This window comes from Streptomyces sp. GL_140, from assembly GCF_057834465.1.
The window spans coordinates 283546-338018 of the sequence record NZ_CM174404.1 but is presented as its reverse complement, the minus strand read 5'-3'; the positions used below and the strand labels follow the sequence as shown (position 1 = coordinate 338018).

Genomic DNA, 54473 nt, shown 5'->3' with positions numbered 1-54473 from the left:
GGCACCACGCGGCTGCCCCCGTACTCGGGCGATGGAACGTCACTGCGGGGGGCGCGCGGGGGCGCGTGGGCAAGTTGGCCGAGAAACCGTGGAATTCGGGCTTCCCTTAGGCGGGGAACCCCCTTGAAGACCGGAGCGCTGCCGCCCCGGCCGTCCGTCCTGCCGGGATCAGACCTCGCGCCAGCGGGCCATCGCCCAGGAGAACACCCCGAAGAGCATCAACCCCAGGGCGACCGCCACCAGCAGCCACGGCCCGGCCCCGGTACGGGTGAACGACCTCAGGGTGTCGTCGAGCCCCTTCGCCTGTGAGGGGTCGTAGCGCAGCGCCGCGTAGACGACGAAGCCGCCGGCCGCGGTGCCCACCGTCCCCCGGGCCAGTCCGCCGCTCACTCCGAGGAAGTCGACGGCTTTGCGCCACCGTGCCGGAGCCCCGCCCATGGCGAGATGCTTGCGGAAGGCGTACCGTGCCGCCCGCACGGCGATGACCACCCCCGCCACGGCGATCCCCAGCCCGGCGGCGCCCACCAGCCATTGGCCGGCGGGCAGTTCCAGGGCCTTGGCCGTCGCATCGCGCGACTGTTCGTCCCCCGAGCGCGCGCCGCCCGCCGATAACGTGAGCACGGAGAAGGCGACGACGGCGTAGAACACGCACCGGGCCGCCGAGGACAGCCGTTTCAGGGGCTTGTCGCCCTCGGGCCCGGCCGCCCCGAACACCGCTTCCGACAGACGCCACAGCGTCATGCCCACGAACCCGATGCCCACGGCCCAGACGAGGACGCCGCCGAAGGGTTTCCCCGAGAGCTCCTGGAGGGCGCCCTGCCGGTCGGCCTCCCCACCGCCGCCGCCCAGGGCGACGCGTACGGCGAGCATGCCGTCAGCACGTACAGCACCCCGCGCGCCAACAGCCCGCAGCGCGCCGCGATTTCTCGGCCCCGGCCGCCCCGGGAGGCGGTGCGGGTGCCCTTGCGTGCGACCCCGGTCCCCATCGCCGTCAGATCTCGCCGCGCCAGGCGCCCGTGGCGACCCCCCGCGACTCGATGAAGAGCTTGAACCGCTTGAGATCACCCGCGACCTGACGCTTGACGAAGCCGAGCTTGTCGGCGGCCACCTCGGCCAGACCGTCAGGGGCCCAGTTCATGTAGAGGACGACCTTCGTGGTGGTCGCGTCGATCGGCTGGAAGGTGACGAGTCCGGCCTGCCGGGCCTCGCCGTCGACCGTCATCCACGCGACGCGCCGGTCCGGGAGCTGCTCGGTGATCTGCGCGTCGAACTCCCGCTGCACACCGTTCACGTTCGTCACCCAGTGGGTCAGCGTGTCCGTGCGCTGCTCGATGCGCTGGACCCCCTCCATGAAGGCGGGGAACTCCTCGAACTGCGTCCACTGGTTGTAGGCCGTGCGTACGGGGACGTTGACCTCGACGTACTCCTCGACGTGCGACATGTGCGCTCCTTCCGTGTGGTCGGCGGCCCCCACCCCGTGGCGCGGGCCGCCGTCGGACATCCGAAGGCGCGGCTACCCCCACTCGGGATCCCCATGCGCCGGCCGGGCGCCACGGCTCCGCCGGGACGGACGGCACGGAGCCCGGCCTGAGCCGGTGAACGGACTTCCCGACGGGCAGGGCCCGTACGGTGTGGGTACGGACGAACGCGCGGGGTACACGCGGGTCATGACCGTACTCAAGACAAGTGTCCTCGTCCTGGACTGCGCCGAGCCCGAGGCCCTGGCCCGGTTCTACGCCGAACTGCTCGGAGCCGCGTCCGGTCCGGCGACCGGTGACGGGGAGCTCTTCCTCGTCACCGGCGGCTCCGGTGTGGTCCTCGGGGTCCGCCGCGACCCGAACCACTCACCGCCGAGCTGGCCCGCACCGGAGGACTCTCAGCAGGCCCATCTGCGGATCCTGGTGGCGGCGGACTCCTTCGACGAAGCCGAGCGGGAGGCAGTGGGCCTCGGGGCGCGCCCGTTGTCGGCCGAGGAGGACGGCAGTCGGCTGGACAGCCGTACGACCCTGCGCCGGTTCAGCGACCCGGCGGGACACGCGTTCGTCCTCGCTGCCGTCCGGGAGGATCCAGCCGCAGTCGGCGTCGCCGGGTGACGGTGCCAGGAACGGGCCTGCCCCGGATGCGGGGCAGGCCGTGCGAACGGCGCCGGACGCAACACCGGAACGCACCCGCCCGGGCCGCCCCGGGTCAACGACCGGTCGACCTGCCGGACACCAGTCGGGCGGCTTCGATCTCCGCCCACACGGCCTTCCCGTGAGCGTGGGCGAGCGAGCCCCAGCGATCGGACAGGCGCTCCACGATGTACAGGCCGTGGCCGCCGGGGATACCGCGCTGCGGGGACGGGTGTCGCCGGGGCAGCGTCGTCGTACCGTCGTACACCTCGATCCGCAGGGACTCCCCGGACGTCAGGACGAGCTCGTGACAGCCGTCCGCGTGCAGGGACGCGTTGGTCAGCAGCTCGGACACGAGGAGCAGGGTGTCCTCGGAGGTCTCGGTCCCGTCCCAGCCCCAGTCCCGCAGGGCCTCACGCGTGAAGTCGCGCCCTTTGGCCACGGCGCCGTGCACTCCCGCGAGGGCGAGCCTGCGGCGCTGACCTCTGGCGGGAGGGCCGGCGCTCAGCGGACCACCCGTCTCCGGTCCGATGGGTCCGATGGTCTCCACCGAGGTCTCTCACCCCCATATTGGCACTGGTCTCTGCTCCGGGCCCGGCCCGGCCGTCTCAGGGTCGAATGCAGGCCGCCCCGTACGCCCGCCGGCGACCCGGGGACGCTCGGGCCCGCCCGTGACAGTCTAGGCGACCGCCGCTCTCAGACCGTTGACATGTGGAGGCGCAGCGTGAAGCCGCTGTCCGTGGCGCGGACCTCGACCAGATCGCAGAGCTGATGGATCATCCACAGGCCGCGGCCGCCGTTGGCCGATGCGAGGGAGGGTCGGCGGCGCCCCGCCAGGGGGTCGGCCAGACGGCCGCCGTCGCGGATCTCGACGACGACTTCAGCCCGGGCACCGGCCGTGGTCCACAGACGCAGGGTTCCCTTCCCGCCACCGTGGGAGAGGGAATTGGCCGCCGCCTCGCTGACCGCCAGGACGAGATCGCCGCGCCGAGCCGGGGCGAGGGCCGTTGAGCCGGCCCACCTCTCGGCGAACTCGCGGACCTCGGCCAGCCCTCCGTGGGTGTAGCCGAGCCGGGGTACGTCGCCGTCGGGTTCGAGCAGGGGGCGATCGCAGTCCGCCGTCACCCTCGACGCGTCGGTGTAGGCGGGGCTCGGCAGGTCCCGGCCTTCTTCGATCAGCGTGGGGTGCGTGCGCCGGGCGTCGGCCAGCACCGCGGGTGCCAGGCCCCGTACGTCGTAGGGGCACAGGATGGTCGCTGCCCGGCCGGCGAAGGCCGTGTTGATGAGGGCCTCGTGGCGCGTGGCCTCCACTACCTCGGCGGTGGAGCGGCCGGGCCAGATCGGCTCGCCGACGATCCGCGCCGCCCGGCCCGTGTTCCGGTCGGCGAAATCCTGCAGGGCGGACAGGATGCGTCCGGGATTGCGGCCCAGTTCGGTCATGTCGGTCCAGGTGACCTGCGCCGCGCTGCCGCCGAGGCTCTCGCGCAGGGGGTCCAGGTGTGGGCCCGGCACGGCCACGAGCACCGGCTCGTCCGCGGACAGGGCGCCCCGTACGAAACGGCCCACCCCGGTCACGTACCCGGGGAGGTCCTGGTAGAAGAGGGCGGGGTGGACGAAGGCCCCGGGCTCGGCGGGCGCAGGAACAGTGGTCATGCTGCGACCTCCAGCGCGGCGCATTCGTCCGGGAACATCTCCACGACCTTGCGAAGTGAGTATGGCGGGTCGTGGAGCAGCAGTCGCCGCCCTTGCCCGGTGAGTTCTGACGCCGCCTTCAGCAGGGCGGCGACCGCGGCCGCGTCGAGGAACACCACAGCGGAGAGATCCAGGTGGACGACGGGGCCGGGAATCCCGGTCACCACGCCGAGCGCTTCGCGCAGGGCCTGCCGGGAATCCAGGTCGCAGCTGCCGGTCAGGCGGGCGCCGGGGCGGTCCCGCAGGGGCCGGGAGGTCAGAGCCGTCGCCGGATCCGTTCCCGTGCGCCCCCGCCCGCACCGCACGCCCGCGTCCGTGGCGTCGTCCGCCTCCGCGCCGCCGTTTGGGCGCGCCGGCGGGCCGACGGGGGACGCGGAGGGGGCGTGCCGGTGAGGGGCGGTCATCGTCCGGTCCTACTCCGTGAGCATGCCGGCGCGGAGCCGTGCCAGGGTCCGGGACAGGATGCGCGACACCTGCATCTGGGAGATGCCCAGATCGGCGCCGATCTCGGCCTGGGTCTTCTCCTGGCCGAAGCGCATCCGCAGGATGCAGCGGTCGCGCTCCTCCAGCTCCTCCAGCAGCGGGGCCAGGGTGTGGAACTCCTCGAACAGCTCCATGGCGGGGTCGACCTCGCCGAAGCGCTCCGCGATCGGCCGCGTCGTGCGGCTCGCCGAGGACGCCGAATCGCCCTCCGCGACGGCGGTGTCGAGCGAACCGCTCGTGTAGCCGTTCGCGGCCACGAGCCCGTCGATGACCTCCTCCTCGGACAGCTCCAGGTGGAGGGCGATCTCCTTGACCGTCGGCGCCCTGCCCAGCACATCGCTCAGGGCCTCCTGGGCCTTGGCGAGCTCCGTGCGCAGTTCCTGCAGGCGACGCGGTACGTGCACGGCCCAGGTGGTGTCACGGAAGTGCCGCTTGATCTCACCGATGATGTAGGGCAGGGCGAGCGTGGAGAACTCGACCTCCCGGTCCAGGTCGTAGCGGTCGATTGCCTTGATGAGGCCGATCGTTCCGACCTGGATGACGTCGTCCATGTCGAGGCCTCCGCCGAGCACCCGGGCGCGGAAGCGCCGCGCCGCGAACTGCACGAGGGAGACGTTCATCTCGATCAGGGTGTTGCGCGTGTACTGGTACTCGCGCGTCCCCTCCTCCAGGGTGCGCAACCTCGCGAAGAAGTGCCGCGAAAGCTCGCGGGCGTCGCCCGGCGCCATCTCGCGGGCGTTCTCCACCTGGAACTGGTCCACGTCCTGCGTTGGCGCTCCCGCGGTGCCCCGGTCGCAAGCAGGGGCCTGCGCGTTTGTGGAACGAATGGGTCCTGTGACGGTGGCCGAGCGAGACATGGTGGCCGCTCCCTCCCGATTGACTGACGGTTGCCCGAGCGCTTCTGCCCCGGGTTTGCGGTCCTACACACATCGGCGGGCAGCGGTTCGTCACCCGGGTCGAGCCGTGCGTCCGAAGGGCCGCGCCGCACCCGGGGTGGCTCCGTCGACTGAGCGGCCGGGCATACTCCCTTGACGACGACGTTGCGGGCGGCGATCCGAGGAGGCGAACATGACCGGAGCAAGGGACGCGTTCCAGCCAGGTGTGGTCGGGGACGGCTACTCGACGGGCGCCGGGTGGGTGCTGGCGGCCCGCGGGGAACTGGACCAGGACACGCTGGCCCCACTGGAGGAGGCACTGACCTCCGCCGCGGGCCGGTACCCGCTCGTGGTCCTGGACGCGAGCTCCATCACCTTCGGGGACTCCTCCTTCCTCAACCTGCTGCTGCGGCTGCACCAGCTCACGGCCCTGCGCATCGCCGCCCCCGGCGAGCAGCTGCGGCGGCTCTTCGCCTTGACCGGTGTCGACACCGTCCTCTCCGTCCACGCGAGCGTCGAGGAGGCCCTGGCGGCGTGAGCGCCCCCGTCAGCCGGACCACGGACCGGCCGCGTGCGGGTTCCGTCCTCCGGAGGGCCGGAAGCACGCGGTGATCGCCTTGCCGCCGTGGCTCGCGTGAACGTCCAGGGAATCGGCCAGTGCGCTGACGATCCCCAGCCCGCGACCGGACGTGGCCCCCTGGTCGGTGTCGGGGCCTCGGGGGCGGGGGAGCCGCGGGTCGGCGTCGGAGACGCTCACGTGCAAGCAGGAGCCGTCCCAGGTCAGCACCAGATGCGCGGTGCCGGCCGCGTGCAGGTGCGCGTTGGTGACGAGCTCGGAGACACAGACCAGCACGTCGTGCGCGGTATCGGCCGCCGAACGGCTCCACGGCAGGGACGCCAGGTGCACGGCGGTCCACTGCCGCGCCGCCCGGACTCCCTCCGCCACCGGACACGAACGTGCCCAGCCCACTGCCCTGACCGTCATCACCGGTGCCTCGTCCCTGCCGTCGTACACGCGTCATGGGGTCCGTCTACCCGGAGCCGGTGAGAGCATCCGGGGCTTTCCGGAGCAACCGCGGGAACACGGACCGGTCCGCGCGCGGCCTCACCACGGCCCCGCGCCAAGTCGAGCGGGGCGCCCACCGCAGCGGACCCGGGCCTTCTCGGCCTGCCGCCCGTCGGCCGGACAACGTTGAAATCGAGCCGTTCGGGTTCCCGGTGGGGATGACCGCCGGATCAGGGGCAGGCGCGTACAGAGCCTCGCGGGGTCGTGCTCGTGTCCGTGTCCGTGTCCTGACAGGGCGGGCGGTGCGCGGTCCGTCGAGGGAGGATCCGGCTTCCGAAGGAGAACGACCATGTTGATCACTGTCAGTCGCTCGGGAGGCTTCACCGGCGTGGACAAGGTGCGGAAGGTCGACACGTCCGCCCGGCGGGACGCCGCGGAATGGGAGGACCTCGCGCGGCGCGTCCTGCCATCCGTGGCGGACGGCTTCCACTACCGGATCACGGTCGACGACCAGGAACTCGTCCTCGACGAGACGGGCCTGACCGGCGACCAGCGCGAACTCATCCGCGCGGTCCTCGGCGAAGCGCTCTGACCCGGCACCTGTGCCAGGGGGGACCCCCTCACCGCAGGGGTCCGCCACGGACTCGGAGCCGGCCGGGTTCCGGGTCCGTGGCCGCCCGGGTCCGGTGCCGGACCCGTCGGCGGTGGGCGTTCCTTCTCCTACGGATGCGCCGCTTCCGGCCGCGAGGCCGGCTGGTGGGCGGCGGACGCCGGGGCGACGCCTCGTCGGGGGCGCAGGAGCAGCGCGACGAGGAGCGCCGAGGCCGCCATCGCGGCGCTGCCGCAGCGCAGCGCCAGGTGCAGGGCGTCGACGAAGGCGGCGTTCACGGCGTCCTGGACGGGGGCGGGCAAAGCGGTGGCGCCGTCCGGGGCCGCGCCCGGCAGGTGGCGGCCGAGTTCGGCGGGCACGCCGAGCCGGTGAAGGGACTCGGTCAGGGTGGCGGTGAGGCGGTTGCTGCGGACGGCCCCCAGGGCGGCGACGCCGATGACACCGCCGATCTCGCGCAGGGTATTGAGGGTTGCGGAGGCCATGCCGGCCCGCGCCGGGCCGACGCGCTGCATGACCGTGATGGACGCGGGGGTGAAGGTCATCCCCATGCCGAGGCCCATGGTGAGCAGCACCCAGACGTACTGCGGGTAGCGGGCGTCCGCCCCGTAGAGCGAGAGGGCGCCGAGTGCGGTGGCGCACAGGGCCAGGCCGGTGACCAACGGGAGGCGGGGGCCGTGGCGTGAGGTGAGCGCGCTCGACAGCGGCGCGGCGACGACGATCATCGCGGTCATCGGCAGGCCCGCCAGGCCCGCGTCCGACGGGGACCAGCCCATCACGTTCTGCATGAGCAGCGGCAGGAAGAACGCGGCTCCGAACATGCCGAAGCTGGTCATGAAGCCGCTCACCGCGGCGCCGGTGAGCGGCAGGTCCCGGAAGAAGTTCAGGTCGAGCATGGGGTCGGCGCTGCGGGCCTCGACCGCGACGAAGGCGGGCAGGGCCAGCGTCGCCACGGCCGCGAGGGCGAGCACCCGGGTATCGGTCCAGCCGCGGGTGGGCCCCTCGATGAGTGCGTAGACCAGTGCGCCGAAGCCCAGTGCGGCGAGCGCCTGGCCCGGCAGGTCCAGCCGCTTGGCACGGGTCGCGAACTCGGGGAGCACCCGGGTCGCGAGCAGTAGCCCCGCCACCCCGATGGGGACGTTGATCCAGAAGATGCTGGCCCAGCCGAAGGCGTCCACCATCGGCCCGCCCAGGACCGGGCCGACGGCCAGGCCCAGCGCGGATGTGCCCGACCAGAGGCCGACGGCCCTGGCCCGCTCCTTCTCGTCCGTGAAGACGTGACGCAGGATGGACAGGCTGCCCGGCGTGAGCAGTGCCGCGCCGAGGCCCTGGAGCATCCGGGCGCCGATCAGCGTGCCGGTCGAGCCGGACAGTGCCGCAGCCGCCGAGCCCGCGGTGAAGACGGCCAGGCCGGTGAGGAAGGTCCGCCTGCGGCCGTACCGGTCGCCGAGGGTGCCGCCGGTGAGCAGCAGGGCCGCGTAGACCAGGCTGTAGCCCTCCACCACCCACTGAAGTCCGTTGACGCCGGAGTGCAGTTGCTGACCGATGCGGGGCAACGCGTTGTTGACGATGACGTTGTCGAGCATCGCCATGAACATCGTGGCGCACAGCGTGGCGAGCACGAGCCCCTTGTGCGGGGCAGGCGGCTTCATCATCACACTCCCTAACAGTGTTAGTCGATCGGTGGGTGCGGCTAGACTGCCCCTAACGGTGTTAGTTGGCAAGCGGGATTCCTGGTGGGACCGATGGACGGAGGTGGCCGATGGCCGTAGAGGGCGGTACTGGTGACGGATCCTCACAGCCGGGGCTGACCCGCCAGGCGCTCGTTGCGGCGGCCCTGCGGGTGCTGGAGCACGAGGGCATCAACGGCCTGTCGATGCGCAAGGTCGCCGCCGAGCTGGGGGTGAAGGCGGCCTCGTTGTACTGGCACGTGCGCAACAAGGAGGAGCTGCTCGACCTGCTCACCGACGAGCTCATGGCCGACGCCGAGGCGCCGCCCCGGGAGGGCGACTGGCGCGAGCAGCTGCGCGAATACTGCGTGCGCTATCGCCGGCACCTGCTCGGCAAGCGCGACGCGGCCAAGGTCGTCGCGGGCCGGCTCGCCCCGGGCCCCCATCTGCTGCGCCTGATGGAGGACCAGCTCGGGCGCCTGCGGGAGGCCGGATTCTCCGATGCCGACGCCGCCATGATCAGCTACCTGACGGGTGCGTTCGTACAGGGGTTCGTGCTCCAGGAGCAGGGACCCGTCTCTGCGTCCGAGGCCATGGGCGCCAGCCGCCACGAGGCAGCCAGGGCCGTGGGGGAGCAGCTCCGCCGACTGCCGCAGGACGCCTTCCCCAGCCTGGTCGCACTCGCCGGCGACCTGACCGACCCGTCCATGGAGGCCCGTTTCTCGTTCGGCCTCGAACGCCTCCTGGACGGACTGTCCGGCCTGCTGGAGCAGGGCGTCGATGCTCGAAGTCAAGGGGACGCCCCATGAGTGAGCCGCCGTCCGCCACCACTGCGCTCATCCCGGCGCTCTTGACCGGATGAGCAGGGGCGGGGAGGACTCGGACCGGTCCGGGAGCGGGGGTCCCGGCCGCAGATCCGCCCGGACCGTCCGTCCCGCCCCCGGCCACGTCAGTTCTGCCAGCCCACCTTCGTGTAGTCGACGTCCGAGAGGCCGACCGCGCCGTAGTTGGCGAGGCCCTTGCGGTCCGCCGTGATCTCCGGACGCTGGTACAGCTCGATGGAGTGGCCCAGCTTGAAGATCTCGGCGTCGGCCTCGTTGTAGAACTTCAAGGCCTCGGCGCGGTCCGTGGGCCGGCCGGCCTTCTTCAGCAGCTCGTCGATCCGCGGGCTGCCGACCGAACCGAAGTTCTGGAAGAGGTTGCTGCCCTGCGGCTGCTGGAAGACCGGGATGAGCTTCGAGGTGTAGGCCTCGTCGACGTTGCGGAAGCTGACGAGGTCGAAGTTCCCGGTGTTCACGAATTTGCCGAAGTAGTCGTTCGCCGGGACCTTCTTGATCTCGACCTTCACGCCGACGGCGCTCAACTGCTGCTGTACCAGCTGCGCCTGGTCCTGCTGCGAGGAGGAACCGCCCGCGCTGAGGGTGTAGTCCAGGGTCAGCTCCTTGCCGTCCTTGGTCCGCGGCTTGCCCTGGCCCGCGTCCTTCCAGCCGGCCTCGTCGAGGAGCTTGTTCGCCTTCGCCGGGTCGTAGGCGTCGAACTCGCTGGAGTTGTCCTTGTAGCCGGCCTGGTTCGGCATGAAGAAGTGGTTGTTCAGAGGCTTCAGTTCGAAGGAGAGGTCCTTGGCGAAGCTGGCGTTGATGCCCTTGCGGTCGATGGCCGCCTGGAGCGCGTTGCGCACCTTGACGTCCTGGAGCGGGCCGCGCCCGGCGTTGAGGGTGATGTGCACCTCGTCCCAGCGGGCGCCGCGCCGGATGTCCGTCGCGGGGTCCTTGACCAGCCGCTTGTAGTCCTCGGGCAGCAGCGCGGGTGCCTCGTCCAACTCCTTGTTGAGGAAGGCCTCGGTGCGCGCCGAGCGGTCCAGGACGCGGTAGACGAGCGAGTCCAGCTTGGGCTTGTCGCCCCACCACTGCGGGTCGGGCACCAGCGTGATGGTCTGGGCCGTCTTGTCGTAAGTGCCGATCTTGAAGGCGCCCGAGGTGACCGGCGCCTTCTCCGCCCAGCCCTTGTTGAACTTCTCGGGGGTGTCGGTGTACGCGGCCGGGTACAGCGGGTCGAAGAGTCGCGGCCAGTCCGCGTACGGCGTGCTGAACGTGACCCTCACCCCGTGCTCGTCGGCGCCCTGCTCGACCTTCGCGATCTGGTCGTAGCCCGAGGTGTCGGCCGCCTCGTACGCCTTGTCGGAGCCGTTCTGCGCCTTCCACTGCGCCTCGAAGTCCTGCCAGCCCAGAGGCTTTCCGTCGGACCAGTGCGCCTTCGGATTGAGCTGGTACTCCACCACCTGCGGGCTGGTCGAGACGACCTTCGCGGAGGCCAGGAAGGCGGGATTCGGCTGACCGACGCCCTTCGCGTCCGCGTAGAAGAGGTGCGGCAGCACCGTCCGGGCGATCTCCGCGCCGTCGCCCTGCTGCCCGTCCACCTGGTTGACGTTGTACTGGGTGATCCACTGGTCGATGGCGATCCTCAGCGAGCCGCCCTGTTTGAGGGAGCTCACCGGCTGTGCGTTGATGTTCTGCCCGTCGACGGCCGGCGCCGCCTCCTTCTTCGCGGATGCGCCGTCGTCTGCGCCGGGGGAGTCGCAGGCCGACACCAGCAAGGTGGCCGACAGGGCTGCGGCTACGGCGATGACCGTGGTTCTGCGCATCGGGACACTTCCTCCGGTAGTGGGCGGCCTGCTCGCGACCGCAGGGCTGGGCCGACCGTAGGAGATCTTGCGCTCCACGGGGAGGTCCGCTGGAATCCCGCTATGTTTTCTTAGCATGTCCGCAACAAACAGCGGTCAGGCTGTGTCAACAAGCCGACGAATTGGCCAGGTTGAACTGCCGCGGCCGTGATCCCCGGGCCACCCCCGGGCGTCGCGTTCTCCTGACGATCCCCTGTGGATCACGAGCACTTGCGGAGGTTCACACGCGTGGCCGCCTACCTGGCCAAGCGGCTCGGCTACTACGCCGTGCTGCTGCTGGCCGCCGTCTGCCTCTCGTACCTGCTCGCCTCCTACGCGCTCGACCCGCGGGCGTACTACGAGGGCCGCCAGCCCCCCTTGTCGCCCGCCTCGGTCGACCACCACCTCACCGCGCTCGGCGTCAACGACCACACCCCGCTCGTCTCCCGCTTCTCCACCTGGGCCGGACACGCCCTGCGCGGCGACCTCGGACAGACCATCGACGGAACCCCGGTGGGTGCCGAGTTCGGGCGACGGATCGGCGTCAGCCTGCGGCTGCTGCTCCTCGGCACGATCGCCGGGACCGTGATCGGAGTGCTCGCCGGAGCCTGGACGGCGGTGCGCCAATACCGCGTCTCCGACCGGGTGATGACGCTCACCTCCTTCGTGCTGCTCTCGACTCCCGTCTTCCTCCTGGCCGTTCTGCTCAAAATTGGCGCGATCTGGTTCAACACGAAGACCGGCACCGAAGTTGTCCAGTTCACCGGCGAGAAGACCCCGGGCGTCGAGAGCGGCTTCTGGGCGGTGTCCAAGGACCGCGGCGTCCACCTGCTGCTGCCCACCATCTCCATCGGGCTCGGGGCGATCGCCGGCTACAGCCGCTACCAACGCTCCACCATGCTGGACGTGCTCGGCTCGGACTACCTGCGTACCGCCGCCGCCAAGGGCCTCAGTCGCCGGACGGTGCTGCTCAGACACGGCCTGCGCACCGCCCTGATTCCCATGTCGACGTACTTCAGCTACGGATTCCTGGCCCTCTTCACCGGTGCCACCTTCACCGAGACGATCTTCGGCTGGCACGGAATGGGCGAATGGTTCATCTCGTCCATCGGCAAGAACGACGTCAACTCGGTCGTCGCCGTCAACGTGTTCGCCGCCGTGACGGTCCTCCTGTCCGGCTTCCTCGCGGACCTGCTGCACGCCGCGCTCGACCCGCGCATCCGCAACGCCTGACACCCAGATGCCTGATCCAGGATCCAGGAGAACGCCGACCATGACCGCCGTCATCGAGAGCAGCGTCCCCGGCGCGCAGGGCGTCGCCCGTCCCGCCGGGCGCACCACCGTCGTACTGCGCCGCTTCCTGCGCAACCGCAGCGCGCTGGTGGGCGCCGCCGTCCTGCTCCTGCTCTTCCTGCTCGCCTTCGCCGGACCGCTCGTCAGCCCGTGGGACTACAGCCACATCGACTACACCGCCCTGCGCTCGGCGCCCAGCGCCGACCACTGGTGGGGCACCAACCGGATCGGCCAGGACGTCTTCGCGCAGACCGTCCGCGGGCTCCAGAAGTCCCTGGTCATCGGGCTGCTGGTGGCACTGTTCTCCACGGTCCTCGCCTCGCTGGTCGGCGCCTGCGCCGGGTACTTCGGCGGGTGGCCGGACCGGCTGCTGATGTTCTTCGTCGACCTGCTGCTCGTCTTCCCGTCGTTCCTGATCATCGCGATCGTCTCGCCACGGCTGCGCAGCGGCGGCTGGGTCGCCTTCGTCGGGCTGCTCGCCGTGTTCGGGTGGATGATCACGGCGCGGGTGGTGCGGTCGATGACGCTGTCGCTGAAGGAGCGGGAGTTCGTCAAAGCGGCCGTCTACATGGGCGTCGGGCCGCTACGGATCATCTGGCGGCACATCCTGCCCAACATCGCCTCGTTCCTCATCATCGACGCGACGATCGCCGTCGGCGGCGCGGTGATGAGCGAGACCGCGCTCTCCTACTTCGGGTTCGGCGTACAGGCGCCGGACGTCTCGCTCGGCACGCTCATCTCGAGCACCACGGGGGCGGCGGTCACCTACCCCTGGATGTTCTTCTTCGCCGCCGGGCTGCTGATCGTGTTCGTCCTCGCGGTGAACCTGGTGGGGGACGGCCTGCGGGACTCACTCGACCCCACGTCGACGCGGTCCCCCAAGCCCACCGGCGCCGGATCCAAGGGAGTCGGCCGATGAGCGAGACCCGCGCGGTGCTGTCCGTCACGGACCTGGAGGTCGACTTCGACGGGATCGCCGCCGTGCGCGGGGTCAGCCTCTCGCTCGCCCGCGGCGAAGTCCTGGGCCTGGTCGGGGAGTCGGGGTCGGGCAAGTCGGCGACCGCGCTCGCGATGCTGGGCCTGCTGCCGGCCAACGCCGCCGTACGCGGCTCCGTGCGGCTCGGCGCTACCGAGCTGGTCGGCGCCTCGGATGCGGCGCTGACGGCGGTGCGCGGACAGCGCATCGGGATGGTGTTCCAGGACCCGCTGTCCGCCTTCACCCCGGTCTACCGCATCGGGGACCAGATCGCGGAGGCGGTACGCGCCCACCAGGACATCTCGCGGGACCGGGCCCGGGCACGGGCCGTCGAACTCCTCGACCTGGTCGGCATCCCCGAACCCGCCCTGCGCGCCCAGGCGTTCCCGCACGAGTTCTCGGGCGGGATGCGCCAGCGCGCCATGATCGCGATGGCCATGGCCAACGACCCGGACGTCCTGCTCGCCGACGAGCCGACGACGGCCCTCGACGTCACCATCCAGGCCCAGATCCTGGACGTGCTGCGCACGGCCCAGCGGGAGACCGGGGCGGCGCTCGTCCTGGTCAGCCACGACCTCGGAGTCATCGCGGGGACGGCGGACCGGGTCGCCGTGATGTACGCGGGGCGCATCGTCGAGACGGGGGCGGCCTCCGAAGTGTTCGGGCGCCCCGCGATGCCCTACACGATGGGGCTGCTCGGGGCGGTGCCCCGGCTCGACGGGGACGGCGGCGCGCTCGTCCCCATCCCCGGATCGCCGCCCGCGGCCGGGCAGACGGGTCCGGGATGCGCCTTCGCGCCGCGCTGCCCCATGGCGGAGGACCGCTGCACGCAGACCGTCCCGGGGCTGCGGTCGGCGCCGCGGGGCGGTGGAGGCCACCTCGCCGCGTGCGTCCGTACCGGTGAGATCGTGGAGAAGGGGCTCGGCGTACTCGACGTCTACCCGGTGCCCGAGATTCCCCGGGGACCCGAGCGCACCACCGGGGAGACGGTGCTCGCGGTGACCGGGCTCGTCAAGACGTTCCCCGTGCTCAAGGGGACCGCCTTCAAGCGGCGGGTGGGCACGGTGCACGCCGTGGACGGCGTCGACCTCGCCGTCCGTGCCGGGGAGACCCTCGGGCTGGTGGGGGAGTCGGGCTCGGGGAAGTCCACCACCCTCTTCGAACTCCTCCACCTCGCCCGGCCCGAGGGCGGCGAGATCGAGCTGTTGGGAAAGTCCACGGCAACGCTGACCAAGGCCGGGCGTCGGGCTCTGCGCGGCCAGGTGCAGATCGTCTTCCAGGACCCGATGGCCAGCCTCGACCCCCGCATGCCGGTCGGCGACATCATCGCCGAACCGCTCCGCGCGCAGGGGGCCGACCGGGCGAGCGCCGCCCGGCGCGTCCCGGAGCTGCTCGACCAGGTCGGGCTCGACCGGACCGCGGCCGAACGCTTCCCGCACGAGTTCTCCGGCGGGCAGTGCCAGCGCATCGGGATCGCCCGCGCGCTCTCCGTGCGGCCGAAGCTGCTCGTGCTCGACGAACCCGTCTCCGCGCTCGACGTCTCCGTCCAGGCAGGGGTCCTGAACCTGCTGCGCAGACTCAAGTCGGAGCTGGGGCTCGCGTACCTCTTCGTCTCGCACGACCTGTCCGTCGTACGGCACATCGCCGACCGGGTCAGCGTCGTCTACCTCGGGCGGACGGTCGAGGCGGGCGCCGTCCGGGACGTCTTCGAGCAGCCCCGCCACCCGTACACCCAGGCACTGCTGTCCGCGGTACCGCTGCCCGATCCGGAACGCGAGCGCGAACGCCGGCGCGGCCGGATCCTGCTGGTGGGCGACCCGCCGAGCCCCACCCGGCGCTACGGGGGCTGCCGCTTCAGGGGCCGTTGCCCCGTGTACGTGCGATTGGACCCGGATCGGCGCGAGCGCTGCGAGAGGCAGGACCCGGAGCCGACCGCCCACGCGGCCGACCACGTGGCGTCGTGCCACTTCCCGACGGTGCGGGAGGTGGTCTGAACGGTGGCGGTCGGCTCCCGCAGCTCTGGTGGGCCCTGCGACCGGCCGCGGCGCGCAGCCGTGACCCGGTCATTCGAAGGCGGCCACCGCCTCCCGCAGTGCCCGGGCCACGAGCGCCGGGTCGTGTGATCGCGGAGGCGGCGGTACGCGACGATGGGGTCACCGGGCAGCTGCTGCCACCGGAGTATCCCGCGGTGTCCACGCCCGAGGCGGTACTGGCGTTCCAGCGGGCGGCCCGCGAAGCGGGCGTACCCCACCACCGGGGCGTCGTCTGGACGCGCGCCGCCTTCCAGCCGGAGGAGCGCTGAGGGCACCTTCCGGCGGCTCGGCGGTGTGCGGCCTGGAGGTCACTTCCAGGCGGCGCACCGCCGCCCCGCGCCATGTACGTTGACATGCATCTGTCATGCCATGAAGGGGGCGGCTGTGGAGCTGGTCTACGACAGTTGTGATTTTGCGCCGCGGGAGCAGGTCGAACGGTGGATGGAGGTCACTATGGCCTCCGTGCTGCCGACTCGGGTACGACCGGAGCGGACCGACGCCTGTCCCGTACGCCTCGCATCTCTCCCACTGGGGGAAACGCGCGTGGTCGCCGTCTCCCGTACGGCCGAAACGGCATTGCGGACCGCGGCGCTGATCAGGCGCGCCGACCCGGAGACCTACCAGCTGGAGCTGATCACGTCCGGGCGCAAAACCGTTGCCCAGGCACGGCAGAGCTGCGAACTCACGCCCGGTCAGCTCGTGCTCTACAACAGCTCGCAGCCCTTCGAAGTCAGTTCGGCACCGTACGGACCGGGTGGCGGGCGCCCGGCCTCGTTCATCGTGCGCATGCCCAGACGGCTGCTGCCGGTCCCTTCGAGACAGGCGGCCGCTCTGATCGCCACGCCGATCCAGGCCGCGCACGGTCCCGGCCTGCTGTTGGCGCAGTTCCTGCGCGGACTGGCCGCGGGCGGCGGAGGCTCCACGAGCGCGCAGGACCGCGGACGGCTCGGCACCATCCTGCTGGATTTGGCGGGAGCGGTGCTGGCCCATCGGCTGGAGCAGGACACGGCACTGCGGGCGGACTCGCGTGAGCGGGTCCTGTTCCTGCGCATCCACGCTCATATCCGGCGCAATCTGGGGCGCCCGGATCTCTCGCCCGCCTCCATCGCCGCGGCCCACCACATCTCGGTCCGGTCCCTGCAACGCCTCTTCCATGCCGAGGGCACGACGGCCGCCGCGTTCGTGCGCTTACAGCGGTTACGGCGGATCGCGCAGGCGCTGACCGATCCACGGCATGCCGGGGTGCCCGTCCATGCGGTGGGGGCGCGCTGGGGCTTCCCGCGGGCCGCCGATTTCTCCCGGGCCTTCCGCTCCGTGTACGGGATGCCGCCGGGGGAGTACCGGCTCAGGCATGCGATGGCGCGCATTCCCAATGATCGGGAGCTGATTGCCAACGCCCCGCCCGACGCGCTCCGTTAGGTTTCGGGCCTGGCGCTGGACCGCGCCCCACGGGCCGCTTCTCGCGTTCGGCTGGACGCCGACGCTCGCGGAGGACCACCGTGGTGGGTCGAAACGAGGGAAACTGCTGTGCGCATACGTTCACGAATCGCCCCGTTCGCCTTGACCGTCGTCGTACTCGGCGGCGGACTGGCCATGGCGACGCCCGCCACGGCCGCCGTCCAGTCCTGCTACGGGAGCGCGAAGAACTACACGACCGTGGAAGCCGGCATGTGGCCGGGCGGGGGAACCTGGGCCTACACCACCAGCAACTGCGGCGACATCAACGTCAAGCCGACCACCACCCGCAGGGTCAGGGTCTGTTGGAAGAAGACCGGCACCTGCAACGCGTACCGCCCGGCAGCGGCCGGCCAGTGGACGGTGGCCGCATCGGACGTCCTCGACGGCACCGGCTTCTCCCTGGACTTCGAAGGCATCGGCGTCAGCCGCGGACAGTACGCCGCCTGACCTGACCTGACGTCCACAGGGCCGTTCTCGCATCCGGCGGGAGCGGCCCTGCGGGCGTCTCGCCCTTCCACACGGTGACCGTGCCGACCGAGCCCCTGCAAGGGTCCTAGAGCTCCCGCGAGCCCTGCCGCTCGGTGAGCATGCCGTACAGCTCGGGGCGGCGGGTGCGCATGAGGCCGAACTCCAGCCAGTCGCGGCGCTGGTCGAGGTCGAGGTCGGCGACCAGCACGGCGGGGGTGTCGCGCGGGGCGCGCAGCATGACCCGGCCGTAGGGGTCGGAGATGAACGAGGAGCCGTAGAAGGTGGAGCGGCCCTCGGTGCCGACCCGGTTGGGCACGATGGCGAAGAGGGCGTTGGCCAGCCCGTTGGCGGTGATCGCCTGCTCCCACATGGGCCGGGTGTCGAACTCCGGCAGATCCACCTCGGAGCCGATCGCGGTGGGGTGGACCAGGATTTCCGCGCCGGCCAGGGAGTAGGCGCGGGCCAGCTCGGGGAACCACTCGTCCCAGCAGGTCGGGAAGCCGAAGCGGGCCCCGGCGTGCGTGACGACGGGGAATCCGCTGTCGCCGGGGCGGAAGCACAGGTCCTCGCGGTAGCCGGGGAACGCCGGGATGTGGTTCTTGCGGGTCCGGGCGATCAGCTTGCCGTCGGAGTCCACGCACACGGCGGTGTTGTAGCCGAGCCCGCCGTCCTGCGCCCGCTCGTAGAGGGAGGCGTGCACGGTCACGCCCAGCTCCGTGGCCAGCTCCGTGGCGAGCCGGACGGTGGGACCGGTCTCGACGTCCTCCAGGTAGCGGGCGGCGCCGTCCGCCATCGGGTCGTCGGCGTTGCAGAAGTAGGGGCTACGGGTCAGCTCGGGCAGGCAGACCACCTCGGCGCCCTGCGCGGCCGCGAGGGTGACGCCCTCGCGCAGCCGGTCGTCGTGCTCGTTCTCGTCGGCGTACCAGCGCATCTGGACGAGTCCGACGCGCAGGGGCTCGCGCTCCGCGGGCTTGGTCCGGCCCGGGGAGCCGAGCGGGGAACCGGAGGAGGTGAGGAGTGCGTACGTGGTCATCGGTCCGCCTAGGAGGAGGGGGGTGGGTCGTGCGGGGCAGGTGTGAGGCCTTGTGTTGACTGAAATATTAGTCAGTTCAGCGCCCGTGTCCACCTTGCCGGAACGTTCCGGCATGACCGAATGTAGACCTTGCCGGAACGTTCCGGCAAGGCCGGCCCCGAGCGTCTAGAATCCGGAAGCGTGAACGCCCGTACCGTGACTCTCCTCGATGTCGCCCGAGCCGCCGGAGTCTCCAAGAGCACAGTCTCCGACGCCCTGCAGGGCTCGGGACGCGTCGCCGAGGCCACCCGCGACCGGGTCCGCGAGGTCGCCGACGGGCTCGGATACCGGCCCAACAGCGCCGCCCAACGGCTGCGCCGTGCCCGAACCGGGGCGATCGGGCTCCACCTCCCGCAGACCGCGACGCGGCTCGACTACTACATGACCTTCGCCTTCGGGGCCGTCGCCCGCGCCCAGGAGGACGGCCTGGACATGGTGCTCCTCGCCCCCGGCACCGGAACCCACGGACCGCTCGCCTCCCGCGTCGACGGTCTCCTCGTCATCGACCCCGAGGTCGGCGACGCCGCCGTCCCCGGGCTCCTCGACGCGGGCATCCCCGTGGTGACCGGCGAGCGCTACCTCGGTCCCGCCCCGGCCCCCAGCGGTGCCGTCGTCTGCGACAACTCCGCCTCGCTGGCCGCACTCCTCGACCACGTCCACGACCGCGGCGCCCGCCGCCCCGCCCTCCTGGCCCCCGAAGCCGCCTCGGCCTGGGCCCAGGCCCTGCGCACGACGGCCAAGGCCTGGGGCGACACGCACGGCACCCCGGTCGAGATCTGTACGGTCCCCTTCGCCGCCACCGCAGGCGAGGCGGAGGAGGTCACCCGCGCCCTGCTCACCGCCGACCCGGCGATCGACGCGGTGATCTGCGCCCCCGACGGCGCGGCCCCCGGCGTCCTGCACGCCGCCGTGTCCCTCGGCCGGGACGTGGGCGGGGACATCCTGGTCGCCTCCTGCGTCGACGGCGTCGCCAACCGAGGTTCCAACCCGCCCGTCACGGCGGTCGACCTGCGCCCTGCCGCGTACGGCCGTGCCTGCGCCGAACTCCTCTGCGACATCCTGGCCGAACGCGCCGAGCCCGACACGGTCCGCCGCCACGACTGGGTCCTGGAAACCCGCACCTCCACCTCCGTCGCCGTCCGACTCGACCGGGGGCGGAGTACCTGACGACGGGCCCGGCCGTGCCACCTGACCTATGCGCTGACGGCCTCCTCGGTCGCGAGCAGGACCCCTCGCCTCAGTTGCGTGGTCAGGCCTGCTGCCAGGGAGGCGAGCGCTGCCAGACAGGCGAGCAGGAGGGCGGTCCGCACGCCCACCGCGTCGGCGAGTACGCCCGCGGCGGCCGCGCCGAGGGGCTGGCCACCCCAGGCGATCATCCGGGCAGTGGTGTTGACCCGCGCCTGGAGGCGGTCGGGGGTCACCTGCTGGCGGAGGACGATGCCGTTCAGGCTGACGAGGGTGTTGGAGGCCTGCCACGCGGCCAGGGCGGCGAGGCCCGCGGCGAGGCCGGGCGACAGGGCCCAGCCGGCGAGGAAGAGCGCGTTCGCGGCGAGTGCGCCGAGGGTGATCCAGCCGGCGGGCACGAACTGCCGGAGCCGGGGCAGTGCGGTGGCGGCGACGAGTGCGCCCGCGGCGGCCGCTGCCCAGAAGAGGCCTATGCGTCCGTCGTCGGGGCTCAGGCCGAACCGGCGGACGGCGGTGACCACGATGAGTCCGACCACGGCGCCTTCGGTGAAGCTGTTGCCGATGCCGAGTAGGGTCAGGGGCCGCACGATCGGGTGCCGGCGTATGTACCGCAGCCCCTCTGCCATCTCTCCCGTGAGCGCGCGGCGTCCGGGCGGCCGGTCGGCGGCTGCGGTGCGGTCAGAGGCTGGGGTGCGCTCGGCGACGGCGAGCGGGAGCCGGGTCAGGAGGAGCGCGGCGGCCGCGTAGCTGAGGGCGTCGAGAGTCACGGCGGTCGGGGCGCTCAGGGTGGCGACGAGGATTCCGGCGGCAGAGGGACCCAGCAAGCCGATCAGGGTGCTCGCGCTCATCATGCGTCCGGTAGCCCGCGCCAGGCCGTCGCGTCCCACGAGCGCGGTGAGCGCCCCGAAAGCCGCGGCATCGAAGAGCACGAAGACCGCCGCGACCGCCGGCCCGGTCACCATGAGCTGCGCCGTCGTGAGCACGCCGAGGGCGGCCGCGACCGGTATCGCGGCTATGAGGGCGGCGCTGCACCAACTGCACAGGCTCATCGTGCGGCGCCGGTCCCACCGGTCGGCGAGCGCGCCCGCCGGCAGGCCGAGCACGAGGTAGGGCAGGGCCTCCAGCGCGGTGAGCAAGCCGCTCAGCGAGGCGCTGCCGGTGCGCGTGTACAACAGGACCGGCAGCGCGACCGCGGTGACGGAGGAGCCGGCCCAGGAGACGGCTCGCGCGGTGAGGAAGAGGCCGAAGCCGGAGCGGTGGGCCATGGGCGGGCTCCCTGGGGTGGTGGCGGGCGGACGCCCCCGGGATGCCGGGGACGGCCGGCTCTCCCGGGGGCGTGGTTCGGGGCGGGCGACGCTCAGGAGGCGCCCGGATGCAGGGCCTCGGCGAGGGCCACGGTGCCGTCGACAGCACGCAGCTCGGAGAAGTCGGCGGCGGGCACGGCGACGAGCCGGTTCTCGCGGACGGCCCTGGTGGCGCGGAGGTGGCTGCGCAGCCATGCCTCGGACGCGGCGCGGTCCTCCTCGCCCGTGTAGTTGTAGACGAGGACCTCGGGGTCCTTCTTGGCGAGGTCCTCGGCCGAGTAGGGGCCGAAGTTGCTGCCCGCCGGGACGGTGCCGGTCAGCAGGTCGTTGCCTCCTGCCCGGCGCAGGATGTCGGAGTAGAGGCCGCCGGACAGCGCGTAGAGCTGTCTGTCGACGATCTGCACCATGGCGACGGGGGTCGCGGGCCGGGCGCCGACCGACTTGTCGACGGCGGCCAGGCGCTCGCGCAGGGCGGTCACGGCCTTGTGCGCCGGGGCCTTGGCGTCCAGCAGGGCCCCGAGCGCGGTGAGGTCGGCGGTCGTGGCGTCGAGGGTGGCGCTGCCGGTGGTCTTGGGGCAGAAGGCGCTGTCGATGTACACGGGGACGCCGAGCTGGGCCAGTTCGTCGATGGTGGGGAGCTTGGTGCCGTCGAACTGGTACTCGCCGTCGGCCAGGATGAAGTCGGGCCGGGCGGCGAGCAGGGCCTCCCGGGAGATCTCTCCGGACGCGAGGACCTTGAGCGACTTGTACGTGTCGGCGTAGGCGGGTTTGGGCGGGGACTGGTTGGTCCAGGTCTGGCCGACGATCCGGTCCTTCAGTCCGAGCTCCAGGAGGAGTTCGGTGTTGGAGGGGAAGAACGACACGATGCGCTCGGGTGCGCGGTCGACCTTGACGGTGCGGCCGCAGTTCTCGGCTCGCGCCGGGTACGTCGTACGGTTCCCGGCGTCCGCCACCGCGGCGGCGGGTCCGCCGGATTCGGCGGGGGCGGGCGAACCGCACGCGGTGAGCAGGGCGGCGAGCCCTGCCGCCGCGCCGGCGAGGGCTGCTCCCGTCCGCCGGTGCGGGGAACGGGGCCTGGCTGCGGGGTGGTTCATCTGGCTACTCCGTTGTTGCTGGTGCGGGGACGGACGCGGGGACGGGGGAGGGGACGGCGGCGGGAAGGGGTGCGAAGCTCAACTGGGTCGCCCGGTGCGCGGATGCGTGCCGAGCACGGCGTCGACGTGGAAGACCTCGGCGAGCAGCTCCGGCGTGAACACGTCCCGCGGCGCCCCCGAGGCGAGGAGGTGCCCGTGGTGCAGGACGTGCACGCGGTCGCAGTAGGTGGCCGCGAGGTTGAGGTCGTGCAGGGCGGTGAGAGTGGTGACGTCGAGTTCGCGCACGAGTTCCATCAGGTCCAACTGCGTGCCGATGTCCAGGTGGTTGGTCGGTTCGTCCAGAACCAGCAGTCCGCCTTGCTGGGCCAGGGCGCGGGCGAGCAGCACCCGCTGCTTCTCGCCGCCGGAGAGGGTGGCGTACGAGCGGTCCGCCGTGTGCCCCATGCCTACGCGGTCCAGCGCCTCCTCGACGACGAGGCGGTCGGTGGAGCGGTCGGCGGACCAGGGCGCGCTGTGCGGGGTCCGGCCGGCCGCGGCGACTTCGGCGACGGTGAAGTCGAAGGCGGCCGGATTCTCCTGGGCGACCACGGCCGTCCGGCGGGCGGCGGTGCGCGGCGACAGGGTCCGCCACACGTCGTCACCGCCGACGAGCACCGCTCCGGAGCTGGGGCGCAGGGCGCGGTAGACGGCGCGGAGCAAGCTGGACTTGCCGCTGCCGTTGGGGCCGACGATGCCCGCGATCTCACCGGGAGCCGCGTGCAGGGTGGCAGCGGTGACGACCCGCGCGCCGCCGATGTCGAGGGTCACCGCGTCGAGGCGCGCTTCCATCGGCTCGGCGGGCGCGGTCGTGGTCGGCTCGTTCATCAGGATTCCCCTCCCGCGCGGTCGCGGCGCAGCAGCCACAGGAAGAAGGGAGTGCCGGCCACGGCGGTGAGGATGCCGAGGGGCAGCTCCATGGGCGCGGCGACGGTACGGGCCGCCACATCGGCCACCACCAGGAAGAGCGCCCCGGCCAGTGCGGTGGCGGGCAGCAGGGAGCGGTGGTCGGCGCCGATGAGCAGGCGCACGCTGTGGGGCACGACCAGGCCGACGAAGGAGATGCCGCCGGCGACGGCGATCACGGCGGCCGTCAGTACGGCCGACACGGCGAGGAGTTGCAGCCGCAGCGCGTCGACCCGTACTCCGAGGAGGACGGCGGTTTCCTCACCCATCGCGAGGGCGTTGAGGGAGCGCCCGTGCAGCAGCAGCCACGCCGTGCAGGCGACGACGAGTACCGCCGGGAGGCCGAGGTCCCGCCACTGGGCGCCGGCGACGGAGCCGAGCAGCCAGAACAGCACCCCCGAGAGCTGATCGGGCCGGGCCCGCAGCTGGAGGTAGCTGGTGGCCCCCTGGAGCAGGTAGGACAGGGCGACACCGGCGAGCACCAGCCGGGCGGGTGCGAGGACGCCGTGTCGGCGGCCGAGCGCGATGACCAGCGCGAGGGTGGCGCAGGCCCCGGCGAAGGCGGCCGCGGACACTCCCAGACGCAGGGGGCCGAGGAGGCCCGCCGGGGCGAGGGTGAGGACGGCGACCGCTGCCAGGGAGGCCCCGGAGGTGACGCCGAGGACGTAGGGGTCGGCGAGGGGGTTGCGTACGACGGTCTGGAGGACGGCGCCGGCGACGGCCAGCCCCGCGCCGGCGATCACCGCCAGCAGGGTCCGCGGTACGCGGGAGCCCCAGATGATGGCGTCGTCGATGCCGCTGACCTGCACGGGCCGTCCAGTGCCGGACAGGTGGCCGACCAGGTCCCGCCAGACGTCGCCCACCGGCACTGACGCCGCGCCGAGCATGACGGAGGCGAGCACGGCGCCCGGCAGGAGCAGCAGCAGACAGACCATCAGAGCGCGTGCCCGCAGCACGCGGCGGGGGGCGGCCGTACGGGTCGCGGCGTCCGGGGCCGGGAGGACGGTCCGGGCGGGACGCAGCCCGGCGCGGGGCCGCGACAGCACGTTCACCGCATGGGCGGTGTCGGGCTCGCGCAGCGCGCCGGGAGGCGATGCCTCGTCGACTGCCTGCGGCGGCGGATTGGTCACGGCGGAGCCCTTCCGGGTGTTGAAACAGGCAGGTCAGTGGGGCAGCGGAAGGGCCCGGCGCGGAGCGGTGCCCAGGGCGGCGCCGAGCCGCCCGCCGCCCAGGAAGGGCATCCCGGCAGCCGTGTTGGAGTACAGACCCGGGACCACCACGCGCACGACGCACAGACCCGCCGTCCTGACATCGGGCGTCGTCACGTCCACGGCGATCACCTGATGGCCCGCCCCGCCCAGCCGGGCCGTGAGCGCTTCGAGCGTCTCCCCGGCCGGACGGCCCGGATCGACGGACCTGGTGACCGGGCCGGCGGGGGGACCCTCGGTCAGCGCCAGCGCCAGCTCCTCCTCGAAGGTCTGCTGGACGTCCGCGTCGAGATGGAGCTGGAGGTGGCAGCCGTAGTCCACGACATCGCGCAGATCCCCGCGGTACGCCGACCCGTAGTCCCGCTTCTTCCGCCACGCCTTCAGCGGGCTGCGCGGATCGGCGGCCGCGCGCATGTACGGGCCGTCGGGATCGTCGTAGTCGGCGCTGAACAGCTGGAGTTGCAGGGCCTCGCCGAAGGCCTTGAGGAGCGCACCCTCCCGGTCGGCGCGGGCGGCGACCCCCAGGGTGAGATATCCGGTGGCACCGTCACGTACGAGGGCCCCCGCGACCGGCATTCCGAACAGCTCGGGGAACGCGAGGAAGCGCGTCCTCAGGTCTTCGCGGGGGCCGCGGGCGAAGCGTTCCAGCCACTGCGGAGGGGTGAGCGCGCGCAGACCGCCCCGGCCGTGCCAGCCGATGGTCATGGCGTCCCGTTCGACGACCTCGCCCAGTGCGCCGAGACAGGCGTCCTCCCAGGTGGCGCCCGCCGCAAGACCCGCTTGGACGACCGGATTCGTCCGCGGGCCGCGCTGTTCGACATCGGCGGACACGTACGAGACCCAGACCAGCGACGCCGGGACGAGCACCGGTGCGCCGTCGGCGAGATCGATGCCTTCGGCCCACTCCACTTCGAGGTCCCGGGTGAGCGCGGTCAGCGGGAAGTCCGGATCGGCGTACTGCTCGGCCCCGTAGAGCGCCAGGCTCTCCGGATCGAGGGCGCGGGTCCCCTGCCCGCGCAGGTGGCGGTAGGAGGCGCGGATCAGACCGGCGGGCACCAGATTTCCGCAGTACCGCTCGGCGGCCTCACCCAGTGCCGCGCCCAGCACGGCGTCCGGGTCGGCGAAGGCGTACCCGGCGCCCCCCGAGTCGGCCGGCCAGGAGCAGAAGCGGGTGGTGTCGGACAGTTCGGAGGCAAGGAGTTCGAAACCGGCCGGGAAACGGTCGGGGACGGCTCGGGGGGTGAGCCGGCGCACGATTCCGGAACGCGGATCGGTCAGCAGGGGGTAGGGCATGGAGGTCCTCGGGTCCTGGTCAGGCCAGCGGAAGGGGGTGGGGGTACAGCTCGTTCTCGCGCAGCGGCCGCGGGACCAGGCCGAGTTCGGCCGGAACCCGGTAGAGCCGCTCGCCGCCCCGGAGGGGGAAGGCCGGGGGAGCGTTGCCGACGAGCCCGGGGACGACGACGCGTACGACGGCCAGCCCGGCCGCCGCGACGTCGGGCGTCGTCAGGTCCACGCCGTACGCGCGCAGCCCGGCGGCGGCGAGACGCTCCAGGTAGACGTCTCGCGCATCGCCCTCCCGGACCGCCGTGACCTCGCCGAAGGTGGTGCGGTCCGGTCCGCGCAGCCGCTCCAGCGGTTCACCCTGCATGGTGGGGTCCAGGTAGAGCTGCGCGATGGCCGGCAGGTCGGTCAGGTCGCGGTAGTCGGGGCGGAAGGCGGCCCGGTAGCCGCGGTCGGCGCGATGGGGGCGGAACACGTGACTCTCCAGGGTCCCGGCGCCCACGGCCTGCCAGACCTCGCTGCCGGGCTCGGCGAGCTGCCGGGTGAGCGAGTACAGGCCGTACGCCTCGACCAGCGCCTTCTCGGCGGCGAGTTCGGGGGTCGCCCGGCAGGCGCTGCCGAAGGCGACCATGCCGCGCTCCGGATCCTGGAGGAACGCGGCGGCCACCGGTACCCCGAACTCGGACGGGATGTGCAGCAGCCGGACCGACGGGCCGGGTCCCTCGCCCGGGGCCGGCCCGCCGAGGCGGGCCGTGACCGTCCCGGCGTCGTCGAACGCGGCGGCCCCGGCACCGGTGCTCCACCAGAGGGTGGTGGCATCGCGTTCCACCAGCTCTTCGAGGGCGAAGCGTTCGGCGTGGGCGCGGTTCTCGCCGGCGGCGATGCCCGAGTAGACGAGGGAGTGCGTTGCGGGCTCGGCGGCGCGCGGGCCGTGGAAGTAGTCCAGCCAGGCCAGCGAGGCGGGCACCATCACCTCGCCGCCGTCGTGCAGGTCCCGGCCCGGGGTCCAGGCCACGGGAAGGTCCCGGGTGAAGGGAGTGAAGGGGAAGCCGGGGGTGGCGTACTGCGCGGGGGAGTAGAGCGCGAGCGTCCGCGGATCCACGGCGCGTCGGCCGAGGGCGGTCAACTCGCGGTACGAGCAGACGCGCAGGCCACCGGGGACGGCGTTGCCGCAGTACCGTTCCACGGCCTCACCGACGGCGGCCCGTCGGGCCCGCTCGCCGTCCCCGGCGGAGGCACCGAACCCGAAGCGGTCGGCCAGCCAGGGCGCGAACACATCGGTACGGCCGACGCTCGCGCCGTAGCCGACCCACATCCGGGGCAGCCCGGGGCGGCGCCGCTGCGGTTCCAGCCGGGTGATCAGCCCGGTCCGTGCGTCGAGGAGAGGGGAAGCCGCAGTGCTCACGGGGTGGGCTCCTCGGCGGTGGCGACGGGCAGGATCAGGCGGGTTCCGTCGACCGGACGGGTGCGTACGGTCTGCTCCGCGCGGGCGACGACCGTGCCCCGACAGCGGTCGGCGCCGGTGCCGAGGGAACGGGCGAGCCGGGGGAAGTCACTGCTGGTGACCTCCAGTTGGAGGCGCGATCCGGCGGGCACGGTGACATCCAGGGGAGTGAGTTCGATCGTGTACGGGCCCGCGCCCCGCGAGTGTCCGGTGTCCACGCTGCCCTGGGCGAGCTCCAGCCAGCGGCCGTCGGAGGTGATCTCGCTCCAGCGCACGATCCAGTCCGTCGAGGCGGCGCTGGAATCGGCGTCCAGCACGACCACCGGGTTCCCGGCGACCGTCATCGGCTCCTCCAGCACCGCGCTGGTGAACCGCACCGCATCGCGCCGGGTTGCCAGCGACGACCGGTCGATGCCCGGTGCGCGGGACGGGTAGGGGTCGGCGGGATCGTAGACGAAGCGGAGATCGCCGGCAGCGGCGGCGGCCTGCGGTGCGAGGGTCCCGTCCGGGTGTGCGTGCCAGACGGCTTCGGTGGAGGCCGGAGGCCAGAAGGCGCCGGCACGCCACCGGTCCGCGCCCACGGAGAACACCGTGGCCTCACTGGTCCCCCGACCCGATCCGCCGAGCACCCGCCGCAGCCAGTCGACCTGGAGTGCTCCCAGGTCGAGGCGTCCCCGCGGCCCGTGCTCCCGGTCCCCGATCCGGGTGCCGGGAGCGTACGCGAGGTCGTGGCCCCAGGGGCCGATGACCAGGGCACGGGACGGACGCGGGGTCAGGGCGCTGCCCGCGTGGTGGAAGTGCTCCAGCACTTCGTCGACGAGCAGGTCGTACCAGCCGCCGATGTGCAGGGCGGCCGCCGGGAGGTGTTCGAGTTCGGTGGTGTCGGGCCCCTCGGCCCGGTGGTCGGGGCCGTTCTCGATCACCCGGGTCCAGCCGGGGAGCCGCGCGCCGAGCCGGTCGGCAAGGTCCATGACGGGAAGGTGGTCGAGCAGTTCGGGGCATTCGCGGAACATGAGCGCGGTCAGGCCGTCCCGGCTGGTGCGTCCGTCGGCACGCTCCAGCCACCAGGCGGCGTGCTCGGCCAGCCGAAGGATGCCGCTGCGCTCGAACTTGGTGCGTCCCAGCGCCATCGAAGGCCCTATGCTGATCACGGCCCGAACCGCCTCCGGGCGTTCGGCGGCGAGCGCCCAGGCCGTGTGACCGGCGTACGAGCCGCCGTAGGTGACGAGCCGTCCGTCGCTCCAGGGCTGCTCGGTGATCCAGTCGGCCAGCGCCGCGCCGTCGCCGCGCTCGTTGTGATAGGGCTGCCAGGTTCCGTCGGAGTCGTGGCGTCCCCGTACGTCCTGGACGACGTACGCGAAGCCCCGGCGTCGCCAGCCCGCGCCCTCGGCGAGGTGGCCGCTGCGGCCGTACGGGGTGCGGGTCACCACGGTGGGTACCGGCCAGGCGCCGTGGGGCGGGAGTTGGACGTCCAGGGCGAGGGGAGTGCCGTCCCAGCCGGCCACGCGTTCATTGGCCCGGACGGGCATGGGGGCGTTCATCGCGCGGCTGCCGCGGTGACGGGGAGGGGCAGTACGAGGTGCTGGGAAACGGCGGCGGTGGACGGATCCACGACCAACTGCATGTTGCGGGCCGCCGGTGCACCCGTGGCGCGCAGGCGCAGCAGGTCCTCGACCAGTAGCCCCGCGAGTACGGCGGCCGTGGGGGGTCCGGGCCACGGGACGGGCGGCAGCGCGTTGGCGTTGGTCGTTTCGTCCGCGCGAGCCTGGTCCAAGTAGGCCCAATGCGCGGCCAGTTCGTCGGGCAGATCGGCCGCGGCGAGGATGCGGCCGCGGGTATCGGCGTACCCGACGGTGGATCCCGGGACGGAGAGGGGGCCGAGGGCGAAGCGCAGCCCCTCGGCGTGGCAGCGGTGCCAGGTGGTGGAGTGTGTCCCGCACCAGGCGTCGATCTGCTGCCAGTGCGCGTCTGGCAGCCAACCCGCGCAGGAGACGACGGCGTCGGCGACGCGTACCGCTTCCTCGTCGAGAGGGCCCGTGCTCACGTGCATGGTGGGCGCGAGGAGAGCCGCGACCGCGTGCGCGACCGGGTTGTCGCCCTCGACGTGGACTCTCCACGGCGAGGCGTTCGCGTCGTCGGCCTGCCCATCGGCGGCGGCGGTGAGGACGCCGTGCGAGTGGAGCTCTGCGAGTAGGGCGAGGCCGGTCTCGTCGGCCGCGGCAGGGTCGGTAGCGCCGTAGATGTGCTTCTGGGCGGCGGACAGCAGCTCGTGCGGACCGCGGATGCGGGTGAAGCGCCCGTCCGGCGAGCTGTGCCGCCAGCTTCCGTCGGGGCCCGGGTACAGGTGGTGCCCGGGGGTGATGCGGTCCATGGGGAGTGCCTTCCTCGGTGGTGCGGTGCCGTTCCGTCGATGGGTGCCGTCACCCGTGGCCGGGGCCACGGGCGACGGCGTCGTGCGGGTCAGGCACCGGAGGCCGGCGCTGCCCCGCTCAGCGACTGCTCAGGCAGTCCAGGCGAACGGGTTGTGCACGAGGGCGTTGGTGCCGGGGCCCTGCGGCGCGGCGAGGGAACCGTCCGCCGCCAGCTCCTCGAAGGCGAACGGGTTGTGCACGAGGGCGTTGGTGCCCGGGCCCTGGGGTGCGGCCAGCGAACCGTTGGCCTGGAGCTCTTCGAAAGCGAGCGACTGCATGGGTCCTCCATCGATAAATGAAAACGGTTGTCGTTTTCGTCAACGACCCAGAGATTAAGCACAACGACTGGGCTGCGCAAGCCCCGCCCGAAACCCGGACGGCGGCGCAGGGCTCGGCGCCGCCGTGTCGCGCTGCTGGAGATTTGCGAGGGCAAGGGTGCTGGCGACCGCGGTGACAAGGGGAGGGCGGAACACTCCGAGGTACGCGGCGCGGACGGAACCGGGCCATTGCCAGCAAGCGGTTCGACGAGGCGCTGCGCGAGCACGCGCGCGAGGTGCGGCGGCGGGCCGGGAAGCTTGTTGCGGCGCAGGCTTGACATAGCGAACGCAATTGACGGGAGGCTGTTCGCTTCATCGGCCTGAGGGGGAGTGCCACGAGGGCCTCCACCCTGCGCGGCGGCCGGCCGGACCCGGGACCCAGGGTGCCGTCAGCCGCCGCGCGTGCGGTGGGAGAGGGGACGCGCAGCGATGCGTCATCCCCTGTGCGTCATCCCCCGCGTGTCATGTCCCCGGAGTTCAGCATGATCTTGCGAGGAACCCCGGGCCTTTAGGCCCGGGGGGAATCGCATCCTGGGGCCGGAGGCGCGGAGCGCCGGAGTGCTTTGCGTCTCCGTCTTGACGGTCAGTCGGGTCGCTTCTGGTTCTCGGTGTACTCCTTGATGATGCTCAGCGGTGTGCCGCCGCAGGACGAGGCGAAGTAGGACGGCGACCAGAAGTGGGCGCCCCACAGGTACTTGCGGATGTGTCCGGGGAACTCCTGGCGGAGCCGGCGTGCGGAGACTCCCTTGAGGGAGCCGGCCAGTCGGGACAGGGCGACTTTCGGCGGGTAGTGGACGAGCAGGTGCACGTGATCGCGTTCGCCGTTGAACTCGACCAGTTCGGTTTCGAAGTCCGCGCATACCGAGCGCATGACCTCTTCGCAGCGCTCAAGGATCTCGTCGGTGAAGGGCCCGCGCCGATACCTGGGCGTGAAGACCAAGTGGGCGTGAAGGGTATGGACGACGCTACGACCCCTGCGGATATTGGGGTTTGGCCCCCATCGTGGTGACATAGATCAATGCTACGATCGACGGTATGAAGATCGTGACGCAGGTGAAGCTGATGCCGGAGGCCGACCAGGCCGCCGCGCTGCGCTCCACCCTGCGCACAGTCAACGAGGCTGCCGACTGGGTGTCGGCGGTCGCGTTCGAGCACGGTGTTCCACGTGAGTACGAGCTGCGAAAGCACACCTACGCCGAGCTGAAGGCGCGGGGGCTGGGGGCGCAGGCCGCCCAGCACGTCATCAAGAAGACCCGCGACGCCTACACCACGCTCAAGGCCAACATCAAGGCCGGGAACCTGGGCAAGCCCGGGTCGAAGCGCCGGGTCAAGGCGGAGTCGAAGCCGGTCACGTTCCGGCCCGAGGCGGCACAGCCGTACGACGACCGGTGCCTGTCCTGGCAGTACGACGCCGGGACGGTGTCGATCTGGACGGTGGCCGGGCGGCTGAAGAACGTCCGCTTCGTCTGCTCGGCGGACGCGCTGAAGATGCTGCGCGAGCACCGCAAGGGCGAGTCCGACCTGATCGAACGCAACGGCGTGTTCTACCTGATCGCGGTCTGCGACATCCCCGAGCCGGAACTGTACGAGCCGGACGGCTTCGTCGGCGTGGACCTCGGGATCGTCAACATCGCCACCACCTCCACCGGCTACCGTGCCGCCGGCCGGGGGCTGAACCGGCACCGCGCCCGGCAGCTCGAACTGCGCCGCAAGCTCCAGGCCAAGGGCACCAAGTCCGCGAAGCGTCTCCTTAAGAGGCGCTCGCGCAAGGAAGCCCGGCACACCGCCAACATCAGCCACGTCATCTCGAAGACCATCGTCACCACCGCTGAACGCACCGGCTCCGGTATCGCCCTGGAAGACCTCACGGGCATCCGCAGCCGGGTACGGCTCCGCAAGGACCAGCGGACCCCCTTGCACTCGTGGAGCTTCCACCAACTCGGCGCCTTCGTGGAATACAAGGCGCGCCGGGCCGGGGTGCCGCTGGTGTACGTCGATCCGGCGTACACCAGCCGGCAATGCTCCGAGTGCGGCCACATCGACCGGCGCAACCGCCAGTCACAAGCGACGTTCGCATGCCGGGCCTGCGGGTTTTTGGCGAACGCGGACGACAACGCGTCCCACAACATCGCCCGCAAGGGCGCAACCGTGTGGACCGCGGGGCGTGAGTCACGCGTCCCAGACACCCCCTAACGGGGTGTCAGGACGGAGGAGCCCACCCAGCAGCCAGCTGGGCGCTACCTCCAAGCCCGGTCCTTTAGGGCCGGGTCAAGTTGACCCGAGCAGTGCCATGTCCGCACGGGCTCGCCGGGTACCGGCTCGGCCTTGGCCGTGATGCGACGGTGTCGGGCACTCCCGGTCGGCCGAAGGCGTCTGCGCATCCGTCAGGAGCGCGATGAGCGAAGTACGGGCACGGGCCACGCGGGAGCGGACCGTACCGATCGGGCAGCCGATGGCTTCGGCCGCCTCGTTGTAGCTCAGGCCCAGGAGCTGGGTGAGGACGAAGGCCTCGCGGCGCTCGGAGGCGATGGCCGTCAGGAGTTCGGCGAGGGCGATGCCGTCCTCGAACCCCGGGACGTCGTACGGCTGGGCCTGCTCGGCGGCGGTCTGCCAGTCGTGGCGGTCCGACAGCCTGGGACGGGCGGCGGACCGGCGGATGCTGTCCACGACGGTGCGGCGGGCGATGGACAGCAGCCAGGTGCGCGCGGAGGAGCGGCCCTCGAAGCGGCGAAGGGCGGGCAGGGCGCGGAGGAAGACATCCTGGGTGAGGTCGTCGGCGGCTTGGGGGTCGGCGCTGAGGAAGGCCACGTACCGCCAGACGTCGCGCTGGAGGGCGCGTACGAACCGGTCGGCCTTCTCGGGGTCGCCGTCGCGCGCGGCGAGCGCGAGTTGCGTCACGGCTTCGTCGCCGCCGGGGGTGTGCCTGGCCGACTTCGGCTCGGCGGGATTCTGGCGGGTGATCAGGGCAGGGGTCATCGCCACGAGGTCCTTACGCGTGTGGTGTCCGGCCTCGCATTCGGCGGGCCGGTGAGGTGTGTACGGCCTGCCGGAGGGCATGACCGATGCCCGACGCGCGAAAGGGATCACCTGCGCACGCTCGGGGAGCCGGCTGTCAGATGACAGCGGTTCCCGCGGGCGGACCCCGTGAGGTGATGAAGTTGATCAGGAAGAGCCGCCGCAGCGGGCTGTCACGCTCGCGGCGAGCGCGCGGTGGTGGCCGGTGCGGCACGCGCGACGGGGTGAGGATCAGCCGCAAAGGTGTCCGGAGCCAGGCCGCGAAGGCGCGTAGGAGCTGGAAGGCGGCCTGTTCGCCGTAGGCGAGCCAGATTCCGGCGATAACGGCGGCCAGCAGGTGCGCCGCCAGCATTCCGGACGGTGACATCGACATGCCGGCCATGGCGGCCATGGTGTCCGCGTCCGGCACGGTCGCGGTCGCCGCGGCGTCCGGCATGCCGTGAAGGGCATGGTGGGCGTGAGCACTAGCGTCGGTCAGTGGCGTCGTTGCGGGTAATGGCTGGTGCGCCATGCCGCCGAGGTAGCCGTCATCGACCGGACGTGCGGCCTTGGGCGGGGACGGGTTCGTGTCCTCGCACGTGAGGTACCGCGCCCACTGCCGTGCGAACGACCGTCCCGGCGGGGGTGGTCGGCCGAGGGACTCGACCAGGGAGAACCCGGCGTGGAGTGCGGCCTGGGTGGCGATCGCCACCGTGGTGACGGCGAGGAGCCCGCGCTCGGTGCGGGCGAGGGGCCAGGCGAAGCCGGCTGCGCTCACGAGCGCGGCGCCAACTGCCCATCCAGGCACGGGATTTCCCGACATGAGCAGGTGGCCGACGGTCGCGAGCAGCACGCAAACGGCTGCGAACATCGCAGCCCGTAAGGCTCGGGAACAGTGGCCTGGTGTCATGGCGGGCTCATCCTTGCACCCTCATGGCGAGCCGTGCACCGGGGTGCGCACTATGTGAGTGGTTCCCGTCCGGATCCCGCTGCGGACCGGAAAGTGTGGCGTGGGTCACGGAGATGTGGGGGAACCGGCCGGGGCGTCCGTCCGACTGACTTCGCGTCCAGCAGTTGCGACGGGCCTCGGAAGGAGACGCTTTTGCGGGCGGAGGAAGCGGCGAGTTCGTCGGCCGAGGAAGCGGCGAGAGCTGCGCCCGAAGGAACGCAATACCCGGCAGGCGGACAGCTCACCGGACTCCTGACCGCCGCCATGGCCTTCTCCATGCTCCAGCTGTTCCTGCTCGGCGCGCTGGGGCCACGTCTCGTGGGCGAGTTGGACATCTCGCCCGTGGTGCTGGGGCTGACGACCACGATCGGCTTCGGTACGGCCGCCCTTCTCTCGCCGGCGGGCGGCCGGATCGTGGACCGGGCCGGTCCGCGGCGCTCACTGGTGGCGCTGCTCCTGATCTCCGCGGTGGCGCTCGCGCTGATCGGGGCAGCTCCCGGCGCCGGGCTGCTGCTGGGTGCGGTCGCGCTGGGCGGGGTGCCGCAAGCGCTGGCCAATCCGGCGACCAACAAGGCGATCCTCGCCGCAGTACCCCCTGCCCGCCGGGGTGCGGTCACCGGAATGAAGCAGTCCGGTGTCCAGCTGGGAGCCTTCGCGGCGGGACTGCCGCTCGCGGCCCTCGCCTCGGGGCTGGGCTGGCGAGGGGCGGTATGGACGGCGGCCGGTGCGGCGCTACTGACCGGGCTGTGGGCGTTGCGTGTCCTGCCCGCCGACCCACTCTGGACGTCCGGTGGCTCCCGTACCTCGTTCGTCCCGCGTGGGGCGGTCGCGTGGCTCGCGGTGTTCTCGCTGTTCCTGGGCTCCGGCATCGCCTCCGTGAACACGTATCTCGCGCTGTTCGGCGTACGGGAGTTGGGCTTGGGTCCGACGGCGGCCGCGGCACTGATCGCGGTGCTCGGCCTGACCGGGATCGTCGGCCGGGTGGGCTGGTCGAAGGCCGCGCGGCCCGGCCGGGCCGAGTGGCTTCCGGGATGGCTCGCGTGCGGGGCGCTGGGCGCGGCCGTGCTGCTGGCGGCCTCGGTGGCCGTGGGTCCCCTGGTGTGGGCCGGTGCCGTTGCGGTGGGGGTGTTCGCCGTCTCCGGCAACGCGGTCACGATGGTGCTGGTCATGCAGCGGGCCGCGCCCGGTCGGGCCGGACAGGACTCCTCGCTGGCCGCGGCGGGGTTCTTCGCCGGGTTTGCCGTGGGGCCGCCGCTGTTCGGGCTGTTGGTCTCCGGCGGACGGTACGTGGCGGGCTGGCTGATGGTGGCGGCGGAGTTCGCGGTGGCGGGCGCGGTCGCGTTCGCCTGGGCGGTGCGCGACCGTCGGGACCGTGCGGCGCGGTGCGCGTGAGCGGCGAGGACTGGGCCGACCGAGCCCTGGCGGCACTGATGGAACGTGTCGGGACGACCGGGTCGCAAGTGGGCACCCGTTTCCCCCTCTACGCCGACCCCGAGCGCGGCACGTGGATCACGACGGGACGCGGTTCGTGGGCAGGCGGGTTCTGGGCCGGACTGCTGTGGCTGCGGGCCCAGTACACAGGCACCGAAGCCGATCGCGCGGCGGCAAGGCAGTGCACGGCCCGACTGGCACCCTGGGTGGACGCCGATACTGCGACCCGGGGCCTCATCCTCTGGTACGGAACCGCCTTGGCAGTGGACGACCGCGAGGCCGAGGCGATCAGGGGGGCCGCTGCCGCTTCCTGCCTGGCGGCCCATGACCGCACGCTCGGCTTCGTGCCCTGGGGCGACGCCTTCGGCGGGCCCCGCCTGCTGGCCCGGGCGGACGCCGTTCCCGGGATGCTGTCCTTGTTGGCCGGGGCGGGGGAGCGCGGAGCGGCTGCCGCGGCGGCGCACCTGCACCTGCACCTCGACCTCTGCCTCGGCGGACTCCCGCAGGGCCGGTGGCCGACGCCCGCCTGGCAGTTCGGCGGGCAGCAGCGGTGGCAGCCCCTCGACGACCCGCCGCCGGGGTGGAGCAGGGGGCGGGCCTGGCTGCTGCTGGCCGTGGCCGAGGCCCTGCTCCGTCCCGAGCTCGCGCGACACCGGCCGGACCGACTCGCCGCGGCCGCCGGACAGCTCCTGGAGCACGGGGGATTCCTGACGGGCTCGCTGATCCCGCCCGTCGGGGCCGAGCAGCCCGACGGCCCGATCGACACCTCCGCCGCCGCCATCACCGCGGTGGCCCTGTTGAAGCTCAGCCGCCTGCCCGGGCCCCGGGCGCGACACTGCGGGCACCGGGCCGTGGCGATCCTGAGCCGACTGGCCGAGAGCCACCTCACCGACGGGGACACGGACAGGGCTCCGGCGGGAATGCTGGTCGACGGCTGCTACGACGCGGGCAAGGGCCTGGCCGTACGGCACGAACTCATCTGGGGGACCTTCTTCCTGACGCTGGCGCTCGCTTCCCTGAAGGGCTTCGTCGACATCACCCGCGTATAGGGGGCGCGCCGTAGCCGCGCAGGATGCGGCGTGCCACGGAGGTGATGTGGAGTTCGTCGGGGCCGTCGAGGATCCTGGCGGCGCGGCCGCTGCGGAACAGCGCGGGCAGCGGGGTGTCCGGGCCCAGCCCGGCGGCGCCGTGGACCTGGATGGCGGAGTCCGTGACCTGCTGGAGCATCCGCGCGGCGGCGACCTTGGCGAGGCCGACCTCGACGTGGGCGTCCTGCCCGGCCTCGATCAGGGCCACGGCCTCGTGGACCAGCGGGCGGGTCGTGCGCAGGGCGAGCAGGGCGTCGAAGACGTGCTGCTGGACCAGCTGGTGGTCGGCGAGCGGCCCGCGGGATCCGCTCCGGGTGGCCGCCCGCTCGCACATGAGGTCGAAGGCGCGCCGGGCCTGGCCGAGCCAGCGCAGGCAGCGCAGCGTCCGCCCCAGCTGCAGCCGCTCCCCGGCGATGGCCAACGCCTGACCCGTCTCGCCCAGCAGGTGCTCGGCAGGCACCGGAACCCGGTCGAGGGCTATCTCGTACTGGCCGGACGAACCGAACACCGGCAGTTCTCGGACGACGCGGAAGCCGGGGGAGCCGGTCGGCACCAGGAGCAGGGACAGCCCCTCGCGGTCGCCGGGGGAACCGCCGGTGCGGGCCAGAACGGTGACCAGGTCGGCGTCGGCGGCTCCCGAGGTGAACCACTTGCAGCCGGTGACGATCCAGCCGCCGTCCGCCCGGCGTTCGGCCCGGGTGGCGGTTTGGAAGGGGTCGGTGCCGGGCGCACCGGGCTCGGTCATCGCGTAGCAGGCGCGGATCTCTCCGGCGACCAGGCGCGGGAGGTACTCCTCGCGGATCCGGCTCTCGCCGTGGCGGGCGAGCATCGTGACATCGAGGAGGGGAGCGGAGCCGAGAGCGGCGGGTCCGTGATCGCTGGCGCCCTCGGCCTCGGCCAGTGCGGCGTACGCCCCCAACGTCAGGCCCCCGCCGCCCAGTTCCACCGGAAGGGGCAGCGCCCACAATCCCTCCTCGCGGGCCCGGTCGCGCAGTTCCCCCAGGGCGGCCGTCGCCGCGGGCCCTCCCGCGTTCAGTACCGGTTCGTACGGGATCACCCGGTCCCGTACGAACCGGGCGACGGCTTCGCCCAACCCGGCCCCGTGCGGGTCCTGTTGTACGTGCCCGTTGTCGGGTGCACCTGGGTCTGCCACTGCATTCCTCCAGTTTTCCGGGAACCCGTGGGAACGGCTGTCCGACTGTCTGTCCGTGGAACTGGTCGGGCGCGCACGCTCCCGGGTTCCCGGGATCCGGAAACGTCCCGGCGCGGCAACCGCCGCTCCAGGAGAGGAGAGGAGAGGCATGGCGTCACCAGCAACCACGCAGACGGTCAGGCCGCTCGACACACTGCGCTTCGAGGCCTCGGGTCCGCCGCAGATCACGGGCGTCGTGGCGGACCGCCTCCGGCTGCTCGGCGCACAGGGACAGGACGCCGGGCACGACGGCTCGGCCGACGGGCACGTCACGCTCACCGGAGCGGGATTCGATCCGGTCCACGCGACCACCGGCTGGGGCCGGCCGAAGGGCGGCCTCGTCGACGAGGCCACCGTGCAGGCCGCCACCGGCGTCATGGCCGTTCACGGCCGGCGTGACGGCAGCCCGCGCGGCCTGGCCGCCGACTGCACGGCCACCGCCACCGCCGTACTCACCGTCCAGGGCCTCCTCGCCGGCCTGATCGGCTCGGCCAGGGGCATCCAGCCGCGGCAGATCGCCACGAGCGCGGAGCGGGCCGGGCTGCTCGCCGTCTCCCAGTACCTCGCCGCCGCGGGAGCCGACGAGGGGGAGGCGGCCGATCTCGCGCCCGGAGGCCCGCCCTTCACCTCCGCCGAGGGAACCCTTTTCGAGCTGGAGACCCTCGAACCCGGGTCCTGGGCCGCGTTCTGGAAGGCCCTCGAAGCACCTGCCGACGCGATGCGGACCGGGTGGCGGCCCTTCCAGTTCCGGTACGCCACCGCCTGCGCCCCCTTCCCGGCGGCCCTGCACGCGGTCACCCGCGCCCACTCCCTCGAGCGGATCCGGCAGGCTGCGGCACTCTCCGGCGCGGAGGTCTGCGTACTGCGCACACTGGCCGAGCGGGCCGCCGAGCACGACGGCGCCGCACCGTGGTCCCTGCACCTCCTCGAACCCGCCGCCAAGCCCGCAGTAACGATTCCTCCGGCCGGTCGTCCGCTGGCCGGGCTCACCGTGCTGGAGGCGGGACGCCGCATCCAAGCCCCGCTCGCCGCACACCTGTTGGGACTGCTCGGAGCCGAAGTCGTACGGATCGAGCCGCCGGGCGGGGACCCGCTGCGCGGCATGCCGCCGACCTGCTCGGGGGTCTCGGCCCGCTGGCTCGCCCTCAACCGGGGCAAGAAGGCCGTGGAGATCGACATCAAGGCGGAGGCGGACCGGCGCCGACTGCGGGAGATGGCGGCCGAAGCCGACGTCTTCCTCCACAACTGGGCCCCCGGCAAGGCCGGGCAACTCGGCCTGGACGCCGACGATCTGGCCCGCGTGAATCCGGGCCTGGTCTACGCGTACACCAGCGGCTGGGCCGACCGCCTGCCCGATGCCCCCATGGGCACGGACTTCATGGTCCAGGCCCGCACCGGCGTCGGTGAAGCCGTGCGGCCCGATGGCGAACCGCCCGCCCCGTCCCTGATGACCCTGCTCGACGTCCTCGGCGGACTGACCGGAGCCGAGGCCGTGCTGGCCGGTCTCCTGCTGCGGGAGCGCACCGGGCACGGCGTGCGCGTGGACTCCTCCCTGCTCGGCGCGGCCGACACCCTGACCGCCCCGGCCCTGCGCCGCGCTGCCCGAGGCGAGAACCCGAGGAGCCCCGCCGGATTCCGCCGCCCACTGCCCACGGCCGACGGCTGGATCGCGCCCACCGACAGGTGCGCGACAGCCGTCGCCGCCTACGACCTGAGCCAACTCACCACCCCGCAGGCCCTTTCCCTCCTGCGCGACCACGGGCTGACCGCCACCGCCGCCACCGCCGACCTGGCCGATCTCCACCACGACGCGCGCTTCGCCGGCTCGATCAGCCGCGACGCCCATGGTGCCCCCGCCGTTGCCGACCCCTGGAGCTTCAGATGACCGTCGTCCTGCACGACCTGCTGCCCGCCCGGCTCCGCCGCTCCTGGGTGGTCGACGGCACCTGCCCCGACCTCGACCTCTACAGCCTCTTCCGGGCACGCCAGATCGCGAACCTGCACGCCACCGCCGTCCTCGACGCCAAGGGCAAGCTCTGCTACACCGCCCTGGACCGCAAGGTGCGATGTCTGGCCGCCGGCCTGCGCGACCTCGGCATAGGCCCGGGCGACGTGGTCGGCATCCAGCTCCCCAACACCCGCATCGCCGTCATCGCCGACCTCGCCATCGCCGCCCTCGGCGCGATCGCCCTGCCCTTCCCCGTCGGCCGCGGCAGCCAGGAAGCCGAGTGCCTGCTGCGCCGCGCCGAGGCCGTCGCCGTGATCGCCGCGATCGAACACCGGGGCACCCACCACGCCGCCGATCTGCAGACCCTGGCACCGACCCTCCCCGCGCTGGCGCACGTGATCGCCGCCGGGCCCGGCACCCCGCCCGAGGGAACCGTGGCGCTGTCCGCATTGGTGCGCTCGGACGCGACGACCTTCGTCCCCGCCCGTCCCGACCCCGACAGCGCCGCCCGCATCCTCGTCTCCTCGGGCTCCGAGGCCGAGCCGAAGATGATCGCCTACTCCCACAACGCCCTCGCCGGCGGCCGGGGCAACTTCCTCGCCTCCCTCATGCCGGACGGAAAGCCACCGCGCTGCCTGTTCCTCGTCCCGTTCGCCTCCGCCTTCGGCTCCTACGGCACCGCCGTGACCGTGGCCCGGCACGGAGGCACCCTCGTCCTGCTCGACCACTTCACCCCCGAAGCCGCCCTGGCAGCCGTACGGGAGCACGAGCCCACCCACATCCTGGGCGTGCCGACCATGGTGCGCATGATGCTCGACCGGCTCGACCGGCTCGACGGCGACGGAGGCGACCTGCCCGTCCCCACCGCCCTGGTCCTGGGCGGTGCGCCGCTGGACGAGACCACCGCGAAGGACGCCGCCCGCGCCTTCGGCTGTCCCGTCGTCAACCTCTACGGATCCGCCGACGGGGTCAACTGCCACACGGGCCTGGCACACCAGGTGCCGCCCACGGACAGCGCCGGTGTGGTCGCGGGTCACCCCGACCCCCGTGTCGCGGAGATCCGCATCGCCGACCCGGACACCCACGCACCGCTTCCCGACGGCAGCATCGGGGAGATCATCTCGCGCGGCCCGATGACCCCGCTGTGCTACGTGGCCTCGCCCGACCTCGACGCCCGCTACCGCACCCCCGACGGCTGGGTCCGCACCGGAGACCTCGGCCTCCTCGACGGGGAAGGCACCCTGCACCTCGTCGGCCGCCTCAAGGACATCGTCATCCGGGGCGGCGCCAACATCAGCCCGGCCGAGGTGGAACGCGAGCTGGCCTCCCACCCGCTGGTCCGCGACGTGGTGTGCGTGGGCGTACCCGACCCGGTCATGGGGGAGCGGCTGGCCGCCTGCATCGTGCCCCGCACGGCCGAGGTCCCCGTACCGGGAGAACTCGGCCTGGGAGAACTCGGCGCCCATCTGACGTCACGCGGCCTGGAGCAGCGCAAACACCCCGAGCGCCTGCTGCTGATGGCCGAACTCCCTTTGACCCCGGCGGGCAAGCCCGACCGTGCCGCCCTGCGCGAGCGCCTCTCCGAGCCCGAAGGGCTCCACCACCCGGACCCGGCCCCACTCGCACAGGCCGGATGACGCGTGGGCCCGGGCAGCTCGTCGCTGCCCGGGCCCATGGATCACGGTGCTACGGCATGCCCCGCGACGCCTGGATCACGAGGCCATGGCCTTCTTGAGCTCGGCCGCCGCGTTGCGGTAGACGGGCAGCAGGTCGAGGCCCTCACTCGGGTAGTTGACGATCTGCAGCTGCTTCGCGCCGGAGTCCGGGAGCACGGTGCCCGTCGACATGTGGGCGTTGTCCAGGACGAACGCCGGCTTCTTCGCGGACAGCTCGGCGAGCTGCGCCGGGGTGACGGCCTCGGGCCCGTAGGTACCCACGGGGGTGGCGCCCGCGAGCTTCGCGGCCCAGACGGTGAAGACCTGCGTCACGACGGAGGGGCTCTTGCCACCGGGCCAGGCGGCCTGGACGTCCTTGTTCAGCTTCGCGTACTCCGAGTCGAAGACGCTCTTCCACCTCGTGGCGGCGTCCGCCGTACCGAAGAGCGCACCCAGCTTGTCGACCTCGGCCTTGACCTTGTCGGGGTCGTTGTCGAGGCTCACCTCGACCAGCTTCGCCTTGGAGCCCGCGGCTTCCTTGATCTTCGCCGCGTACGGTTCGAACGGCGCGTAGAGCACGAAGTCGGCCTTGGCGACGGCGGCGAGGTCGGAGGGCTTCGGGTCGTAGTCGGGTGCGTGATGCACGGACCGCGGGACGATGACCTTGATGTCCTCGGCGCCGGCGGCCTTGGCGAAAGCGCCTTCCCAGGTGGTGGTCACGACCACGACGGGCTTCCCGCCGTGCGGGTGCGTGCCGTCGCGGCCGTCCGTTCCCGCGTCGGTCGACGCGTCGTTCCCGCAGGCGGCGGTCAGGAGCAGAGTCGTGCTCAGTGCGAGGAGGGAAATGGTGCGGACGCGGGTGCGCGCCATGAGCTGATTCTCCGTTCGGGTATGAAGTGCACGGCGAGGACGAGCGCCCCCGCCGTCAGGACGAGGACCGGGCCGGGCGGCCAGTCCAGCCACAGCGCCAGCAGGAACCCCGTCAGGTTGACGAAGACACCGATGCCGATGGCCCAGAGCGTGATCGACTTCAATGAGCTGCCCAGGCGACGGGCCGCGAGCGCGGGCAGCAGGGTCAGGGCGTCGACCAGGAGCGCGCCGGTCAGCTTGATCGCCCCGGCGACCGCGACGGCGACCAGTACGAGGAGGGCCGCGGTCAGCGCCCGCACCGGTACGCCCGAACACTGGGCGAGTTCGCGGTCGTAGAGCAGCAGGCCGATCTCGCGCCGCCGCCACCAGAACAGGCCCGGTACGGAGACGGCGAGTACGCCGAGCACGATCAGATCCGGCGTTCCGACCGACAGGATCGACCCCCAGAGCAGGGCGAAGGCACCGGAGGCGTTGACCCCCGTCACCGCGAGGAGCAGCAGCGCGGCCGCGATCGCCAGGCTCATCAGCAGCCCCATCGCGCCGGAAAGCCCGTCCGGGGTGCGGGCGAGCGGGGCGACGCCCGCACCGGCGACGGCGCAGGCTACGAGCGCGCACAGCATCGGGTCGAGACCGGTCAGCAGGCCGACCGCGATCCCGAACAGCGCGACGTGCATCATCGCGAAGCGCACCGGCATGATGTCGAGCCCGACGATGACCACCCCGACGACCGGCAGTCCGACCGGCGCGAGCAGCAGGGCGATTCCGGCCCGCTGCACGGGGACCAGCTGCAGGAGGGTGCCAAGATCGGCCGTGGCGAGGTTCTCTGTCATCGCCGTCATCGCCGGACTTCCCGCAGACGCCCGGCCGCCATCTCCAGCACCCGGTCGCACCGCTCGGCCAGGGTGCGGTCGTGGGTCACCACCACCAGCGTCACCGGCAGGGAGGTCAGGACGTCCGCAGCCTCGTCCTGTCCGTCGAAGTCGAGGGCGGCGGTCGGCTCGTCCGCCAACAGCACCTGGGCTCCGGCGGCGACGCATCCGATCGCCCTGGCCAGGTACATGCGCTGCAACTGGCCGCCGGAGAGGGTGTGCAGGGGGCGCCCGGTCAGCTCCGCGACACCGAGCCGGTCCGCCGCCTCGGCGGCGTCCGCGGGAGCGGTGCTGCTGGCCAGCAACTCGGAGCCGAGCAGCGGGAACCGGCCCGCCGCGGGCTTCTGCGGGATCCAGGCACAGGCCCTGCGCCGCCACGCCCACTCCGCCGGCGAGCCGGTGCCCCGTCCACCGACCGTGATCGAGCCCGTCACCTGCCGGTGGAGACCCAGCACGGCACGCAGGAGCGTGGTCTTGCCCGAACCGTTGGTCCCGGTCAGCGCCACGCGCTCGCCGGCCGCGATCTCCAGATCCACCTCGGCGACCGCCTCCACGCGGCCGTGCCGGCAGGCCACTTGGCGCATGTGCACATCCAACCCGCCCATTGCACCCACCTCGATCCTTACGTAGCAGCGGGAGCGCGAGAGGATGCCCAACCGTCGCCCACGCCGCAGTAGTCGGACAGCGGACGCCCCGGGTTCCCGAGGATCGCCCATCGGTTCGCGGACTTCCGCCGACGACCTGGATCAGGGAGCGTCGGTGACGCCGTAGCCCGCTTCGACGATCACCTGACGAATCAGACCGTCGTCGAGACGCACGGCTTCGACCGTGACGGCCTTCGCCCCGAGATCCACGAAGACGCGGCTCACCCCGGGAACAGCGGATACTTCTTTCGTGATGCGGCCGGCGCAGTGGCCACAGGACATGCCGGTCACCTGGTAGGTCTTCTCCGTCATTGCGTCACTTCCTGATGCGGATGGCGATGGGCCGGACGCCGTGGTCCGGCGAGCTCTCCCAAGTGGTCGCATCGAGAAGCGTTCTGGTTTCCGCAATTTCCGGATCGACGCCATCGAGGTCCCCGCCGCGGGCCGCGGACGCGAGGCGACGCCCCGGCCGCGCCACGCGACAGGCCACGACCGGCCGACTTTCCCGCACAGCTCAGAGCGCGATCGGTCGGTACTCCAGAGCCTCATTGATGATCTGCTCCGCAGATGAGTCCTGAAGGTTGTCGGAGGGGCGGAATACCAGGTCACTCACCCGGGGATGCGACACGTTCGCCTCCAGGAGCCGCAGATAGTAGACGCTCTCCGGGTCGGCCGTCAGGAGTCTGCGGACGATCTCGACGAGCTCGTCCCGAGTGATGTCCGCGATCACGGGGAGGGCCGGCCGGGCCGCCTCCCTCGCGAACTCCTCCAGGCTCCTGCTTCCGTCGTACTCGGCGAAGTCGAGGGCCACGTAGCCGTGACCGGTCATCGCGTTGAAGGCCTCGATCGCCTGACCTGCTCCCTCCGGACGGGCTTCCAGCAGCTCAGCGATCCGCTCCACCTCGGCGCACAGCTCGTCCAGCCGCTGCTGACTCACGGGCGGTGGCAACAACTCCGGTCTCAGGTCCACTGCCGCATTATGTCCGCCGACGCCGACACTCCTGCCCTGTCCGGCCCGCCGGAATCCGGCTCCCGCTACCGCCCGTTGTCCGCCAGTGCCGAGGGCGGAGCCTCGCGCTGGTGCGGGAACGGCGTCGGCGGTGCGGGCAGGGCTTCGTCCTGGTGGAGCGTAACGGTCCGCGTGGGGGCGGGGATCGAGATGCCCTCTTCCCGGAACCGCCGGTGCAGCCGCTTGATGAACTCGTGCTTGATCCGGTACTGGTCGCTGAACTCGCCGACGCCCAGGATCACCGTGAAGCCGATCCTGGAGTCCGCGAACGTGTGGAAGCGGACGGCCCCTTCATGGTCGGGCACCGCGCCGTTGATGTCGGCCATCACCCCGTCGACCACGTCGAGAGTCACCCGCTCGACGTGCTCCAGGTCGCTCTCGTAGCCCACTCCCACCTGGACGAGGATCGACAACTGCTGCTCGGGCTGAGTGAAGTTGGTCATGTTCGTCCGCGCGAGCCGCCCGTTGGGGATGATCACGAGGTTGTTCGACAGGTTTCGGACCACGGTGTTGCGCCAGTTGATGTCGACGACGTAGCCCTCCTCACCGCTCGTGAGGCGGATGTAGTCACCGGGCTGCACCGTCTTCGAGGCGAGGATGTGGACGCCGGCGAAGAGGTTGGCGAGGGTGTCCTGCAGGGCCAGCGCGACCGCCAGACCGCCCACCCTGAGGGCGGTGAGCAGGGGCGCGATGGACACGCCCACGGTTTCGAGAGCGACGAGCAGGCCCATCGCGAGCACCACGCCCCGCGTGATGTTGACGAAGATGGTGGCCGATCCTGCCACTCCGGTCCGTGTCTGGGCCACGGACTGGACGAGACCCGCGACGACCCGGGCCGCGCCGAGCGTGGCCATGAGGATCAGCAGGGCGGTCAGTGAGTGGGTCACCCAGCCGGAGAGGCGCGCAGTGAGGGGAAGGGTCGAGGCGGCCACGGCGGCACCCCCGATGACGGCCGCTCCCGGCGCGAAGGTGCGCAGCCCTTCGACGATGATGTCGTCCCCGCTCCACCGTGTCCGCAGCGCGTGCTTGCCCAGCCACCGTACGAGGGCACGCAGGAGGAGACCGGCCAGGGCGCCCGCGGCGAGCGCGATGCCGGCGACCAGCCAGTCGTGCAGGACGAGATCCCGGGTCAACGGACGACCTCCGCCCCTCGCCGGACCGGAGAAGCGGCGGCGGGAGCTGCCGCCCGCCGTATGAGGTGTGTCGTCACCTTGTCACCTGTCAGTTCGTCGTGCGGGAAGCCACGTTCGGACGCGCGTGCGCATCCGGAACGGGCTGCCATCCTGCCCCATGGGCACGGCGGCGCCGCAGGTGGGCCGGGTTTGCCGTCCGCCGTCCTGGCGCGCGGAGCGGAGGCCGCTCCGGGGCCCGGCAGGATTCAGACGTCCTCGCCCGGCCGCGTGCCCTCGCCCTAGCCCTCGCCCTCGGCTCGGGGCGGCTCGGCCGCCGCCGGGTCCAGGATGCGGTCGAGGAAGCTCCTGGTCCGTTCCTGCCGGGGATCGCCGATCACCTGCGCCGCCGGACCCTGCTCGACGATCACACCCCCGTCCATGAACACGACCCGATCCGCGACCTTGCGGGCGAAGCTCATCTCGTGGGTGACGACCATCATCGTCATGCCCTCGCTCGCCAGGACCCTCATCACCGCCAGCACCTCGCCGACCAGTTCGGGATCGAGCGCCGAGGTCGGCTCGTCGAAGAGCATCACCTCCGGTCCCATGGACAGGGCTCTGGCGATCGCCACCCGTTGCTGCTGGCCGCCGGACAGCTGGGCGGGGAAGGCCGCGGCCTTGTCGGAGAGGCCGACGCGTGCGAGGTTCTCGCGGGCCACGGCCGCGGCGCTGGTCTTGTCCCTGCGCAGGACCCGGCGCTGGGGCAGGGTGAGGTTCTCCGCGACGGTTACGTGAGGGAAGAGGTTGAACTGCTGGAAGACCATGCCGATGCGGCGGCGTACGGCGTCGATGTCCACGTCCAGGTCGGTGACCTCGGTGCCTCCGACGAAGACCCGTCCCTCGCTGGGTTCCTCCAGTAGGTTCACGCAGCGCAGTAGCGTCGACTTGCCCGAGCCGGACGGCCCGATGACACACACCACCTCGCCCCGCGCGATCTCCAAGTCGATGCCGCGAAGCACGTGGTTGTCGCCGAAGGACTTGTGCAGTCCGCGGATCTCGATCTCCGGGCCGTCCGTGGCCATCGCGTCCACCGCTTCCGTCTCCTGTGGCATCTCGTCCTCACGTGGCCTTGGCCGCGCGGGCTTCCAGCCGGCGCACCACGAAGCTCAGCGGCACGGTCACCAGGAGGTAGCACAGGCCCGCGACCAGGATCGGGGTGGAGTTGGCGCTCTGACTGGCGAGGTCCCGTCCGAACTTGGTCAGTTCCCGCTCCTGCAATGTCACACCGAGGAACAGGACGAGCGAGGAGTCCTTGAACAGCAGGACCAGTTCGTTCGTGAGCGGCGGGATGACGATGCGGAAGGCCTGTGGAATGACGATCGAGACCATGGCGCGGGCGTGAGAGAAGCCCAGCGAGCGGGCCGCTTCCAACTGCCCCTTGGGGACCGCCTGGATGCCGGCCCGAATCGTTTCCGCCATGTAGGCGGCGGCCACCAGGCCGAGGCCGAGTGCGACCTTGCCGTACGTGCCGCCGGGGATCGCGGTACCGGGGAACGCCAGTGGCACCGCCACGCCGACGAAGATGAAGATCAGCAGGGCCGGGAGGCCCCGGAACAGTTCGATGTAGACGCCGGCGACCCACCGGTAGGGGGCCACCGAGGACAGCCGCATCATGGCGACGACCAGGCCGAGGACCAGGCCGAGGAGGAACCCCGACATCGTGTAGACCACCGTGTTGCGCAGGGCCGTGGTGATGATCTCCGGGAAGAGCCGCAGCGCCAGGTCCTTCTGGGCGAACTGGTTCTGCAGCCGGCCCCAGTCGGCGGTCACGCCGATCAGCACCAGCACGGCACCGAAGAGCGCGTACTGCACGCCCTGCGAAACGCGCCGACGCTGACGGCGGGTCAGCCGAGAGGTCACGGCGCGGCCTGGGGCAGCGGGCCGATCCACTGCTCGTAGATCTTCTTGTAGGTGCCGTCGGCCTTGGCGTCGGTGATCGCCTTGTCGATCGCGGCCACGAGCGCGGTGTTGCCCTTCTTCACCGAGAAGCCGTACTTCTCGCCCGTGTCGATGTTCTGCGCGAGGGCGAACTCGGCCGCGTTCTTGGGGTCCTTGAGCCAGCCCTGGACGACCGGGTAGTCGATGACGACGGCGTCGACCTGACCGGTGCGCAGTCCGTTGATCACCGCGTCGGAGCTCTCGAAGGCGACGGGGTCGAACCCCTGGCCCTTGGCGTAGCTCTCGCCGGTGGTCTCGGCCTGCGCGCCCAGCTTCTTCGACTTCGCCTTGAGATCGGCCAGCGAGGTGACGCCGCTCTTCTTGGTCACGAGCAGCGCCTGGGTGGCGTCGAAGTAGGGCACGGAGAAGTCGACGTTCTTCTTGCGCTCGTCGGTGATCGTCATGCCGGCCGCCGCGAGGTCGCACTCGCCGGAGTTCAGGAAGGCCCCGGTCTTGAAGTTCTCGAAGGGCGTGTCGAGGATCTTCTGCTCGACCTTGAGACGGCTCGCCACCAGGTCGACCAGGGCCACATCGAAACCGACGACCTTGCCGTCCTTCTCGAACTGGAATGGCGGGTACGGCAGGTGGGTGCAGGTCGTCAGCTTGCCCTTCTCGACGACCGGCACTCCGCCGGCCGCCTCACCCGGGCCGTCGCCGCCCGAGGAGCATCCCGAGAGGAGGAACGCACCCGCCGCGGCGGCTGAGGCCGCGACGCGGATACGGAGGCTGTTGCGGCGACTGCGGCTTCCTCTGGCCGTCCGGGACACGGTTGACCTCCACGAGTGCGGGGTGAGCGGCGATCACGGAACGCGACCGTCCGCCGAGATCGTAGGCCACGGGCGGCGCCCGCTGAGGGACCTTCGGCGATGCGTTCCGGGGACCCTGGCGCAATCCGCGAGGATCCGGCCATGATCCCGTCCGGGGTTGGTCTGATCGGTCGGATCTTCCGGTGGGTCGTGCCGGGACGTTCCGGGGCGGTCACGGATCCGAGGTTATGAAGGAAATCGGATGACAGTTTCGTCATCCGACCATCCATGAGTATCGATCCTCGGGAGTCACATGGTGCGCCCCATCAGAGCAGCCCCTCTCGGCACGGCCACCGCGCTGGTCACCCTTCTCGCCTGCGCCTCCGTCGCGGCCGCCGCGATGGACACCGATTCCGCCCTCGACAGGGGCAAGGACCGGGTCATCACACTCACCGGCCGACTCGCGCAGCAGACGCGTTTCCCCGTCAACCCCGGCGGAGCCCCCGCCCAGGGCGATCGGACCGTCTTCCGCTCGGTCCACGCCGACACGATCGCCCCGGGCACCAGGCGCTTCACGATCGACCTCGACCGCTGACTGACCCCACGCCCCCACCCGGGTGAGAAGGCCGGCCCGTCCGCGGTCGGTGTCGAGGTCCGCTCAGGTCCTCCCCGGCGCGGGCGTACCGCGCGTTCAGGCCGCGCCGAGGAAGACGTACGCCGTCATCGGCGCGGCAACCGGCCCCGCACCCAGACGGGCCGTCACCTCCTCGATGACGGTGGCCCGGACGGACGGCCCGCCGCCGCGCTCCTCGACAGCTGCACGCACCGGCGTCCCGGTGAGGAACCCGATGGCGACGTCGGCCGCCGACGCGGCCCGGCCCTCCAACGTCAGCTCCTGCTCCTCCTCGACACCGAACCCCGCTGCCACCAGGTCGGCGGCCACCACTGCGGGGTCGGCATAGCCGTGCGGGACCGTTGGGAGGAACTGCGGAGAGTCGACCGGAAAGGCCCGCTCCAGCCCTGCCTGCACCGCGGCGTCGAAGGCGTGCGACCCGAGCGGACCCCAGGTGTTGAACAAGAACCGGCCGCCAGGGGCCAGCACCCGGCGGACCTCGGTGAAGGCCGCGACCCGGTCGGGGAAGAACATCACACCGAACTGGCAGACCACCAGATCGAAGCCTCCGTCCGGGAACGGCAGCCGCTGCGCGTCGGCCTGCCGCCACACCGCGCCCGGGGCCCGTGACGCCCCGAAGGCGACCATCGCCCCGTTCAGGTCCGTGGCAGTCACCTCGGCCGACGGCGCCGCCGCGAGCAGGAGGGACGTCAAAACACCGGTACCCGCAGCCAGTTCGAGGATCCGCCGAGGCCGGAGCGCCGCTGCCCGGGCAGCCAGGTCCTCGGCGAAGGGCCGGAAGAGCACTGGCACCAGGTACTGCTCGTAAGCCGCCGGCATGGACTCGGACCACCGCCGGTCGGCGTCGCTTCCCGTCACCTTCCCCACGGTAACGCCGCCCCGAGAACCCCCTGACGCGCCGCGCCGCCGCCCGCTAGTTGATGATTTCGGCGCGCTCATCCAGATGGATCGCGGCCAGCCGCTCTCGCCACATCTGGAGAGCTTCGGGTGTCTGTCGCGTCCAGTCGGTGACCTCAGCGACGATCCGGAGTGGTCCCCTGCTGCGGTAGGAGCGTGTGGGATTGCCGGGGAACTTCTTGTCGGTGACGTTCGGGTCGTTCTCGAACTCCCCGGTCGGTTCGACGAGATACACCCGCGGGGCCCCGTCGCCAGCGGCGAGTTCGGCGGCGAGTCCCGCGCCGTCGCGCAATGCGGTGAAGTAGATGTGGTTCATCACGATTTCGGGCCGGTAGTTGGAACGGAAGCCGGCGGTGAGGTGATCCCCGACCTTCAGCTCCGCCCTTGTGCCGTGAAAGAACGGCCCCTCGTCCAATACTTCGCTCATCTCTGCAGGCTATCAAACGAAGCTGTCGTGACGGCGACTCATCCAGGACGGTTCGGACGTCGTGATCAAAGCAGCCTCAGCGAATTTCAGACAGGCGGCATCAGATCGCTTTCGCTTATGGTGTAAGTCAGCGGGGGGTAGATGAAGTCCGTTTCGTTGTTCTCGCGGCGCCGTAGTTGATAAAACTCATGCCTCTGCTCGTCGTCGCCCGACGTCAGACGCACATCCTGTGGAAGGTATGCGTTTCCGTCGCGAAACCTGACGAAGGTTTTCGAGGTTCGAAATGTCACACCCAGCCATTGGTTGTCCACCGTCCGGCCAGGCGCGTCCAATATGATTTTGTGCTTGAGTCGCCGATTCGAGTCGACGGAGAACACGACGACACTGTTGTGGGCGAGGGGGATCTCGAACTTGGCGCCACCGGAACCCTTCTTGGCGCCACCGGAACCCTTTGATTCGAAGATCAGCTTCCTTGGCTGGCCCGCTTCGGGATGTTGGTAGCAGGAGAATACGGCGATATACGACCCGTTGGCCAGATCGAGGGCTTGGTCGGAATGGCTGCCCATGGTGGTGTAAGCGTTCGTGTAGCTCTCGATGAGGGCGTTGTTGAGCTCCACCGGAAGCGCCGCGCGTTCTTGAATGCGTCGCGCCAGCCGTTCGTGCACTGACCGGAAACGCTGCGTCGGGCTGTTGTACCGAGTGGTGGTGCGTACGAGGGGTACACCGTGCGCCTCGTCGATCCTGCTGAGCACGGCGCCTCGTCGGCCTTTTCCTACGTCTTCCAAAAGAGCCGACGCGGACAACTCGGCGAAGAGATTCTCCTCGGTGGGCAAAGAGTACGAGAGGATCTCATCCGAGATCCTAGATTCGGGGGGCAACGTAGTCTCCCGTGTTCATGCTGAAGTCAAATTTGTCGCCGTAGTCAATGAAGGACGAGGTCCTGTTCTCCTCGGCATACAACCTGCGCAGCTCGTCCATGCCGTCCGTTGTGGGTGGCCCCAGCTTCACCAGATCTCCGGCCACCTTCAGGAACGTTTGGCCGTCCTTGTGAACGGCCTCGGCGCTCGAGCAACGCACCACGTATCCCAGGCGGGTCGGGAGCAATTCGGCGTCCAACGTTGAGGGGCGGATCTCGTGCGCATACAGGCGGTTGGTGGACAGCGGCATGAAGAAAACGGAGCCGGGGTAAAGGGTCACCGTGAACTGCTGGGGGAGCGCAACCCCATCGCGTTCTTCGGACGCCTCCTTGAGGCGGAAGTGGAGCTTCGTCAGCCCGCTGGCACCCTTCACGCCGTAGTCGAAGGCGTCTTCGTCCAGAGGTTGCAGTTTTTCGAGCCGGTCGTAGAAGGTGCAGAAGGCCATGATCCCGTTGACGGGCATGTCTTTGGTCTTGTCGGCATGGGACGAGATCTTTGCCTTGGACTGCTTGCGCTCTGCCGTGGCCAGGGCGTTGTGGTAGATCTGAGCGAGGACATGATTCAGCGATGCCTGGTTCCGGAAGACGGAGGCGGCCTCGTGGTTCAGAGCCTCAACGATGTGCGTGTCGGTCGGGCGGAAGGTTTCGGTTGGCCCGGAGAAATTCGTGGAACACCGGAGTAGGCGGAAATGCAGTTCGCCGCTGATTTGCGTGACGGGCGTCAGGTAGATGCCGCTGCGATGGGCTGTTCCAGGCTTGGTGGACTCGGTCAGGGACTGGAACGCGTGCTCCGAACGGATCCGCTCGAAGTGGTCGGCGTCGAGTTCGAAGAAGCGGCGGTAGTACACGCCGACGCCGTGTACGAGGATGGGAACCCGGCCGGCATCGACGAGGGTCCAAGGATTGTCGACGTCCTCGTGGTAGCCGTGTGACAGCTCGCGGATGACGAATACCCGGGCAGCGGCATGGATTTGGCTGCGGCTGATCCTGGATATGTCGCCACACAGGTAGACGGTCTTCTGTGCGAGATTGATCGAACCGGAAGCAAGGTCCTCCGGTGTGACGGTGGACCCGAAGAAGTCCCTGATCAGATCGCTGTCTTGCAAGATTGGAGGCGCAACCAAGGTGTTGCTCGCGTCCTCGATGCAGGCTTCCGTCAGCTCTTCTCTGCACATCAAACGGTACCTGCCATTCGCGAACCTTGGTGGAGTATTCAAAATCGTGGACACGGCAACAGCCCGCACTCCTTCATGTGCGCTGCGAAGCACAACGAAAGGAGACGGGCCATTGAACCTTGATGCTCTCACGAGGGCTTGACTCACCGCCAGGACCTACCCGCCCGTACAGGATCGCCGAAGCTCCGGGACGGGTGCGCTTGACGACGCGTGGGTAGGGGCGGTGGCGGCGCGCTGGGTTGCAGTTTCGGCGCGCGGCAAGCGTGGCGAGGGCATCCGCCGTGATCGCTTCCCAGTGCTCAGGAGGGGAAGACCGCCGCCCCGGTGGCGGTGCGGCGGACGATTTTGAGGGTTCTGAGGAAACTGATCCGGTCCGGGTCGATGTCGGCGCCGGTTGCGGCCTGGTAGATCAGGGAGTTGATCGCGTAGTGGACCAGCAGGTAGGCCCAGATCTCCTGGTGGACCAGGTCCGGGCTATTGGACCAGTTCTCCGCCGTCGCGGTCAGGGACGTCGTACTCGACGATCCGCACCACATGGGCGGCGGCCGGGTCCGGCTTCGCGCCGGATTTCACGACGTTCAGTGGCTCTTCCCGCTGGCGGCCGCGCAGGGGGGGATCAACAAGGGCCGACAGATACGTACCGTCGGACAGGACCTTCAGGACCGGCAGGGCAGAGCACTGGCCAAGATCAGAGGTAGAAGCCTCGATCGGCCAGCAGCAACCAGTCGGTCGAGATCGAGGGCAGCAGCGTGGCCACCGTCGCCTTCTCGCTGCGGTTCCACGGCGGCAACCCTAGCCGCGCGATTGATGTGCCCCAGTACCTGGAAGTTTGCAGTCAGGGGGTTGCTGTCAAACGGTTCGGGCACAACCGGGAAGGATCACTGCTCCGACGACCCCGTGATGATCGCCAGGGGGATGCCCACGGCCATGAGCGCCACGCCGGCCAGGGCGAATCTGATGACGTATCCCCGTTCCTCCCTTTGGGTGCGGTGGAGATCGGCGAGCAGGTCGGTGCGGGGCAGCGGGTTGACGATCGTCGTGGCCATCCGGCGCTTCGTGACCGTCAGGCCCGCGGCGGTGGGGATCGCGGTGCCGCCGACGATCGTGAGGGGTGCGCCTTCCCGTACGAGCCGCTCCGAGAAGTCGAATTCCCGGCAGGGGAGCCGCCTGTAGTGGGTGTAGCCGGAGAGGCCCGTACCTGGGGCGGGAGATTCTTCCAGGCGGAGAAGAATCGACTGGCCTGCCCGTCCCAGGATTCGCGCAGCCTCGAGTCCTCGACCACGAGGTCGCTCACCTGCTCGTCCCGCAGGAGCGACGAATCGACCAGGAGGGCGCCCGTACCGTCCCGGAGGGCCGGCAGCGCCGAGGTGATCTGCCACACCACGTGGGTGGTCTGCCCGCCCTGGTCGCCCGGATCCACGGTCGCCAGCAGTTCCGCGTGGTACCAGACACAGGCCTCGCCGGAGAACGGCGCGATCAGCGGACCACCGGGACCGGGCGCCAGGAGTCCCTCGACGGCCTGTCTGCGGGCTCCGGCCCGCCACTGCGCGATCGGCTGCAGCGGTGTGCGCGAGACCAGCCGATGCCGGCGCCAGGCCCCCCAGGCCTCCAGCTCGAACACTCCGGCCACGACCAGAAACAGGAGTCCAAGAAACGCCACTATCCCGGCCAGAACCGTCAGACCAAACCCCCAGTTGACCGGTGACGGCGGCCGATCCTAGCGGCGGGCTCGTCACATGAGGAGACATGTTCACGGCCCTCTCCGCTCCGCACGGCACCCCCGTCAGGTGCGAGGCACCCGTCGCGTGGCCGTGGTGGACGCCGAGCCGGAGGGAGTCGTCACGGTGCAGTAGGAAGAGGTGGAGACTTCGGGGTCGCCCGTCCCCCGACCGCAGGCCCGGCCACGGTGCGGAGCTGTGGGGCGCGGCTTCCGATCACATGTGCGCCCGAGCCCCAGGCTTTGGGGCACCTGGCCTGGGACGGGGGCCCCGGCTACCCTCCATGGGTGGAACGCGCAGAGGTACTCAAGCGAGTGATCGGCATCCTCACCGAGGCCCAGGACATCCGGCGGGCCGTCGAGACCGGGCAGGAGGACGACGGCGGCGCAGACGGCGACGACCCGGCGCGCGGAGCGACGACGGCCCGGGTGGCCACGACGCTCCTGAACGAGATGCTGCCGTCGATCAGCGTCCCGGCCGACTCCACTCCCCAGCAGGTGGCGGCCCTGGTAGCCGAGGCCCTGGGCCCGGCCCTGCACACGATGGTTTCCGGATTCAGCCTGGCGTTCACCAGCCTCGCGATCGCCCACGATCACGGGCGTACGGACGTCA

The 54473-nt window shown here is 71.4% G+C and carries 55 protein-coding genes and 2 pseudogenes (1 of these 57 running past the window's edge); 18 read left to right on the top strand and 39 right to left on the bottom strand.

Annotation, left to right across the window (positions count from 1 at the left end):
- Positions 1 to 168: 168 nt before the first annotated feature.
- Positions 169 to 986, bottom strand: a pseudogene (locus AC3IYJ_RS01715) (DUF1206 domain-containing protein).
- Positions 987 to 991: 5 nt separating this feature from the next.
- Positions 992 to 1441, bottom strand: coding sequence for an SRPBCC family protein (locus tag AC3IYJ_RS01710; protein WP_489399550.1), 450 nt, complete (start codon positions 1439 to 1441; stop codon positions 992 to 994).
- Between the two features lie 226 nt (positions 1442 to 1667).
- On the opposite strand from AC3IYJ_RS01710, the gene AC3IYJ_RS01705 reads away from it, so the two are divergent.
- A complete protein-coding gene (locus tag AC3IYJ_RS01705) occupies positions 1668 to 2093 on the top strand; it encodes a VOC family protein (RefSeq protein WP_489399549.1) in 426 nt (141 codons plus the stop codon).
- A gap of 94 nt (positions 2094 to 2187) precedes the next feature.
- Here AC3IYJ_RS01705 and AC3IYJ_RS01700 read toward each other — a convergent pair whose 3' ends face one another.
- From AC3IYJ_RS01700 to AC3IYJ_RS01685, 4 genes are all read right to left on the bottom strand, one after another.
- Complete coding sequence (locus tag AC3IYJ_RS01700) at positions 2188 to 2661, bottom strand: ATP-binding protein (protein ID WP_489399548.1); 474 nt, start codon at positions 2659 to 2661, stop codon at positions 2188 to 2190.
- A gap of 146 nt (positions 2662 to 2807) precedes the next feature.
- On the bottom strand, positions 2808 to 3764 hold the full coding sequence (locus AC3IYJ_RS01695) for an anti-sigma factor RsbA family regulatory protein (protein ID WP_489399547.1): 957 nt from the start codon (positions 3762 to 3764) through the stop codon (positions 2808 to 2810).
- Positions 3761 to 4207, bottom strand: a complete 447-nt coding sequence (locus tag AC3IYJ_RS01690) for an STAS domain-containing protein (RefSeq protein WP_489399546.1) — start codon at positions 4205 to 4207, stop codon at positions 3761 to 3763. The genes AC3IYJ_RS01695 and AC3IYJ_RS01690 overlap by 4 nt, the downstream gene beginning before the upstream one ends.
- A 9-nt stretch (positions 4208 to 4216) precedes the next feature.
- The gene (locus tag AC3IYJ_RS01685) at positions 4217 to 5143 is read right to left on the bottom strand and encodes a SigB/SigF/SigG family RNA polymerase sigma factor (protein ID WP_489399545.1); all 927 of its coding nucleotides are present in this window, start codon (positions 5141 to 5143) and stop codon (positions 4217 to 4219) included.
- Between the two features lie 211 nt (positions 5144 to 5354).
- Between AC3IYJ_RS01685 and AC3IYJ_RS01680 the strand changes: the two genes are divergently transcribed.
- A complete protein-coding gene (locus AC3IYJ_RS01680; RefSeq protein ID WP_489399544.1) occupies positions 5355 to 5699 on the top strand; it encodes an STAS domain-containing protein in 345 nt (114 codons plus the stop codon).
- 9 nt (positions 5700 to 5708) lie between these two features.
- Here the strand turns inward: AC3IYJ_RS01680 and AC3IYJ_RS01675 are convergent, their stop codons facing one another.
- The gene (locus AC3IYJ_RS01675) at positions 5709 to 6107 is read right to left on the bottom strand and encodes an ATP-binding protein (protein ID WP_489399543.1); all 399 of its coding nucleotides are present in this window, start codon (positions 6105 to 6107) and stop codon (positions 5709 to 5711) included.
- Between the two features lie 409 nt (positions 6108 to 6516).
- Here AC3IYJ_RS01675 and AC3IYJ_RS01670 point away from each other — a divergent pair, with 409 nt between their 5' ends.
- Complete coding sequence (locus tag AC3IYJ_RS01670; protein ID WP_489399542.1) at positions 6517 to 6759, top strand: protealysin inhibitor emfourin; 243 nt, start codon at positions 6517 to 6519, stop codon at positions 6757 to 6759.
- Positions 6760 to 6887: 128 nt separating this feature from the next.
- On the opposite strand, the gene AC3IYJ_RS01665 is transcribed toward AC3IYJ_RS01670, so the two are convergent.
- Entirely contained in the window at positions 6888 to 8429 is a 1542-nt protein-coding gene (locus tag AC3IYJ_RS01665) for an MFS transporter (RefSeq protein ID WP_489399541.1), read from the bottom strand.
- A gap of 107 nt (positions 8430 to 8536) precedes the next feature.
- On the opposite strand from AC3IYJ_RS01665, the gene AC3IYJ_RS01660 reads away from it, so the two are divergent.
- Positions 8537 to 9253 carry a TetR/AcrR family transcriptional regulator gene (locus AC3IYJ_RS01660; RefSeq protein WP_489399540.1) on the top strand — a complete coding sequence of 239 codons (717 nt, stop codon included), beginning with the start codon at positions 8537 to 8539 and terminating at the stop codon, positions 9251 to 9253.
- A gap of 140 nt (positions 9254 to 9393) precedes the next feature.
- Here the strand turns inward: AC3IYJ_RS01660 and AC3IYJ_RS01655 are convergent, their stop codons facing one another.
- Positions 9394 to 11085, bottom strand: coding sequence for an ABC transporter family substrate-binding protein (locus AC3IYJ_RS01655; protein ID WP_489399539.1), 1692 nt, complete (start codon positions 11083 to 11085; stop codon positions 9394 to 9396).
- A 267-nt stretch (positions 11086 to 11352) separates the two neighbouring features.
- Here AC3IYJ_RS01655 and AC3IYJ_RS01650 point away from each other — a divergent pair, with 267 nt between their 5' ends.
- The 6 genes and pseudogenes from AC3IYJ_RS01650 to AC3IYJ_RS01625 all read left to right on the top strand — a co-directional run bounded on the left by AC3IYJ_RS01650 (position 11353) and on the right by AC3IYJ_RS01625 (position 17310).
- The gene (locus AC3IYJ_RS01650) at positions 11353 to 12336 is read left to right on the top strand and encodes an ABC transporter permease (RefSeq protein WP_489399538.1); all 984 of its coding nucleotides are present in this window, start codon (positions 11353 to 11355) and stop codon (positions 12334 to 12336) included.
- A 40-nt stretch (positions 12337 to 12376) separates the two neighbouring features.
- On the top strand, positions 12377 to 13315 hold the full coding sequence (locus AC3IYJ_RS01645; RefSeq protein ID WP_489399537.1) for an ABC transporter permease: 939 nt from the start codon (positions 12377 to 12379) through the stop codon (positions 13313 to 13315).
- Positions 13312 to 15366 carry a dipeptide ABC transporter ATP-binding protein gene (locus AC3IYJ_RS01640; protein ID WP_489399536.1) on the top strand — a complete coding sequence of 685 codons (2055 nt, stop codon included), beginning with the start codon at positions 13312 to 13314 and terminating at the stop codon, positions 15364 to 15366. The genes AC3IYJ_RS01645 and AC3IYJ_RS01640 overlap by 4 nt, the downstream gene beginning before the upstream one ends.
- 122 nt (positions 15367 to 15488) lie before the next feature.
- Positions 15489 to 15662 (top strand): annotated as a pseudogene (locus tag AC3IYJ_RS01635) (phosphorylase family protein); the annotation flags it as partial.
- Positions 15663 to 15789: 127 nt separating this feature from the next.
- Positions 15790 to 16824, top strand: coding sequence for an AraC-like ligand-binding domain-containing protein (locus tag AC3IYJ_RS01630; protein ID WP_489399535.1), 1035 nt, complete (start codon positions 15790 to 15792; stop codon positions 16822 to 16824).
- 108 nt (positions 16825 to 16932) lie between these two features.
- Complete coding sequence (locus tag AC3IYJ_RS01625) at positions 16933 to 17310, top strand: hypothetical protein (protein WP_489399534.1); 378 nt, start codon at positions 16933 to 16935, stop codon at positions 17308 to 17310.
- 106 nt (positions 17311 to 17416) lie between these two features.
- Here the strand turns inward: AC3IYJ_RS01625 and AC3IYJ_RS01620 are convergent, their stop codons facing one another.
- Positions 17417 to 18364, bottom strand: a complete 948-nt coding sequence (locus AC3IYJ_RS01620; protein WP_489399533.1) for a nitrilase-related carbon-nitrogen hydrolase — start codon at positions 18362 to 18364, stop codon at positions 17417 to 17419.
- Positions 18365 to 18544: 180 nt separating this feature from the next.
- On the opposite strand from AC3IYJ_RS01620, the gene AC3IYJ_RS01615 reads away from it, so the two are divergent.
- Positions 18545 to 19570, top strand: coding sequence for a LacI family DNA-binding transcriptional regulator (locus AC3IYJ_RS01615; RefSeq protein ID WP_489399532.1), 1026 nt, complete (start codon positions 18545 to 18547; stop codon positions 19568 to 19570).
- A 26-nt stretch (positions 19571 to 19596) separates the two neighbouring features.
- On the opposite strand, the gene AC3IYJ_RS01610 is transcribed toward AC3IYJ_RS01615, so the two are convergent.
- From AC3IYJ_RS01610 to tnpA, 10 genes are all read right to left on the bottom strand, one after another.
- Positions 19597 to 20853, bottom strand: coding sequence for an MFS transporter (locus tag AC3IYJ_RS01610; protein ID WP_489399531.1), 1257 nt, complete (start codon positions 20851 to 20853; stop codon positions 19597 to 19599).
- A gap of 92 nt (positions 20854 to 20945) precedes the next feature.
- Positions 20946 to 21986, bottom strand: a complete 1041-nt coding sequence (locus AC3IYJ_RS01605) for an ABC transporter substrate-binding protein (RefSeq protein ID WP_489399530.1) — start codon at positions 21984 to 21986, stop codon at positions 20946 to 20948.
- 78 nt (positions 21987 to 22064) lie between these two features.
- Entirely contained in the window at positions 22065 to 22814 is a 750-nt protein-coding gene (locus tag AC3IYJ_RS01600; protein WP_489402653.1) for an ABC transporter ATP-binding protein, read from the bottom strand.
- 35 nt (positions 22815 to 22849) lie between these two features.
- Positions 22850 to 23863, bottom strand: a complete 1014-nt coding sequence (locus tag AC3IYJ_RS01595) for a FecCD family ABC transporter permease (protein ID WP_489402652.1) — start codon at positions 23861 to 23863, stop codon at positions 22850 to 22852.
- Between the two features lie 228 nt (positions 23864 to 24091).
- Positions 24092 to 25429, bottom strand: a complete 1338-nt coding sequence (locus tag AC3IYJ_RS01590) for a YcaO-like family protein (RefSeq protein WP_489399529.1) — start codon at positions 25427 to 25429, stop codon at positions 24092 to 24094.
- A 19-nt stretch (positions 25430 to 25448) separates the two neighbouring features.
- Complete coding sequence (locus AC3IYJ_RS01585; RefSeq protein ID WP_489399528.1) at positions 25449 to 26822, bottom strand: YcaO-like family protein; 1374 nt, start codon at positions 26820 to 26822, stop codon at positions 25449 to 25451.
- The gene (locus tag AC3IYJ_RS01580) at positions 26819 to 28402 is read right to left on the bottom strand and encodes a CocE/NonD family hydrolase (RefSeq protein WP_489399527.1); all 1584 of its coding nucleotides are present in this window, start codon (positions 28400 to 28402) and stop codon (positions 26819 to 26821) included. Before AC3IYJ_RS01580 ends, AC3IYJ_RS01585 begins: the two co-directional genes overlap by 4 nt.
- Positions 28399 to 29232, bottom strand: coding sequence for a hypothetical protein (locus AC3IYJ_RS01575; RefSeq protein ID WP_489399526.1), 834 nt, complete (start codon positions 29230 to 29232; stop codon positions 28399 to 28401). Before AC3IYJ_RS01575 ends, AC3IYJ_RS01580 begins: the two co-directional genes overlap by 4 nt.
- A gap of 129 nt (positions 29233 to 29361) precedes the next feature.
- Positions 29362 to 29550 carry a streptamidine-related RiPP repeat protein gene (locus AC3IYJ_RS01570; protein ID WP_489399525.1) on the bottom strand — a complete coding sequence of 63 codons (189 nt, stop codon included), beginning with the start codon at positions 29548 to 29550 and terminating at the stop codon, positions 29362 to 29364.
- Between the two features lie 622 nt (positions 29551 to 30172).
- Positions 30173 to 30601, bottom strand: coding sequence for an IS200/IS605 family transposase (tnpA, locus tag AC3IYJ_RS01565; RefSeq protein WP_489399524.1), 429 nt, complete (start codon positions 30599 to 30601; stop codon positions 30173 to 30175).
- 23 nt (positions 30602 to 30624) lie between these two features.
- On the opposite strand from tnpA, the gene AC3IYJ_RS01560 reads away from it, so the two are divergent.
- The gene (locus tag AC3IYJ_RS01560; protein ID WP_489399523.1) at positions 30625 to 31782 is read left to right on the top strand and encodes an RNA-guided endonuclease InsQ/TnpB family protein; all 1158 of its coding nucleotides are present in this window, start codon (positions 30625 to 30627) and stop codon (positions 31780 to 31782) included.
- Positions 31783 to 31857: 75 nt separating this feature from the next.
- Here AC3IYJ_RS01560 and AC3IYJ_RS01555 read toward each other — a convergent pair whose 3' ends face one another.
- Positions 31858 to 32565 (bottom strand): sigma-70 family RNA polymerase sigma factor, encoded by a 708-nt coding sequence (locus AC3IYJ_RS01555; RefSeq protein WP_489399522.1) that lies wholly within the window; start codon positions 32563 to 32565, stop codon positions 31858 to 31860.
- Between the two features lie 136 nt (positions 32566 to 32701).
- On the bottom strand, positions 32702 to 33361 hold the full coding sequence (locus tag AC3IYJ_RS01550) for a hypothetical protein (protein ID WP_489399521.1): 660 nt from the start codon (positions 33359 to 33361) through the stop codon (positions 32702 to 32704).
- 435 nt (positions 33362 to 33796) lie between these two features.
- Here AC3IYJ_RS01550 and AC3IYJ_RS01545 point away from each other — a divergent pair, with 435 nt between their 5' ends.
- Together AC3IYJ_RS01545 and AC3IYJ_RS01540 are read left to right on the top strand one after the other, a co-directional pair.
- Positions 33797 to 34924: an MFS transporter gene (locus tag AC3IYJ_RS01545; RefSeq protein ID WP_489402651.1), complete on the top strand. Its 1128-nt coding sequence runs from the start codon at positions 33797 to 33799 to the stop codon at positions 34922 to 34924.
- Entirely contained in the window at positions 34921 to 36012 is a 1092-nt protein-coding gene (locus AC3IYJ_RS01540; RefSeq protein ID WP_489399520.1) for a sugar ABC transporter permease, read from the top strand. The genes AC3IYJ_RS01545 and AC3IYJ_RS01540 overlap by 4 nt, the downstream gene beginning before the upstream one ends.
- Here the strand turns inward: AC3IYJ_RS01540 and AC3IYJ_RS01535 are convergent.
- Complete coding sequence (locus tag AC3IYJ_RS01535; protein ID WP_489399519.1) at positions 35999 to 37204, bottom strand: acyl-CoA dehydrogenase family protein; 1206 nt, start codon at positions 37202 to 37204, stop codon at positions 35999 to 36001. The genes AC3IYJ_RS01540 and AC3IYJ_RS01535 overlap by 14 nt on opposite strands.
- Before the next feature lie 148 nt (positions 37205 to 37352).
- Between AC3IYJ_RS01535 and AC3IYJ_RS01530 the strand changes: the two genes are divergently transcribed.
- Positions 37353 to 39128, top strand: coding sequence for a CoA transferase (locus AC3IYJ_RS01530; RefSeq protein WP_489399518.1), 1776 nt, complete (start codon positions 37353 to 37355; stop codon positions 39126 to 39128).
- Positions 39125 to 40828: a class I adenylate-forming enzyme family protein gene (locus tag AC3IYJ_RS01525; RefSeq protein WP_489399517.1), complete on the top strand. Its 1704-nt coding sequence runs from the start codon at positions 39125 to 39127 to the stop codon at positions 40826 to 40828. Before AC3IYJ_RS01530 ends, AC3IYJ_RS01525 begins: the two co-directional genes overlap by 4 nt.
- Before the next feature lie 75 nt (positions 40829 to 40903).
- On the opposite strand, the gene AC3IYJ_RS01520 is transcribed toward AC3IYJ_RS01525, so the two are convergent.
- From AC3IYJ_RS01520 to AC3IYJ_RS01480, 9 genes are all read right to left on the bottom strand, one after another.
- Positions 40904 to 41716 (bottom strand): metal ABC transporter solute-binding protein, Zn/Mn family, encoded by an 813-nt coding sequence (locus AC3IYJ_RS01520; protein ID WP_489399516.1) that lies wholly within the window; start codon positions 41714 to 41716, stop codon positions 40904 to 40906.
- The gene (locus tag AC3IYJ_RS01515) at positions 41674 to 42555 is read right to left on the bottom strand and encodes a metal ABC transporter permease (RefSeq protein WP_489399515.1); all 882 of its coding nucleotides are present in this window, start codon (positions 42553 to 42555) and stop codon (positions 41674 to 41676) included. The genes AC3IYJ_RS01520 and AC3IYJ_RS01515 overlap by 43 nt, the downstream gene beginning before the upstream one ends.
- Complete coding sequence (locus AC3IYJ_RS01510; protein WP_489399514.1) at positions 42552 to 43190, bottom strand: ATP-binding cassette domain-containing protein; 639 nt, start codon at positions 43188 to 43190, stop codon at positions 42552 to 42554. The genes AC3IYJ_RS01515 and AC3IYJ_RS01510 overlap by 4 nt, the downstream gene beginning before the upstream one ends.
- A gap of 141 nt (positions 43191 to 43331) precedes the next feature.
- Positions 43332 to 43541, bottom strand: a complete 210-nt coding sequence (locus AC3IYJ_RS01505; RefSeq protein ID WP_489399513.1) for a heavy-metal-associated domain-containing protein — start codon at positions 43539 to 43541, stop codon at positions 43332 to 43334.
- Between the two features lie 202 nt (positions 43542 to 43743).
- Entirely contained in the window at positions 43744 to 44199 is a 456-nt protein-coding gene (locus tag AC3IYJ_RS01500) for a bacteriocin immunity protein (protein WP_489399512.1), read from the bottom strand.
- Positions 44200 to 44264: 65 nt separating this feature from the next.
- On the bottom strand, positions 44265 to 45371 hold the full coding sequence (locus AC3IYJ_RS01495; protein WP_489399511.1) for a mechanosensitive ion channel family protein: 1107 nt from the start codon (positions 45369 to 45371) through the stop codon (positions 44265 to 44267).
- Between the two features lie 278 nt (positions 45372 to 45649).
- The gene (locus tag AC3IYJ_RS01490; RefSeq protein WP_489399510.1) at positions 45650 to 46462 is read right to left on the bottom strand and encodes an amino acid ABC transporter ATP-binding protein; all 813 of its coding nucleotides are present in this window, start codon (positions 46460 to 46462) and stop codon (positions 45650 to 45652) included.
- Between the two features lie 7 nt (positions 46463 to 46469).
- Positions 46470 to 47270 (bottom strand): amino acid ABC transporter permease, encoded by an 801-nt coding sequence (locus AC3IYJ_RS01485; RefSeq protein WP_489399509.1) that lies wholly within the window; start codon positions 47268 to 47270, stop codon positions 46470 to 46472.
- Positions 47267 to 48115, bottom strand: coding sequence for an ABC transporter substrate-binding protein (locus AC3IYJ_RS01480; protein WP_489399508.1), 849 nt, complete (start codon positions 48113 to 48115; stop codon positions 47267 to 47269). Before AC3IYJ_RS01480 ends, AC3IYJ_RS01485 begins: the two co-directional genes overlap by 4 nt.
- Positions 48116 to 48407: 292 nt before the next feature.
- Between AC3IYJ_RS01480 and AC3IYJ_RS01475 the strand changes: the two genes are divergently transcribed.
- Positions 48408 to 48689: a hypothetical protein gene (locus tag AC3IYJ_RS01475; RefSeq protein ID WP_489399507.1), complete on the top strand. Its 282-nt coding sequence runs from the start codon at positions 48408 to 48410 to the stop codon at positions 48687 to 48689.
- A gap of 96 nt (positions 48690 to 48785) precedes the next feature.
- Here AC3IYJ_RS01475 and AC3IYJ_RS01470 read toward each other — a convergent pair whose 3' ends face one another.
- From AC3IYJ_RS01470 to AC3IYJ_RS01440, 7 genes are all read right to left on the bottom strand, one after another.
- Positions 48786 to 49547, bottom strand: a complete 762-nt coding sequence (locus AC3IYJ_RS01470; RefSeq protein ID WP_489402650.1) for a class I SAM-dependent methyltransferase — start codon at positions 49545 to 49547, stop codon at positions 48786 to 48788.
- 94 nt (positions 49548 to 49641) lie between these two features.
- Positions 49642 to 50052, bottom strand: coding sequence for an NAD(+)--rifampin ADP-ribosyltransferase (gene arr, locus AC3IYJ_RS01465; RefSeq protein ID WP_489399506.1), 411 nt, complete (start codon positions 50050 to 50052; stop codon positions 49642 to 49644).
- An 86-nt stretch (positions 50053 to 50138) separates the two neighbouring features.
- Positions 50139 to 50930 carry an alpha-ketoglutarate-dependent dioxygenase AlkB gene (locus AC3IYJ_RS01460; protein WP_489399505.1) on the bottom strand — a complete coding sequence of 264 codons (792 nt, stop codon included), beginning with the start codon at positions 50928 to 50930 and terminating at the stop codon, positions 50139 to 50141.
- Positions 50914 to 52143 carry a hypothetical protein gene (locus AC3IYJ_RS01455; RefSeq protein WP_489399504.1) on the bottom strand — a complete coding sequence of 410 codons (1230 nt, stop codon included), beginning with the start codon at positions 52141 to 52143 and terminating at the stop codon, positions 50914 to 50916. The genes AC3IYJ_RS01460 and AC3IYJ_RS01455 overlap by 17 nt, the downstream gene beginning before the upstream one ends.
- A 299-nt stretch (positions 52144 to 52442) precedes the next feature.
- Positions 52443 to 52679 (bottom strand): hypothetical protein, encoded by a 237-nt coding sequence (locus tag AC3IYJ_RS01450; RefSeq protein WP_489399503.1) that lies wholly within the window; start codon positions 52677 to 52679, stop codon positions 52443 to 52445.
- 342 nt (positions 52680 to 53021) lie between these two features.
- A complete protein-coding gene (locus tag AC3IYJ_RS01445) occupies positions 53022 to 53189 on the bottom strand; it encodes a hypothetical protein (protein ID WP_489399502.1) in 168 nt (55 codons plus the stop codon).
- 17 nt (positions 53190 to 53206) lie between these two features.
- Positions 53207 to 53773: a hypothetical protein gene (locus AC3IYJ_RS01440; RefSeq protein WP_489399501.1), complete on the bottom strand. Its 567-nt coding sequence runs from the start codon at positions 53771 to 53773 to the stop codon at positions 53207 to 53209.
- Between the two features lie 375 nt (positions 53774 to 54148).
- Here AC3IYJ_RS01440 and AC3IYJ_RS01435 point away from each other — a divergent pair, with 375 nt between their 5' ends.
- Positions 54149 to 54473, top strand: the 5' portion of a protein-coding gene (locus AC3IYJ_RS01435) for a hypothetical protein (protein ID WP_489399500.1). The gene runs 68 nt beyond the window's last position; only the first 325 of its 393 coding nucleotides appear in the window; its start codon is at positions 54149 to 54151; its stop codon lies off the right edge, out of view.

Bases quoted from the DNA above. Each gene is read 5' to 3' on its own strand.
- AC3IYJ_RS01710 (WP_489399550.1), bottom strand. From the start codon at position 1,441: ATGTCGCACGTCGAGGAGTACGTCGAGGTCAACGTCCCCGTACGCACG.
- AC3IYJ_RS01705 (WP_489399549.1), top strand. From the start codon at position 1,668: ATGACCGTACTCAAGACAAGTGTCCTCGTCCTGGACTGCGCCGAGCCC.
- AC3IYJ_RS01695 (WP_489399547.1), bottom strand. From the start codon at position 3,764: ATGACCACTGTTCCTGCGCCCGCCGAGCCCGGGGCCTTCGTCCACCCC.
- AC3IYJ_RS01690 (WP_489399546.1), bottom strand. From the start codon at position 4,207: ATGACCGCCCCTCACCGGCACGCCCCCTCCGCGTCCCCCGTCGGCCCG.
- AC3IYJ_RS01685 (WP_489399545.1), bottom strand. From the start codon at position 5,143: ATGTCTCGCTCGGCCACCGTCACAGGACCCATTCGTTCCACAAACGCG.
- AC3IYJ_RS01680 (WP_489399544.1), top strand. From the start codon at position 5,355: ATGACCGGAGCAAGGGACGCGTTCCAGCCAGGTGTGGTCGGGGACGGC.
- AC3IYJ_RS01670 (WP_489399542.1), top strand. From the start codon at position 6,517: ATGTTGATCACTGTCAGTCGCTCGGGAGGCTTCACCGGCGTGGACAAG.
- AC3IYJ_RS01665 (WP_489399541.1), bottom strand. From the start codon at position 8,429: ATGATGAAGCCGCCTGCCCCGCACAAGGGGCTCGTGCTCGCCACGCTG.
- AC3IYJ_RS01660 (WP_489399540.1), top strand. From the start codon at position 8,537: ATGGCCGTAGAGGGCGGTACTGGTGACGGATCCTCACAGCCGGGGCTG.
- AC3IYJ_RS01655 (WP_489399539.1), bottom strand. From the start codon at position 11,085: ATGCGCAGAACCACGGTCATCGCCGTAGCCGCAGCCCTGTCGGCCACC.
- AC3IYJ_RS01645 (WP_489399537.1), top strand. From the start codon at position 12,377: ATGACCGCCGTCATCGAGAGCAGCGTCCCCGGCGCGCAGGGCGTCGCC.
- AC3IYJ_RS01640 (WP_489399536.1), top strand. From the start codon at position 13,312: ATGAGCGAGACCCGCGCGGTGCTGTCCGTCACGGACCTGGAGGTCGAC.
- AC3IYJ_RS01620 (WP_489399533.1), bottom strand. From the start codon at position 18,364: ATGACCACGTACGCACTCCTCACCTCCTCCGGTTCCCCGCTCGGCTCC.
- AC3IYJ_RS01610 (WP_489399531.1), bottom strand. From the start codon at position 20,853: ATGGCCCACCGCTCCGGCTTCGGCCTCTTCCTCACCGCGCGAGCCGTC.
- AC3IYJ_RS01605 (WP_489399530.1), bottom strand. From the start codon at position 21,986: ATGAACCACCCCGCAGCCAGGCCCCGTTCCCCGCACCGGCGGACGGGA.
- AC3IYJ_RS01600 (WP_489402653.1), bottom strand. From the start codon at position 22,814: ATGGAAGCGCGCCTCGACGCGGTGACCCTCGACATCGGCGGCGCGCGG.
- AC3IYJ_RS01595 (WP_489402652.1), bottom strand. From the start codon at position 23,863: ATGGTCTGTCTGCTGCTGCTCCTGCCGGGCGCCGTGCTCGCCTCCGTC.
- AC3IYJ_RS01590 (WP_489399529.1), bottom strand. From the start codon at position 25,429: ATGCCCTACCCCCTGCTGACCGATCCGCGTTCCGGAATCGTGCGCCGG.
- AC3IYJ_RS01580 (WP_489399527.1), bottom strand. From the start codon at position 28,402: ATGAACGCCCCCATGCCCGTCCGGGCCAATGAACGCGTGGCCGGCTGG.
- AC3IYJ_RS01575 (WP_489399526.1), bottom strand. From the start codon at position 29,232: ATGGACCGCATCACCCCCGGGCACCACCTGTACCCGGGCCCCGACGGA.
- AC3IYJ_RS01570 (WP_489399525.1), bottom strand. From the start codon at position 29,550: ATGCAGTCGCTCGCTTTCGAAGAGCTCCAGGCCAACGGTTCGCTGGCC.
- tnpA (WP_489399524.1), bottom strand. From the start codon at position 30,601: ATGTCACCACGATGGGGGCCAAACCCCAATATCCGCAGGGGTCGTAGC.
- AC3IYJ_RS01560 (WP_489399523.1), top strand. From the start codon at position 30,625: ATGAAGATCGTGACGCAGGTGAAGCTGATGCCGGAGGCCGACCAGGCC.
- AC3IYJ_RS01555 (WP_489399522.1), bottom strand. From the start codon at position 32,565: ATGACCCCTGCCCTGATCACCCGCCAGAATCCCGCCGAGCCGAAGTCG.
- AC3IYJ_RS01545 (WP_489402651.1), top strand. From the start codon at position 33,797: ATGGCCTTCTCCATGCTCCAGCTGTTCCTGCTCGGCGCGCTGGGGCCA.
- AC3IYJ_RS01530 (WP_489399518.1), top strand. From the start codon at position 37,353: ATGGCGTCACCAGCAACCACGCAGACGGTCAGGCCGCTCGACACACTG.
- AC3IYJ_RS01525 (WP_489399517.1), top strand. From the start codon at position 39,125: ATGACCGTCGTCCTGCACGACCTGCTGCCCGCCCGGCTCCGCCGCTCC.
- AC3IYJ_RS01520 (WP_489399516.1), bottom strand. From the start codon at position 41,716: ATGGCGCGCACCCGCGTCCGCACCATTTCCCTCCTCGCACTGAGCACG.
- AC3IYJ_RS01515 (WP_489399515.1), bottom strand. From the start codon at position 42,555: ATGACGGCGATGACAGAGAACCTCGCCACGGCCGATCTTGGCACCCTC.
- AC3IYJ_RS01510 (WP_489399514.1), bottom strand. From the start codon at position 43,190: ATGGGCGGGTTGGATGTGCACATGCGCCAAGTGGCCTGCCGGCACGGC.
- AC3IYJ_RS01505 (WP_489399513.1), bottom strand. From the start codon at position 43,541: ATGACGGAGAAGACCTACCAGGTGACCGGCATGTCCTGTGGCCACTGC.
- AC3IYJ_RS01490 (WP_489399510.1), bottom strand. From the start codon at position 46,462: ATGCCACAGGAGACGGAAGCGGTGGACGCGATGGCCACGGACGGCCCG.
- AC3IYJ_RS01475 (WP_489399507.1), top strand. From the start codon at position 48,408: ATGGTGCGCCCCATCAGAGCAGCCCCTCTCGGCACGGCCACCGCGCTG.
- AC3IYJ_RS01470 (WP_489402650.1), bottom strand. From the start codon at position 49,547: ATGCCGGCGGCTTACGAGCAGTACCTGGTGCCAGTGCTCTTCCGGCCC.
- arr (WP_489399506.1), bottom strand. From the start codon at position 50,052: ATGAGCGAAGTATTGGACGAGGGGCCGTTCTTTCACGGCACAAGGGCG.
- AC3IYJ_RS01455 (WP_489399504.1), bottom strand. From the start codon at position 52,143: ATGTGCAGAGAAGAGCTGACGGAAGCCTGCATCGAGGACGCGAGCAAC.
- AC3IYJ_RS01450 (WP_489399503.1), bottom strand. From the start codon at position 52,679: ATGTGGTGCGGATCGTCGAGTACGACGTCCCTGACCGCGACGGCGGAG.
- AC3IYJ_RS01445 (WP_489399502.1), bottom strand. From the start codon at position 53,189: ATGGCCACGACGATCGTCAACCCGCTGCCCCGCACCGACCTGCTCGCC.